This is a genomic window from Rhizobacter sp. P5_C2 (assembly GCF_054049715.1).
This window is the reverse complement of record NZ_JBFULV010000023.1, coordinates 1-54,641: the sequence shown is the minus strand read 5'-3', so window position 1 is coordinate 54,641 and position 54,641 is coordinate 1. Positions and strand designations below refer to the sequence as shown.

The window sequence follows — 54,641 nt, the reverse complement described above, 5'->3', positions numbered from 1 at the left end:
CCGAAGGCCAGCAGCAGCAGCGCCGGCGGCACGTGGCGCCGCCAGCCGGGGCCGCCGCCTTGCGCCTGCTTGACGATGGCCAGGCTCGCGAAGCGCAGCGTCGATTTCTTGCGCTTGTTCAGCAGCCACAGGTACAGCAGCACCAGCAGTGGAATCGCGAGCAAAGTCCACAGGAGATCAGGCCACACAAAGGTCATGCGGCGCTCCTCGCAGCCAAGGGCCGCAAATGCGTCGCCATGCCGCCGCCGTGCGAGGCCCGCGCGCGCTGCCGGCGCAACTCGACGAAGCGCAGCAACGCCTCGCCCAGGTCGTCGTCGGTGGTCAGCTCGAGCGTGTCGACGCCGGCGCGCGCAAAGGCGGTGTGCAGTTCGTCCTCGCGCGTCTCGGCGATGCGCGCGAAGCGCTCGCGGAAGCCCGGGTCGTGGGTGTCGACCAGCAGCTGCTCGCCGGTCTCGGCGTCCTGCAGCGTGACGAGGCCGAGGTCCGGCAGGTCGAGCTCCATCTCGTCGTACAGCCGCACCGCCAGCACCTCATGGCGCTGCGCGAGGCGCGCCATCGCGTCGGCCCAGCCGGGCGCGCTGATGAAGTCGGAGACGATGAACACCATCGAGCGCCGCGGGATCATCGTCGCGGCGCGGTGCAGCAGGTCGCCGAGCCGCGTCTCGGCCTTTGCGGCGGCCTGCGGCGCCGCATGCGCGCGCAGCCGCTGCAGCAGGTTCAGCACATGGCTGCGGCCGGTGCGCGGCGGCAGCACGGCGTCGACCTCGCTGCCATAGAACACCGCGCCGACGCGGTTGCCGTTGCGCGTCAGCAGGCGCGCCAGCACGGTGACGAACTCGGCCGACACGCTGCGCTTGCTGCGCTGCGCCCCGAAATCGATGCTGCCGCTCAGGTCCAGCAGGAACCAGGCGCTCATCTCGCGGTCTTCGGTGAACTCGCGCACATGCGGCACCTGCAGCCGGGCGGTGACGTTCCAGTCGATGTGGCGCACGTCGTCGTGGTGCTGGTACTCGCGCAGGTCGGCCAGGTCGAGCCCGGTGCCGCGCCACAGCGTGCGGTAGTCGCCCTGCAGCAGGCCGTCGAGCCGGCGGATCACGGTCCACTCCAGCCGGCGCAGCACCGCGTCGGCCGTGGGGGCGGTCGCCGCCCCGTCCTTTGCCGTCCCGTCCATCAGCGCCCCGCTTCTTCCGCGCGGTGGGCCATCGGCTTGTCGGGCTTGGGCACCTTCTGCACGATCTTGTGGACGATCTGGTCGGCGGTCAGCCCGTCGGCCAGCGCCTCGTAGCTCAGCACCAGGCGGTGGCGCAGCACGTCGGGCACCAGGTCGAGCACGTCGTCGGGCAGCGCGTAGGTGCGCCCGCGCAGCAGCGCCATCGCGCGCGCGCCCTCGATCAGCCCGATGGTGGCGCGCGGGCTGGCGCCGAAGCTGATGAACTTGCCAAGGTCCGGCAGGCCGTAGCGCGCCGGGTTGCGCGTCGCGCTGACCAGCCGCACCGCGTACTGCATCAGCGCCGGGTCCACGTACACGCTGCGGCAGCGGTGCTGCAACTCGGCCAGCTGCTCGGTGCTCGCGACCGGGCTCACCGTCACCGGGTCGCCGGTGACGCGCTCGACGATCACGAACTCCTCTTCCTCGCTCGGGTAGCCGACCAGCACCTTCATCATGAAGCGGTCGACCTGCGCCTCGGGCAGCGGGTAGGTGCCCTCGGTCTCGATCGGGTTCTGCGTGGCCATCACCAGAAAGGGCGAGGGCACCTTGTGCGTCTCGCCGGCGATCGTCACCTGGCGTTCCTGCATCACCTCCAGCAGCGCGCTCTGCACCTTGGCCGGCGCGCGGTTGATCTCGTCGGCCAGCAGCAGGTTGGCGAACACCGGACCCAGCGAGGTCGCGAACTCGCCGGTCTTCTGGTTGTAGATGCGGGTGCCCACCAGATCGGCCGGCACCAGGTCGGGCGTGAACTGGATGCGCTTGAAGCTGCCGCGCAGCGTGGTCGCGAGCGTCTTGACCGTGATCGTCTTCGCGAGGCCCGGCACGCCCTCGACCAGCAGGTGGCCCTGCGCCAGCATCGCGACCATCACGCGCTCGAGGAACTTGTCCTGCCCGACCACCACGCGCTTGATCTCGTACAGCAGCCGCTCCATCAGGGTGGCGGTGTTCGGCGTGTCCTGGTCCATGAAGTCTCCGGGAAGGGCAATGAAGATCAGAACGGCGGCATGCCCGCCGCGCCGGCGGCGCTGTCGATCGGCACCGCGAAGCCGATGCCGATGAAGGTGCGGTGCTCGGTCGGGTTCAGGATCGCGGTGACGATGCCGACCACCGAGCCGTCCATCGTCACCAGCGGGCCGCCGGAGTTGCCGGGGTTGGCGGCGGCATCGAACTGGATCAGGTTGTTCAGCAGCCGCTGGCCCTGCGGCGAGCGGAAGTCGCGCTTCAGCCCGGAGATCACGCCACCGGAGACCGACGGCCCGATGCCGAACGGGTAGCCGACGGCGATCACCTGGTCGCCGGCCTGCAGGTCGGAGGCGGAGCGCATCGTCGCGGCCTGCAGGTCGTCGGGGATGCTCTTGGCGCGCAGCACCGCCAGGTCGTGCTCGGGCTCGATGCCGACCACCGTCGCATCCGACTCGAAGCCGTCGGCAAAGGTCACGCGCAGCTTCTTCGAGCCCTGCACCACGTGCAGGTTGGTCAGGATGGTGCCGTTGTCGATGATCACGACGCCGGAGCCGGTGGAGGTCGACAGGTGCGGCTCGCCGGGCTCGGGCGTGTCGGATGCCGTCTGCTTCTTGCGGTCGCCCGGCACCGGTTTCGCGGCCTTCGGCAGCGGCACCGGCTTGGCGCGTTTCGCGTCGGGCATGGCCTCGGCCTTCGCGGGGTCGGCTTCGTCGCCGTCGCTGCCGACCACGCGCACCACCGACGGGCGGATGATCTCGTAGGCCTTCGCGTAGGCGGACGGCAGCGGTTCCTTCTCGAGCGAGTGGCGCACCGCGGCGTCGATGTCGGCCTGGGTCAGCGCGCGGGCGCCCGGGTTGAGGGCCTGCCAGGCGGCCACGCCGCCGAGCACCAGGATCGCGCCCGAAAGACCCCACAGCATGCGTTCATGGCGGCCGAACCAGCGGCGCCAGCGGGCCGGCGGCTGGGCCGTCGCCGCGACCGGCGGCGGCAGGGTGGCGGGATCGGTGGATGGCGCCACCGCAGTCACCGGCGATGCCGGTGCGTCGGGCGCTGCCGAGACGGCACCGGCGGGTGCCCGCCGAGAGCGGCTGTAGAGCGGAGCCTGTCTCATGCCTGCCTCCTGCGATGGCAGTCGGCACATGGAGATACAAAACTGTGCCGAACGCTGACGATGGCGTCACCGTAACACGGAGTCGACGGCTGTGCACGTGCTGAGGTACTACTTGACGTGCCGGGCAAGGCATCATCCGGGGGATGCGCTGGATCGACTCCCATTGCCACCTCGACGCCCCTGAATTCGATGCCGACCGCGACGCCGTGGTGCAGCGCGCACGGGCGGCCGGCGTCACGCAGCAGGTGCTGCCGGCGGTGATGGTCGGGAATTTCGAGACGGTGCGGGCGCTGGCTCACCGGCACGGGCTGGCGTATGCGCTGGGCATCCACCCGCTGTGCGTCGACGCGGCCGGCGACGGCGACCTGGCGCTGCTGCGGCAGGCGCTCGAACGGCACATCGGCGACCCGCGCCTGGTGGCGGTCGGCGAGATCGGGCTGGACCATTTCGTGCCCGGCCTCGACCAGGCGCGCGGCGAGCACTTCTTCGCCGAGCAGCTGAAGCTGGCGCGCGAGTTCGGCCTGCCGGTGATCGTGCACGTGCGGCGCTCCGCCGATTCGCTGCTGAAGCACCTGCGGCGCATCGAGGTGCGCGGCATCGCCCACGCCTTCAACGGCAGCGCGCAGCAGGCCGAGGTGTTCATCGAGCTCGGCTTCAAGCTCGGCTTCGGCGGCGCGATGACCTTCGACCGCGCGCTGCAGATCCGCCGCCTCGCGCAGACGGTGCCGGCCGAGTGCCTGGTGCTGGAAACCGATTCGCCCGACATCCCGCCGCACTGGCTGTACCGCACCGCCGAGGAGCGCGCGGCCGGCGCCACCTCGCGCAACGAGCCGGCCGAGCTGGCGCGCATCGCCGAGGTGCTGGCCGGGCTGCGTGGGCTGTCGTTGAACGACTTGTCGCAACTGACACGCGACAACACGCACGCCGCGCTGCCGCGGCTCGCAGCTCTGGCAGACTCGCCCGCCTAGATGACCACACCTGAGACGCCCACCTCCGTCGAAGAGCCCGGCCTGCTGCAGGGCCTGCCGCCGGTGATCGGCCCGCGCACGCGACTGGTCGTGCTGGGCAGCTTCCCCGGCGTCGCGTCGCTGCAGGCCGGCCAGTACTACGCCCACCCGCGCAACCACTTCTGGCCGATCCTGTCGGCGCTGTGGGAGGTCGACCTGCGGGCCTTGCCCTACGACCGGCGCATCGACGAGATGCGCGAGCGCGGCCTGGGCCTCTGGGACGTCTACGCCCACTGCCGCCGCGAGGGCAGCCTCGACAGTGCGATCGAGGATGCGCAGTACAACGACCTCGCCGGCCTGAAGCGCCTCGCGCCCGGCCTGCAGGGCATCGCCCACAATGGCGGCGAATCGGCGCGGGCGATGCGCTTCACCGCGACACTCGGCGTGCCGGTGACGCGCCTGCCGTCGACCAGCCCGGCCAACGCGTCCTGGAGCTTCGAGCGCAAGCTCGACGCCTGGCGCGCCGCCTTCGAAGCCTGTGGAATTGCCTGATCCCGAACCGCTGCCCCCGATGCCTTCCCGCCCGAAATCCGAACCCGAACTCGTCCCCGCAACCCTCTCCGAGGCCGACGGCGTGCGCTACCTGCACCTCGGCACGCCCTGGGTGCAGGGCGCGATGCGCGTGCGCAAACCGAACGTGATCGAGCTCGACTACGTGCAGCGCATGATGGTCTGGCTGCTGCTGATCGAACCCGAGGCGCTGGGCGAGGGCCATGCGGTGCAGCTCGGCCTGGGGGCCGCGGCGATCACGCGCTTCACCCGTCACATGGGCATGAAGACGACGGCCGTCGAGCTGAACCCGACCGTCATCACCGCCTGCCGGCTGTGGTTCAAGCTGCCGGCAGACGACGACCGGCTGCAGGTGCTGAACCAGGATGCCGGCCTGTGGGTGGCTGATCCGAAGAACGCGGGCAGCGTGCAGGTGCTCTGCGTCGACCTGTACGACCACGAGGCCGCCAGCCCGGTGCTCGACGACGACGCGTTCTACCGCGCCTGCCACCGCGTGCTGGCCGATGGCGGCGTGATGACCGTCAACCTGTTCGGCCGCGACGCGAGCTACGAGCAGAGCGCGGCGCGCATCGCCGGCGCCTTCGGCGAGGCCTCGGTGTGGAGCATGCGGCCCACGCGCGAGGGCAACACCGTCGTGGTCGGCATGAAGGGGGTGGGACTTCCGTCCCGTGAAGTGCTGGCCGCGCGTGCCGACAACATCGAGGACCGCTTCGACTTGCCGGCGCGCAAGTGGCTGCGGATGATCCGAAACCCGAACGGGGCGACCCCATGACCGCAGCGGCATCCACGAAACACCCGAAGGGCGACAAGGCTGCCGCCACGCACCCGCGAGGCCGCCTGGAGTGGCGGCGCCTGCTGCACTGGCTGCTCGAAGACGGGCTGATCAACCGCGACGACCACGACCGCACCGAGAAGCGCTTTGCCGCCGCCGAAAGCGTGCAGCACCCGCTGGTGCGGCTGGGCAGCGCCGGCCTGTCGAACCCGGCCGGCAAGCCGTTCGACACCGAGATGCTCACCGAATGGCTGGCCGTCCGCATCGGCATGCCGTACATGCGCATCGATCCGCTGAAGGTCGACGTGGGTCGCGTCGGCGACGTGATGTCGATCAACTATGCCGAGCGCCGCCGCGCGCTGCCGCTGCTGTTCGGCGCCCAGGACGTGACGGTGGCGACCAGCGAGCCCTTTGATATCGCCTGGGCGCCCGAGATCGAGGCCCACACCCGCAAGACGCTGCGGCTGGTGCTGGTGAACCCGGTCGAGGTGGCGCGCTACACGACCGAGTTCTACACGCTGTCGCGCTCGGTGCGCGCGGCCGCCAAGAACGGCGAGAACTCGGCGGCCGCGAGCTTCGAGCAGCTGGTGGAACTGGGGCGCAGCAACAAGCAGCTCGATGCCAACGACCAGGGCGTCGTGCAGGTGGTCGACTGGCTGTGGCAGTACGCCTTCGACCAGCGCGCGAGCGACATCCACCTCGAGCCGCGCCGCGAGCTGAGCCTGATCCGCTTCCGCATCGACGGCGTGATGCACACCGTCTACCAGCTGCCGCCCGGCGTGATGAACGCGATGATCGCGCGCGTGAAGCTGCTCGGCCGCATGGACGTGATCGAGAAGCGCCGCCCGCTGGACGGCCGCATCAAGACGCGCAACCCGAACGGCGACGAGGTGGAAATGCGGCTGTCGACGCTGCCCACCGCCTTCGGCGAGAAGATGGTGATGCGGATCTTCGACCCGGACACCGCCGTCAAGTCGCTCGACGCGCTCGGTTTCGGCAGCCACGATGCGCAACGCTGGGAAGGGCTCACCGCGCGGCCGCACGGCATCATTTTGGTGACCGGGCCGACCGGTTCGGGCAAGACGACCACGCTGTATTCGACGCTGAAGCGGCTGGCGACCGACGAGGTGAACGTCTGCTCGATCGAAGACCCGATCGAGATGATCCAGCCCACCTTCAACCAGACGCAGGTGCAGCCGGCGCTCGACCTCGGCTTCGCCGAAGGCGTGCGGGCGCTGATGCGGCAGGACCCCGACATCATCATGGTCGGCGAAATCCGCGACCTCGAAACCGCCGAGATGGCGATCCAGGCCGCGCTCACCGGCCACCTGGTGTTCAGCACGCTGCACACCAACGACTCGGCGTCGGCGGTGACGCGGCTGGTCGACCTGGGCGTGCCGCCCTACCTGATCGGCGCGACCGTGATCGGCGTGCTCGCCCAGCGCCTGGTGCGCGGGCTGTGCCCGAGCTGCAAGCAGCCCGATGACGCGGTGACGGCCGAGACGCTGAACGAGGTGATCAAGCCGTGGCGCATCAACGGCAAGGCGCGGCCCTACAAGCCGGTGGGCTGCCTCGAATGCCGCATGACGGGATTCCGCGGCCGCGTCGGGCTGTACGAGCTGCTGACGCTGAACGATGCGTCGCAATCGGCGATCCACCCGGTGCCCGATGCGTCGAAGCTGCGCCAGCTGTCGCTGGCCGAGGGGCTGCGGCCGCTGCGGCTGGCCGGCGTCATGAAGGTGGCCGAGGGCGTCACCACGGTCGACGAGGTGCTGCGCTCGACGCCGGCCTGGGATACCTGACGACACCTGCGGACACAGTGCGCTACGTGTAAACCACACACGGGGCCTGGAGTGCGCTGCCTAGAATCAGCCGCAAGCTGTAACAGACAGCGTCACGCCAAAAGCAGAACACGAGGAGCTATCCGTGAAGATCAAGAGCCAACGGGACTTCTGGTCCGGTTTGATGTTTGTCGTTGTCGGCGTGGTCTTCGCCGTCGGCGCGACCAACTACAGCATGGGGACCTCGGCGCGGCCGGGCCCGGGCTACTTTCCGCTGATCCTCAGCGTGTTGATGGCGCTCCTGGGCGCGTTCGTGCTGTTCAAGTCGCTGACCATCGAGGTCGAAGGCGGCGACCCGATCGGCGCCTTTGCTTGGCGGCCGCTGCTGGTGATCGTCGCGTCGATCGCGGTGTTCGGCGCCGCGCTGCCGCGCCTGGGCCTGGTGATCACGGTGCCGATCCTGATCCTGATGACCAGCCTCGCCGGCGATGAATTCAAGTGGAAGGGCGTCCTTGCGACGGCCATCGTGCTCACCGTGGGTTCGTGGGCGATCTTTGTGCTCGGGCTGAAGCTGGTCATCCCGATGTGGCCCTGGTTCGTGGGCTGAGAAGGAAAACACCATGGACTTGTTGGGAAACCTCGCGCTCGGCTTCAGCGTTGCCTTCACGGCGCAGAACCTGATGTATGCGTTCTTCGGTTCGGTGCTGGGCACGCTGATCGGCGTGCTGCCCGGGCTCGGCCCGGTGGCCACCATCGCGATGCTGCTGCCGTCGATCTACTCGCTCGACGCCACGCCGGCGCTGATCATGCTGGCCGGCATCTACTACGGCGCGCAGTACGGCGGCTCGACCACCGCGATCCTGATCAACGTGCCGGGCGAATCGAGCTCGGTCGTGACCGCGATCGACGGCTACCAGATGGCGCGCCAGGGCCGCGCCGGTTCGGCGCTGGCCGCGGCCGGCCTGGGCTCGTTCTTCGCGGGCTGCGTGGGCACGATCATCATCGCGGCCTTCGCGCCGCCGCTGACCGAGCTGGCCTTCAAGTTCGGCCCGCAGGAGTACTTCTCGCTGATGGTGCTGGGCCTGATCGGCGCCGTGGTGCTGGCCTCGGGCTCGCTGATCAAGGCGATCTCGATGATCATCCTCGGGCTGCTGCTCGCGCAGATCAACACCGACGTGATCTCGGGCACCGCGCGCTACAGCTTCGACATCCCCGAGTTGACCGACGGCATCGGCTTCGTCGTGATCGCGATGGGCGTGTTCGGTTTCGGCGAGATCATCTCGAACCTGGGCATGCCGGCCGAGCACCGCGAGGTGTTCACGAAGAGCGTGAAAGGCCTGTGGCCGACCAAGCAGGACTTCAAGGACGCCTGGCCGGCGGTGCTGCGCGGCACCGCGCTGGGCTCGATCCTGGGCGTGCTGCCGGGTGGCGGCGCGCTGCTGGCCTCGTTCGCGGCCTACACGGTCGAGAAGAAGTCGCGTGGGCGTCCCGGCGAGGTGGCTTTCGGCAAGGGCAACATCCGCGGCGTCGCGGGTCCCGAATCGGCGAACAACGCCGGCGCGCAGACCTCGTTCATCCCGATGCTGACGCTGGGCATTCCGCCGAACGCGGTGATGGCGCTGATGGTGGGCGCGATGACGATCAAGGGCATCCAGCCCGGCCCGCAGGTCATGACGAGCAACCCGCAGCTGTTCTGGGGCCTGATCGCGTCGATGTGGGTCGGCAACGCGATGCTGGTGATCCTGAACCTGCCGCTGATCGGCATCTGGATCAAGCTGCTGACGGTGCCCTATCGCTTCCTGTTCCCGGCGATCACGCTGTTCTGCTGCATCGGCGTGTACACGCTGAACAACAACACCTTCGACGTCTACATGACGGCGGCGTTCGCGGTGGTGGGCTACCTGTTCTACAAGCTGAGCTGCGAGCCGGCACCGCTGCTGCTGGGCTTCATCCTCGGGCCGATGATGGAAGAGAACCTGCGCCGGGCGCTGCTGCTGTCGCGCGGCGACTGGGGCACGTTCTTCGTGCGGCCGCTGTCGGCCGGCCTGCTGGCCGCCGCGGCGCTGATGATCGTGATCGTGCTGTTGCCGTCGATCAAGAGCAAGCGCGAAGAGGCGTTCCAGGAGGAATAGCGCTCTTCCAGTCAAAACACAGGCCGCCTCGAGCGGCCTGTTTCTTTTGGCGCGCGGCGGGCATCATCCGCGCATCACTTTCAAGGCGCTGCACATGACGACAGGGAATCACTTCGACTGGAGCGCGGGCTACACCAGCCAGCGCCTTCCGGTGTTCGGCCGCAACGTGGTGTCGACCTCGCACCCGCTGGGCGCGCAGGCCGGCCTGCGCATGCTGCTGAAGGGCGGCAATGCGGTCGATGCGGCGATTGCCGCGGCGGCCGCGATGACGATCGTCGAGCCGGTCAGCAACGGGCTCGGCTCCGACGCGTTCTGCATCCTGTGGGACGGCCAGGCACTGCACGGCCTGAACGCGAGCGGGCGCGCGCCGGCCGCCTGGACGCCCGACTACTTCCGCGCCAAGTACGGCCGCGACGCCAAGACGCCGCCGGTGCGCGGCTGGGACAGCGTCACGGTGCCCGGCGCCGTGGCCGGCTGGGTGGCGCTGAGCGAGCGCTTCGGCAAGCTGCCGTTCGCCGACCTGCTGGAGCCCGCGATCGAGATCGCCGAGCGCGGCTACGCGGTGCCCACCGTCGTGCAGCAGAAGTGGTCGGCCGCCGTGCCGGTGCTGGAGCAGCAGCCGGGCTTCGCCGAGACCTTCATGCCGCGCGGCCGCGCGCCGAACCTGGGCGAGCTGTTCCGCTTGCCCGGCGCCGCGAAGACGCTGCGCCTGATCGCGCAGACGCGCGGTGCCGCGTACTACGGCGGCGAGATCGCCGAGGCCGCCGCCCGCCACGCGAAGGCGCATGGCGGCGCGATCCGCGTCGAGGACTTCGCGGCCTACCAGCCGGAGTGGGTCGACCCGATCGGCAAGGCCTACCGCGAGCACGTGCTGCACGAGCTCCCGCCGAACGGGCAGGGCATCGCGGCGCTGATCGCGCTGGGCATTTTGTCGAACTTCGACGTCGAGCGGCTGGCGGTCGACGGTGTCGATTCGCAGCACCTGCAGATCGAGGCGATGAAGCTGGCGTTCGCCGACCTGTACCGTTTCGTCGCCGAGCCGGGCAGCATGGAGGTGACGGCGGCGCAGATGCTGGACGACGCCTACCTCGCGTCGCGCGCGAAGCTGATCGACATGAAGCGCGCGCAGGATTTCGGTGCCGGCAACCCGGTGAAGGGCGGCACCATCTACCTGAGCGCGGCCGACGAGAGCGGCATGATGGTCAGCTTCATCCAGAGCAATTTCATGGGCTTCGGCTCGGGCGCGGTGGTGCCGGGCTACGGGTTGTCGATGCAGAATCGCGGGCACGGCTTCAGCCTGGCCGACGGCAGCGCGAACCAGGTGGCGCCGGGCAAGCGGCCGTTCCACACGATCATCCCGGCGTTTCTCACGCGCGATGGGCAGCCGCAGATGAGCTTCGGCGTGATGGGCGCCAACATGCAGCCGCAAGGCCACCTGCAGACGCTGGTGCGCATGCTCGACTACCGCCAGCACCCGCAGGCCGCCTGCGATGCACCGCGCTGGCGCTTCAACCAGGGGCTGGAGATCAACGTCGAGCGCGCGATGAACCCGGCGACGGTGCAGGGCCTGACGGAGCGCGGCCATCGCGTGGAGGTCATCAACGACTCGTACCAGGATTTCGGCGCCGGCCAGTTCATCTGGCGGCTCGGCGACCCGGGCAGCGAAGGGTATGTGGCGGCCAGTGATGCGCGGCGGGACGGGCAGGCGGCGGTGTTCTGAACTTGGCGAGTCCGGAACGTGAGGCCTGTTGCGCAAGTATCTCTTCAGGAAGTTTGAAGGTAAGCCTTGCTTGTCTCGGTGCAAAGCTGATGGTGTTGAACCTGATATGCGCTTTGTAGGCCTTGCGGCAGTTTGTAGGTGAATGCCCTGAGTTCGTTGCATACAAGTTGGGCTTGCGTTGCGCACGTTCGTGCCAATGCTGGATCTCTCGCCTGGGACGCCTCTTCGTACTCTTCGAGAAGGCCTCTCACCTGCGCAGCAAGACGATCAATCTCTGCCACGACTCTTGCTGCTGCTGCTTCGACTTCTGCGGCTGAGCGGACCTCGCGAACCGTCGCCTGAATGGGTTTCGTCTTACTTTCCTGAGTTTGAGACGGTGCACTTGGTACCTCGACGGGATGGATGTTGAACAGTTGGTTCAAGCGAGGGTTGTTCGGATTCATTCGTTGCTCCTGGACAGTCGCTGGCGATGACGATCACCGCGCGATGCACGACTTGAGCTTGAGTGGCCGACTTCGCAAGATGGATCCGCTTCGAGCACAAATGGATCTCGGGAAACGCCAATCAAAGGACCGCGTCCGACACATCCCGGATTGGCGTCCGGGCTACGAATTCCCGCGGATCTCGCGCACGCCGCGGCCCAGGCGGCGGCGCAGCAGCGTGCGCAGCGTCACCCCGTCCGCATAGCCGACCTCGGCCGCGATCGCGTCGACGCTGTCGCGGCTGGTCTGCAGCCGGTGCACCGCGAACTCGACGCGCAGGTCCTGGAAGTACGACAGCGGCGTCTTGCCCAGCACCCGCTGCAGCCGCCGCGCCAGCGTGCGTTCGCTGCTGCCGATGGCCCGCGCCGCATCCGGCAGCGAAAAACCCTGCGCCAGGTTCGAGCGCGCCCAGGCCTCGTAGCGCTCGATCAGCGGATCGGCATGCGCGAGGTGGTCGCTGATCGCGTACGCCGCCTGCGACGGCCGCCCGTCGATCATCAGGTAACGCGCGACGATGCCGGCCGAGGCCGGGCTCAGCTGGCGCAGCAGCCACAGCGCGAGATCCAGGTGGGCCACCGCGGCACCGGCGGTCACCAGGCTGCCCGATGGCACCAGCATGCGCGATTCGTCGAGTTCGACCCGCGGGTACCGCTGCCGGAAGAACGGCGCCAGCCACCAGGTGGTGGTCGCCTGGTGGCCGTCGAGCGCGCCGGAGGCCGCCAGCATGAAGGTGCCGGTGCAGGCCGCGGCCAGCCGGCTGCCGCCCGCACCGCGCTCGCCCAGCAGCTCGATCGCATCGCGCACGTCGGCACGCTGCAGCGCGGCACCCAGTGCCTCGGGGGTCTTGCTGCCCAGCGCCGGCGCCACCAGCACGTCGGGCGGCGGGCCTTCGTGCGCCGGCTGCACCGGCACGCGCAGGCCGTGATGGGTGAAGACGCGCCGCCGCACGCCGACCGGCCTCACCACCAGCGGCGCCTGGTCGGGCATCAGCTCGTTGGCGGTGCCGAACACGTCGAGCAGCGCCGCGAGCCCGGTGTCGAACACGCCGTCCAGCACCAGGATGTCGATTCTCATGATGGCAGGAACGGTAGCATGAATGTCGATTCTGCCAATAGGTCCGCAGGCGCCGCCGGCTCACACTCCGCTTCACCCGATCCGGGTCGATCCATCACTTCCAGGAGAACGTCATGACGGTCCACAAGGCATTGCTCGCACGACTCGAAGCCAAGCCCGGCAAGGAGGCCGCGGTGCAGGACCTGCTCGTGAGCGCCCTCGCGCTCGCGAACCAGGAGCAGCAGACGACGGTGTGGTTCGCGCTGAAGCTGGGGCCCTCGAGCTTCGGCATCTTCGATGCGTTCGCCGACGAGGCCGGACGCCAGGCCCACCTGGGCGGCGCGATCGCGCAGGCCTTGATGGCGAAGGCGCCGGAACTGCTCAGCCAGCCGCCGCAGATCGACCCGGTGGACGTGCTGGCGGCCAAGCTCGCCTGAGCGTCGCGGGGTCCGCGCGGCGGATCCTCACTATTGAGGATCCCCTGCTGCCGAAGATGGGCGCAAGATCGCGTTTCGCCCGTTCATTCGGGTATCGACGTGGGGCCCTTACCGTGGGATCGATCGCGTCTGGCGTTGCTTGCCCACGACGTGGGGCAATCTGTCTGGCATCTCTGCATCGGACGTCCTCATTGCGGCGGCATCGTCTCGCCCCAATGACATCCATTCGCCTTCTTGCCGCACTGCTGTGCGGATTGCTCACAGTCGCCGCGTCGCCGTCGGCGGCGGCCGAGCCGACCGATGAACCCGTGTTGCTCGCATCGCTCAACGTGTCCGTCAACCATCGCATCGTGTACGACGGCGAGCCTCGGCGCAGCGATCCGGCCGCGCCCTGGGCCGCGCCCGGCGAGGTTCGCGAGCGTGGCAGCGGCGACTGCGTCGACTACGCGGTGGCGAAGTACTTCAGCCTGGTCGCCGCCGGGCTGCCCGCCGCGCAACTGCGCATCGCGTACGTCGAGGCGCAGGCCGGCGGGCCGGACGGGCACCGGCAGCGCCACATGGTGCTGGCCTGGTTGCCGCCGGGCGAGGCGGACGGCGATCCGCTGATCCTCGACAACCTGGTCGATGCGGTGCATCCGCTGTCGCGGCGGCCCGACCTGCGCGTGCTGATCAGCTTCAACGCCGAAGGCATCTGGGCCGGCCTCGAGCGCGGCCGGCCGGCACGCGACGCGCGCCGCATCACCGCCTGGGCGCGCGTGCTCGACCGCATGGATTCCATGCGGCCGGCCATCGCCTACAGCCTCGACAGCACCCGCACCGTCACCGGATCGAGGTGATCGCGGAAGCCCATGCGCAGGTAGAGCGCATGTGCCGCCTCGTTGCTGCACATCACGTGCAGGAAGGGCGTCTCGCCGCGCATCACCTGGCGTCGAATGAGCTTGTTCATCAGCTTGCGCGCGAGGCCCCGCCCCTGGAACTCCGGGTGGGTGCACACGCCGCTGATCTCGCGGAAGCTGCCGGCGTTGGAGCGCTCGCCGGCCATCGCGACCAACCGGTCGCCGTCGAAGCAGCCGAAGTACTCGCCGAGCTCGATGGTGCGCAGGCCGAACGGCCCGGGGCGGGTCAGCGTCGCCAGTTCCATCGCCTGCGCCGCGTGCTCGGGGTCGAGCCGAATGGCTTCCGGCAGCAGGTCGTCCGGCGGCGCGTCGCCGCGCCAGACCATGCGGTGTATCGCCGCCTCGACGACCAGCTGCCAGTCGCGTGGCACCGGGCCGCGCCAGTCGGCAACGTAGAGGTGCTCGCCGAGGTCGCAGTGGGGTGAGAGGCCGTCGAAGTCGGGCCGCTCCAGGTCGCTGAAGGCGAAGATCGGCGAGAGGCCGGGCGCGTAGCGCCGCGCGCGTGCCGAGCCGACGGAGAAGTGCTGTTGCGGGCCGCTGAGCGCGTGCCAGAAGACGTTGTCGAGGTGGGAGTCCATTGGCAGACGATACGACAGTCGCGTGGCGGCCGGGGGCAGGGTGGCATGCGAAGGCTGGACTCCTGACACGCGACCGAACACTCCTGACAGTTTCGTGCAGGCCGTGGGCGTAACCTGCCGCGCTTGCCATGCACCTTCGTGCGCACTACCTCCGTTGCAAGGACGCTCCGCCATGATCCTGAACCGAACCTTGTGGGTCGCCGCCCTGAGCGGCGTGCTGGCCCTGTTCCAGCCCCCCGTCGACGCCGCACCGGCCTCCGCCCGCGACGCCACGCCAGGGGCAGCGCTCGCGACACTCGCCAGTCAGTACTACGACGAGCAGGCCCGGCTCGATCCGGTCTACACCGCGACGCTGGCCGGCGACAACCGCTTCGACGACCAGCTCCCGCTGAGCATCGCGCCGCGCGAGCGCAAGCAGCGCTTCGCGATGTACCACCGCATCGAGCGGCGGCTGGCGGCGATCGATCGCGCGCAGCTGTCGCCTGCCGACCAGCTGACGCACGACCTGCTGGCGCGCGAGCTGCGCACCCGCATCGGCTTCGAGGCCTTCGACGATCACCTGCTGCCGCTGCAGCAGCTCGATTCGATCCCGGTGCTGCTGGCGACCTTCGGCAGCGGCCAGGGCGAGCAGCCGCTGAAGACCGTCGCGCAGTACGACGCCTACCTGAAGCGCATCGCGCGCCTGCCGGCCTGGGTCGACCAGGCCATCGCCAACATGCGCGAAGGCATGCGCCGCGGCATCGTGCAGCCGAAGGCGGTGGTGGTGGCGATGCTCGGCCCGCTGCGCCCGCTCGGGGATGGGGCGCTCGCGACGAACGCCTTCTACGCACCGATCCGCAACCTGCCGGCCTCGTTCAGCGATGCAGACCGTCGCCGGCTGACGGCCGCGTACCGCGACGTCGTGACGCACCGTGTGGCGCCCGCGATGCGCAAGCTGACCGCGTTCGCCGAGGGCGACTACCTGGCCGCGGCCCGCAGCACCGACGGCTGGGGCGCGCTGCCGAACGGCGCGGCCTGGTACCGCCAGTGGGTGCGCGACCAGACCACCACCGAGCTGGGGCCGGACGAGATCCACGCGATGGGGTTGGCCGAGGTGGCGCGCATCCAGGGCGAGCTCGCGAAGGTGGCGCCGCAGCTCGGCTACGACGGCGATCCGAAAGGCCTGCTCGGCTGGGTGCGCACCAACCCGACGTTCCTGCCTTACCGCAGCGAGGCCGAGATCCTGCAGGCCTACCGCGGCATCAACGAGCGCGTGAAGGCCAGCCTGCCGCAGCTGTTCGGGCGGGTGCCGAAGGCGCCGCTGGAGATCCGCCCCGAGCCCGAGCTGACGAAGGACTCGGCCTCCGACCACTACTCGCTGCCGGCGGAGGACGGCTCGCGGCCCGGCATCTTCTGGGCGGTGATCCACGACCCTGCTGCCTACGACAAGACGACGATGACGGCGCTGTTCCTGCACGAGGGCCAGCCGGGGCACCATTTCCAGATGGGCCTGCTGCAGGAGCTGACGCTGCCCGAGTTCCGCAAGCGGGTCTGGATCAATGCGTTCGGCGAAGGCTGGGGGCTGTATGCCGAGACGCTGGGCCGCGAGATGGGGCTGTACGACGATCCGGCCGCATGGGTCGGCGAGCTGCGGCTGGAGATCGCGCGTGCCGCGCGCCTGGTCGTCGACACCGGCCTGCATGCGAAGGGCTGGAGCCGCGAGCAGGCGATGGCGTACTGGCAGGCCAACGTCGGCGCATCGCCCGAGCAGGCGCGCAACCAGATCGAGCGCTACATGGCCTGGCCGGCCCAGGCCCTGGGCTACAAGATCGGCTCGCTGAAGATCCAGGAACTGCGTGAGCGGGCGAAGCAGGCGCTGGGCGATCGCTTCAGCATGCCGGCCTTCCATGACGCGGTGCTGGCCGAGGGCGGATTGCCGCTGTCGGTGCTCGATGCGCAGATCGACCGCTGGATCGCGAGCCGGCGCTGAGGGGGCAGGCGTCGCTCAGCGCGAGCGCTCGCGCTGGGCGACCTGGGCGGGCGAGGTGGAGGGCTGCATCGCGACGTGCCGCGGATCGTTGACGCGCAGCAGCTCCGCCATGGCGGCACGGTGCGTCTCCTGGCCGGGAAGGCGGGCCAGATGGTCGACCAGCAGTTGCGCGGCGAGCACGGCGGACTCGCGCCGGGTGAGCACGCGCAGCGCAGAGGCGGGCAGTGTGCCGCGTGGCCGGGTGGTGTCGGGCTTCAGCTCGCCCGAGGTCGGATCGAGGATGCGAAGGGTGCCGGCCTCGTCGCGGTAGACGACGCTCAGTTGCTGCGGCGTGGTCGCGAGGCTGATGTCCAGGCCGAGCCGCTGGCCGACGATCGTGACCAGCATCGCCATCGACACGCAGTTGCCGCGCCGCGTCACCAGGTGGGTGGCCAGCAGCTTGTTCGCGATGTCCTGGCAGGCTGGGTCCTCGGCGGCGCGCAGCCAGGGGCGGTTGCCGTTCCAGTCGCCGGCGCGGTAGAGGTAGGCATGCAAGGCCTCGAAGCGCTCATGGCGGGTGGGTGCTGGCGGCAGCATCTCCAGCACGTCGGCCGCGATGCCGGCGAGCCGGCGCCGCGTGGCGTCCACGTCGATGCGCGGTTCGACCCGCTTGTCGATCGCGATCTTGACTTCGCCGAGGTCGAGCTCGACATCGGGTCGATGCAGCATCGCCTCGACGGCCTGCAGGTCGGACTCCGGCTGCGGGCGCAGCTCGGCGTGGGACAGCGTTGGGGACAGCAGTGAGGCCGACAACAACCAGCCTGCGAACAGAAGATGAATCCTCGACATCGTGGCACCCCGCTTTGAACGCTGGTGCGCCGCCCCTGCGTGCGCGTTGTGTGACCAGCGGGTGGACGCTAGTCAAGGACCTTGCAGCGAATGTGGGGAGATGACGGAGGGCGCCGGGAGAATTGTCGTGCTCGGTTAACGAGGCTCACGATCGGTTGCGTCTGGCGACATGGCGAGCGGTGGCGTCTCTGCAGGTGTGGCCACCGTCGGCAGGCCCAGCCGAGCCGCACTCCGCGCGAGACGCTCGGCGTCGCCGGTGCGCACTGCCGACCAGGCCAGCCACTGTCCTCTCCAGTGGTGCCGCCACGCGTTCGAGATCATGTGGGCGCACAAGGCCAGCCCGATGTCATTGATCACCACGGCACCCGCGCTCGCGAGCACCATGCACAAGAGCAGGGCCAGCAGACCGCCGGTGAGGCCGGTCCGCGTCGATGGCGATGCACCAGCGGCCGGCTTGCGCTGGTTCAGCCGGTAGCCCACCTGGTCGCGCGCCTGTTCGAGGTCCGAGCGCGCGCAGCATCGTCACGGCCAGCGACAGGATCATGCCGGCGACCCACACGATCGCCGCCCGGCCCCGCGCTGCGCGGACCGGGTGTCCCTTCTCCCGATGCATCGCCTTGTCCTTCTTGTGATGCGCCCTCTGCGGCGCGGCGCGAATCTACATTGAAAACAGCCGCCACACGCCGTCATCGTCCGTGGCGAAAATGACAAAGTAAGCTTGCTCGACGCCATTCTCCCGGATCAGGACCATCGCTTGAGCCGACGTGGCGGACACCTCCGTGACTGCGAATCTGGTGACCATGCCGGGCAAGGTGGATGGCGTGCTGGGCGTCATGCCGCCATCGGCATACACCTTGCGAAATGATTCACGCTGCGAGATGGCAATCTTGGCCAGAACATCTTCAACGACCCCCGTTCCCAACGTCGCCAGGAATTCCTTCCAGAGCTGGGTGATGCGGGCAACCTCATTGATTTGCCGGTTCGACTCGGAGAGCAGGCGATCGGTCCGGTCGTGGTTGTCGGTATCGATGTCGGTCGTGCCGGCCGCGCATTGGGCCGTGACGAGGTCCTGCCGGGTCGCGCCGTGGGCCGGCACCTGCAGGAAAGCCAGGATGGCGCTCAGAACGGGGAGCGTGAGTTGCAGAGGCGGCATGGGTGCATGCGCAAAGGCTTGTTTCGCGCGCTCGGCATTGTTGCAGCACCGCAAGCCGCGCCGGTTTCCAAGGGAAAACCCTTAAGTTCTTCGCTGCCCGTCCGATAGCCGGACATTGCGTTGCCGTTGTCGGTGAATTGCCGACGGCGGCATCCCCGTCCCTGCAGTTCCGAGGACTTTTTCCATGACTTCCTTCTTCTCGCGCATGCGCCTGGCCCCGCGGCTGGCGCTGGCTTTCGGCCTGGTGATGCTGGTGACCTCGCTGGCCGCCGGCATCGGCATCTGGCGCCTCGACCGGCTGCAGGACATCGCCAACGACCTGGGCGGTGCGTCGTCTCAGCGCGCGTTGCTCGCCCGCGAGCTGCATTCGATCGTTGTGCTCAGCTCGGCCCGGGCCGAGACGCTGCTGCAGATCGACGATGCCGAGTTCGCCGCGCGCATCAATGCCGACCGCAAGCTGACCTCGGCGCGCTCCGAAGGGGTTCGCAAGGCGCTGGAAGACCTCGCGGACACCGAGCGCACGAAGGAGCTGTTCGCCGTCATCGACGAGGCCGGCGGCAAGTTCCGCGGCGTGCGCGACGGCCTGGTGAAACGCAAGGCGGCCGGCGAGAAGGTGGCCGGCGACGACATCGCCGGCAAGCTGCGCCCGGCGGCCGATGCCTATGCGAAGGCGGTCGACGACCTCGCGGCGTACCAGGCGCAGCGCGTCGAGGAGGCGCGCGCCGCGGCCGGGCGCAGCGAGCGCGAAGGCATCACGATGCTGTCGATCGGCATTGCGGCCGGCGTGCTGGTGAGCCTGGGCTGCGCCTGGGCGCTGTCGCGCTCGATCGTGGTGCCGCTGGCAGGAGCCTCGCGGATGGCCGAACGCGTGGCCGCCGGCGACCTGAGCGTGGCCCCGGTGGCGACCGACTCCCGTGACGAGGTGCAGGCGCTGGTGTCCGACCTGGGCGCGATGCAGGGCAAGCTGGCCGAGCTGGTGGCGAGCGTGCAGCACGTCAGCGAATCCATCACGACGGCCAGCACCGAGATCGCGGCCGGCAACCTCGACCTGTCGTCGCGCACCGAGCAGACGGCATCGAACCTGCAGCAGACCGCGTCGAGCGTCGAGCAGCTGACGGCCACCGTGCGCCAGAGCGCGGATGCGGCGAGGCAGGCGAACCAGCTGGCGCTGTCGGCCTCGGGCGTGGCCTCGCGCGGCGGCGAGGTGGTGGCCGACGTGGTGCAGACGATGCAGGCCATCGCCGGTTCGTCGAAGAAGATCGCCGACATCATCGGCGTGATCGACGGCATCGCGTTCCAGACCAACATCCTGGCGCTGAACGCGGCGGTGGAAGCGGCGCGCGCCGGCGAGCAGGGCCGCGGCTTCGCGGTGGTGGCGGGCGAGGTGCGCAGCCTGGCGCAGCGTTCGGCGCAGGCCGCGCGCGAGATCAAGAGCCTCATCGGCGACAGCGTCGGCAAGGTCGAGTCGGGTACGCGGCTGGTCGAAGAGGCCGGCACGACGATGCGCGAGATCGTCAGCTCGGTGCGCCGCGTGACGGACATCATCGGCGAGATCAGCACCGCGGCCGGCGAGCAGAGCGACGGCATCGGCCAGGTGAACCAGGCGATCGCCCAGCTCGATCACATGACGCAGCAGAACGCGGCGCTGGTCGAGGAATCGACCGCGGCGACGCAAAGCCTGAAGGACCAGGCGACGATGCTGTCGCGCGCGGTGGGCTCATTCAAGTTGTAGGCACGCCTCGCTCAGCCTGCTCCGTAGAATCCTGCGGATGAGCAGCACCAGCGCGGTACCCACGGCCACCACCCCTCAACGCCACTGGCCCGGCCTGCTGCTGGCCACGCTCGGCGCCATCGCCTTCTCCGGCAAGGCCATCATCGTCAAGCTGGCCTACCGGCACGACGTCGATGCGGTGACGCTGATCATGTACCGCATGCTGTTCGCGCTGCCGCTGTTCCTGCTGCTGTCGTGGTGGGCGGGGCGCGGCAAGCCGGCGCTGACGCGGCGCGACTGGATGGTGGTGCTCGGCCTGGGCTTCAGCGGCTACTACCTCGCGAGTTTTCTCGACTTTGCCGGCCTGCAGTACATCAGCGCGAGCCTCGAGCGGCTGATCCTCTACCTGAACCCGACGCTGGTGCTGTTCCTCGGCGTCGTGCTGTTCCACAAGACGGTGAACCGCCGCCAGCTGATGGCGCTCGGCGTCAGCTATGCCGGCGTGCTGCTGGTGTTCGGGCACGAGATCCAGTTGGTGGGCTCGCATGTCGCGCTCGGCGCGGTGCTGGTGTTCGGCAGTGCGGTGAGCTATGCGCTCTACCTGGCGTTCAGCGGTGAGGAGGTCAAGCGCCTCGGCGCGCTGCGGCTGACGGGTCTCGCGACCACGGTGGCTTGCGTGCTGTGCATCGGGCAGTTCGTGGTGCTGCGGCCGATGTCGGCGGCGCTGGTCGCACCCGAGGTGATCTGGCTGTCGGTGCTGAACGCGACGCTGTGCACCTTCGCGCCGGTGCTGATGGTGATGATGGCCATCGAGCGCGTCGGCGCGACGGTCGCGGCCCAGACCGGGATGGTCGGACCGCTGTCCACGATCCTGATGGGCGTGGTGATCCTCGGCGAGCCGTTCACCGGATGGGTCGCCGCCGGCACCGTGCTGGTGCTGGCGGGGATCTGGTTGCTCGCGAAGGCCCGCTGAAGTTCAGCGGGGATCCAGGCTAGGCTTCGTCCGCTTCCTTGCAGGACGGCGCGCAGACGAACTGGGTCTTGCCCAGCAGCTTGCGCGACTTCAGCGAAGTGCGCGCGCGGTGCTTGCCGCACAGGAAGCACGACATCGTCGCGGCGCTGAACACGCCGGCAGACGCAAACGGAGAGCCGGGGGCCTTGGTGCGATAACGCAGGCCTTCGGCATCGATCGAGTTCTTGACTTGGTCTTTGGCCATGGATCAGGGGGTTGCGGGCGCGGGTCGCGCACCCGGAGGGAAAGGGCGCGGATCGCAGGCCCCGTAGAGGGCCCGCGGCCGCGCGGGTCCGACATTATCAGGGCTGGCGAGGTTTCCTTCTCGAAAACAGTTGGATACCCTTGCCACGGCGCCGGATTCCTCCGGCCGACCACATCACCGAACACCCATCACCAGGAGAAGCGAATGAGCAAGTCAGGGATCGACCAGGACGCATTGATCGCGATGTTCTCGCAGGCCAGCGCCCGCCAGGGCGAGGCGCTTCGCAAGGCGGTCGGCGAGGCGACGCTGAAGGCGCTGCAGGGGCGCGAGCTGACGCTGCAGAACATCCGCGGCGTCGTGAAGACGGTCACCAAGGCCGCGTCCACCGGGTTGGCCGAGAACCCGTCGCCGACGATCGACCCCGAGGCGCTGCTCGGCAAGGCCTTCGCCGGCATGGACGGCGCGCTGCTGCAGGCCGTCGAGGCGCACCGCAAGGCATTGCAGCAGTTCGTCGACCAGGGCGTGGGCCTGCAGGAAAAGCAGCTGAAGGGCGCGCTGGCCGACCTGGAGAAGATGGAGGACACCTTCTTCTCGACCGTCAGCAAGGCCGCCGGCTCGGCCACCGAGCCGCTGCAGGGTGCGTGGAGCCAGGTGCTCGAGACGATGAAGCTGAAGGGCACCGACACCGGCGCGCAGGCGTCGAGCGCGGTCGAGCAGCTGGTGTCGCAGACGCAGACGGCGATCCGCGACAGCCGCGCGCTCGGCCTGAAGACGGCCCAGGCGCTGCTCGACAGCTACTCGGCGCTGGTCAGCGGGGTGCTGATCGGCATGGCCGAGGGGCTGCAGCAGGGGGGCGAGGCCGAGGCGCCGGCCGCGAAGACGCGGCGCCGCTGATCACCGTCGAACCGGGATCAGTGCACGGTGAGCTCGGTGATGCTGTTCCACTGGCTCGCCGTGCTGCCGTGCCCCGTGATGCGCACGTAGCGTGCCGTCACGTCGGTGACGTCGTAGAACTCCTTCGCCGTCGTCTGCCCGCTGGAGATGCCGCGCCAGCGCGTCGTCCACCCGTTGCCGTCGGGCGAGGTCGCGATGTCGAAGCGCGCGGTGCGCTGGTCGCCCAGGTAGAAGGCCACGCCGACCTTCTGGATCGCACGGCTCGACCCCAGGTCCAGCGTGATCGCCTGGCCGTCCCCTTCGGCGCTCCAGCGCGTCGCGAGGTTGCTGTCGATCGCATTGGCCGCCGGGTTGCCCGCCTGCGCGCTGGTCGCGCTGACCGCCGCCACCGGCAGCGTCGCGAGGCCGGGGTCGACACGCCTCCAGCGCTGCATCGCCTCCAGCAGGTAGTAGTCGCCCCAGGCCGTGCCCTGGTTGTAGAGCGTGTTGCCGGCGTGGTGGTTGTAGGCGCTCTGCAGCAGCAGCGCCTGGCTGTTCGACGGCGAGCCCAGCGTCGCGAACCACGGCGCCGACAGCAGCGCGCTCAGCGCCGTGCGCGCCGCGTTGCGGTAGGTCGTCGCCCGCGTGCTGTCGGTCTCCAGCAATGACAGCTCGATCAGTCCGGCCGCCGCGATCGCCGCGGCCGAGGTGTCGCGCGGCGCATTGGGGATCGCCGGGTCGTTGAAGTCCCAGTACGGAATCGAGTCCGACGGCAGGTGCGCGAGGTACCAGTCGGCCATCTTGCGCGCGGTGTCGCGGAAGGTGGTCTCGCCGGTGAAGCGGTAGGTCATCGTGAAGCCGTAGATGCCCCAGGCCTGGCCGCGCGCCCACGTGGAGCTGTCGCTGTAGCCCTGCACCGTGGTGCGCGACTTCACCGCGCCGGTCACCGGGTCGTAGGTGACCAGGTGGTAGCTGCTGCCGTCGGCGCGCACATGGTTGTCGCGCGTCTTCAGCGCATGGCTGCGCGCCTGGTTGTAGAGGGCCGTCGAGCCGCCGTGCTGGCTGGCCCAGAACAGCAGCTCCAGGTTCATCATGTTGTCCATGATCACCTGGAAGTTCGCGTTGTCGCCGGTCGAGCCCCACGAGCGCACCGCGCCCACGGTGCCGTTGTAGCGCTGCGTCAGCGAGTTCGCCGCGGTCAGCGCCACCTGCCGGTAGCTGTCGACACCGGTCAGCCGGTACGCGTTGCCGAACGGCGTGAACACCATGAAGCCGACGTCGTGCGTGCCGGTGTTGGTGTCCTGGCCCTCCATGCCGTTCTGCCAGGTCTGCGCCTGCGTGCTCCAGCCGTCGGCCGCGAACTGGCCGTGCAGCAGCCACAGGTCTGCGGGGAAGAAGCCGCTGGTCCATTCGCCGGAACCGGCATAGGTCCAGGCCTGCGCCGCGTCGCTGGTGGTGACCTTCGGGTACGAGGTCTTGTTGCTGCGCTGCGCGACCGCGCCCTCCTGCTGCGCCGCGACGGCCCATCCGTTGCGCAGCTTCAGGTCCAGCGCATCCTCGGCCTGCGCGGCACCCACGCCGGCCAGCGCGCACGCTGCCGCCACGAGCATCGATCTCGGTGTCATCTCGTCTCCTTCATTGTTCTGGTCGGCGAATTGGACAAGTGGTCAGGCCAATTTGCAATCGACTGGCGTCAGGGAGTTCCCTGTCAGGGCCAACCCCTCTTGGATCGACGGTGCGGCTCCCGGAAGATCAACTGGCCTGACCAATTCCGGGCGCCCCCGGCTGCCATGCCCATCCAGACCATCGAGAGCCGCCGGCTGTACCGGCAGATTGCCGACCAGCTGAGCCGCCTCATCGACAAGGGCGAGTTCCGTGTCGGCGCGCGGTTGCCGTCGGAGCGCGACCTGTCGGAGCAGCTCGGCGTGAGCCGCCCGTCGGTGCGCGAGGCACTGATCGCGCTCGAGGTCGAAGGCCTGGTCGAGGTGCGTGGCGGGGCCGGCGTGTTCGTCAGCGCGCGCAAGCCCGTCAGTGCGTCGCACCGCGCCGAGGCGACGCCCCCCGGCCCGTTCGACCTGATCCGCGCACGCTGGATCATCGAATCCGAAGCGGCCGCGCTGGCCGCGACCCATGCGACCCCCGAGCAACTGCAGCGCCTGAAAAGCGCGCTGAACGACATGCAGCGCCACACGACGCACGTGCCCGAGGCGGTGGCGGCCGACGAGCGCTTCCACCTGTGCCTGGCCGAGGCCAGCGGCAACAGCGCGCTGCTGATGGTGGTGCAGCAGCTGTGGGAGGCGCGCACCGGCCCGCTGTACACGCAGATGGAGTCGCACTTCTCCGGCGAGGCCGTCTGGAAGCAGGCCGTCGAGGAGCACGGCGAGCTGCTGCAGGCGGTGGCCGGGCGCGACCCGCGCGCCGCGCGCGAAGCGATGCGCAAGCACATGAAGAACGCCGAGGTGCGCTTTGCCTCGGGATGGAAGCCTGGAGACTGAGCCGATGCAGCCCGCAGCAATCGACGAACCCGAGGTCCCGCCCGGCCCGCCCGCCACCGACCACCCGCCCAGCGTGGCCGCCGAAGCCGCGCACTTCGAGGTGCACGATGCCGAGGTCGACCTGCGTGCCTACCGCCCTGAAGACTGGCTCGCCTTCGCGCTGTTCGCGCTGCTCGGCGCGACGGTCTTCTACCAGTTCTTCACCCGCTACGCGCTGAACGACTCGGCCTCGTGGACCGAGGAGATCGCGCGCTACTTCCTGGTGGCCATCGTCTTCATCGGCGCGGCGATCGGCGTGCGCAAGAACAACCACATCCAGGTCGACTACCTGTACCGCGTGTTCCCGGCCCGGCCGATGCGCGTGGTGGCGACCGTGGTCGACGTGACCCGCATCGGCTTCCTCGGCGCCTGTGCGGTGCTGACCTGGCAGCTGATCGGCCGCATCGGCGCGAGCCGCATGGCGGTCGTCGACCTGCCGATGGGGCTGGTGTATGGCGCGGTGCTGCTGGGCTTCGCGGCGATGACCTGGCGCGCGATCGGCGTGGCGCGCGCCAACTGGCGGCGTGGCGCGTCGGTGCTCGAGAAACCCGAGCTGGCGGACGAGGCGCCCACCTCATGACCGCCGTCTTCAAGCTCGTCTTCCTCGTGTTCATGGGCGCGGGCGTGCCGGTCGCGATCGCGATGGCCGCGGCGGTGCTGCTGTTCGTGCTGCTGAGCGGCAACGCGCCGCCCTTTGTCGTGATCCACCGGATGGTCGGCGGCATCGACAGCTTCCCGCTGCTGGCGGTGCCGTTCTTCATCCTGGCCGGCAACCTGATGAACGTGGGCGGCATCACGACGCGCATCTACAACTTCTCGCTCGCGCTGGTGGGCTGGCTGCGCGGCGGGCTCGCGCACGTGAACATCGTCGGCTCGGTGATCTTCGCCGGCATGAGCGGCACCGCGATTGCCGATGCCGCCGGCCTCGGCACCATCGAGATCAAGGCGATGCAGGACCACGGCTACAGCACCGAGTTCGCGGTCGGCGTGACGGCCGCGTCGGCGACGCTCGGGCCGATCATCCCGCCGTCGCTGCCGTTCGTGATCTACGCGATGTTCGCCAACGTCTCGGTCGGCCAGCTGTTCCTGGCCGGCATCGTGCCCGGCGCGGTGATGGCGCTGCTGATGATGCTGACGGTGGCCTGGTTCGCGCGCCGCAACGGCTGGGGCCGCGACACGCAACCCGAGTGGCGCCGCATCGCGAAGGCGCTGGCCGAACTGGCGGTGGTGGTGGCGTTCCCGTTCGTGCTGTGGGCGCTTTCAAGAACCGGCGTCAACATGCAGCTGGCGACCGCACTCGCGCTGGCGGCGCTGCTGGTGGCCGACCGCTTCTTCCGCTTCGATGCGGTGCTGCCGATCATGACGCCGGTGCTGCTGATCGGTGGCATGACGAGCGGCCTGTTCACCGCCACCGAGGGCGCGATCGCCGCCTGCGTGTGGGCGCTGTTCCTCGGCCTGGCGTGGTACCGCACGCTGAGCCTGAAGACGCTGGTCAAGGCCTGCATGGACACGGTGGAGACCTCGTCGACGGTGCTGTTCATCGTCGCGGCCGCGTCGATCTTCGGCTGGATGCTCACCGCCACGCGCACCACCGAGCTGATCGCGCAATGGGTGCTGACCTTCGCGACCGAGCCGTGGCAGTTCCTGCTGCTGGCGAATGCGCTGATGCTGTTCGTCGGCTGCTTCCTGGAGCCGACCGCGGCGATCACCATCCTCGTGCCGATCCTGCTGCCGATCGTGCAGCACCTGGGGATCGACCCGGTGCACTTCGGGCTGGTGATGGTGCTGAACCTGATGATCGGCCTGCTGCACCCGCCGATGGGCCTGGTGCTGTTCGTGCTGGCGCGCGTGGCCAAGCTGTCGGTCGAGCGCACGACGATGGCGATCCTGCCGTGGCTGGTGCCGCTGCTCGGCTCGCTGGCGCTGGTGACCTTCGTGCCGGCGATCTCGCTGTGGCTGCCGCGCCTGCTGTCCTGAATTTCTCTTGAGTTTTCCTTTCCCTGACGACAACGACGACTGAACGGAGACAACGACGATGATTCGCTTCGACGCTGCGCGGCATGCCCTGCTGTTGGCCGCCGCCTGCCTGCTGCCCCTGGCCGGTTTCTCGGCCTTCACCGCGTCCAACGCCCGGGCCGCCGACTACCCCACCCGCCCGATCGAACTGCTGGTGCCCTACCAACCGGGCGGTGGCACCGATGCGCTCGCGCGCGCCTTCGCCGAGGCCTCGCGCAAGCACCTGCCGGCCTCGATGTACGTCAGCAACAAGCCCGGTGCCAGCGGCGCCATCGGCTGGGGCTACGTGATCAACAGCAAGCCCGACGGCTACACGATCGCGGTGATGACTGTCGAGATCGCGACGCTGCCGCACCTGGGCCTGGCGAAGTTCACGCACGAGGACTTCATCCCGATCGCGCAGCTCAATGCCGACCCGGCCGCGATCACGGTGCGCGCCGATGCGCCGTGGAACACCTACGAGGAGTTCATCGCCGCCGCGAAGAAGGGCGACCTGAAGGTCGGCAACTCGGGCGTCGGCTCGATCTGGCACCTGGCCGCAGCGGCGCTCGAAGACCGCACCGGCGCGAAGTTCCTGCACGTGCCCTACCAGGGCGCCGGGCCGGCGGTGCTGGCGCTGATGGGCTCGCAGATCGACGCGGTGTCGGTCAGCCCGGCGGAGGTCTCGACCTACGTGCAGGCCGGCAAGCTGAAGACGCTGGCGGTGATGGCCGACCAGCGCGTGAAGGGCTTCGAGAAGGTGCCGACGCTGAAGGAGCGCGGCGTCGACCTGAGCATCGGCACCTGGCGCGGGCTGGGCGTGGCCAAGGGCACGCCGCAGGACGTCGTCGACGTGCTGCGCGCCGCGACGCAGAAGACCGCCGCCGAACCGAGCCTGCGCGAGGCGATGGACAAGCTGAACCTCGGCTACGCGTATGCGGATGCGGCGGCGTTCAAGACCGTGATCGCGCGCGACCACGAGACCTTCAAGGTGTTGATCCCGAAGCTGAACCTGAACAAGCCATGAGGAGACGATGATGAAGTTGCCCACCGTCCTGAAGCAGTTCGCATGCGTGGCCGTGCTGGCGCTGTGCAGCAGCGCCGGCCTCGCGCAGACCAAGCTCAAATGGGCCCACGTCTACGAGACCAGCGAGCCGTACCACAAGCAGGCGCTGTGGGCCGCGGAGGAGATCAAGAAGCGCAGCAACGGCAAGTACCTGATCGACGTGTTCCCGGCCTCGACGCTCGGCAAGGAGACCGACATCAACCAGGGGCTGACGCTGGGCACGGTGGACATCATCTACACCGGGATGGCGTTTGCCGGGCGGGCCTATCCGCCGCTGTCGATCGCGTCGGGGCCGTTCATCTTTCGCGACTACGCACACTGGCAGAGCTTTCGCAACAGCGCGATCTTCAAGGAGCTGGCGGCCGGCTACGAGGGCAAGAGCGGCGGCAACCACATCGTCGGCTACACCTACTACGGCCAGCGGCACCTCACTGCGAACAAGCAGGTGCTGAAGCCGGAGGACATGAAGGGCATGAAGCTGCGCGTGCCCGATGCACCGCTGTACATGATGTTCCCGCGCGCGGTCGGCGCGAACCCGACGCCGATCGCCTTTGCCGAGGTGTACCTTGCGCTGCAGAACGGCACGGTCGATGCGCAGGAGAACCCGCTGCCGACCATCGAGGCCAAGAAGTTCTACGAGGTGCAGAAGTACACGATGCTGACCGGGCACATCACCGAGTCGCTGCTGACCATCGTGTCCGGATCGGCCTGGGGCAAGCTGCCGGCCGACGACCGCAAGCTGTTCGAGCAGGTGCTGTGGGAGGCCTCCACGCGCACGAGCAACGACATCCTCGAATCAGAGAATCGCATGGTGACTGATTTCGAGAAGGCTGGCCGCACGATCGTGAAGGTGGACCGCAAGCCGTTCATGCAGGCGGTGCAGAAGGCGGTGACGGCCCCTGATGCGCCGTGGAGCAAGGAACTCTACGACCGTGTCGAAGCGCTGAAGTAGCGAGTTCGCCGAGAATCCCGACGATTCGCCACACGGCATCGAAAAGGACTCTCACATGGATCTCGGGATCGAAGGCAAGTGGGCGCTGGTGTGTGCCGCCAGCAAGGGCCTGGGCAAGGGCTGCGCGCAGGCGCTGGTGCGCGAGGGCGTCAACGTGGTGATCACCGCGCGCGGCGCCGAGGCGCTGGAGGCCACGGCCGCCGAACTGCGGGCGCTGAAGCGCGGCGAGGTGCGCACCGTGGCCGGGGACATCACGACGCAGGCCGGCCGCGAGGCCGCGCTGGCCGCGTGCCCGCAGGTCGACATCCTGGTCAACAACGCCGGCGGGCCGCCGCCGGGGGATTTCCGCGAATGGGATCGCGACGCGTGGATCAAGGCACTCGACGCGAACATGCTGACGCCGATCGAGCTGATCAAGGCGACGGTCGACGCGATGGCGGCGCGCGGCTACGGGCGCGTGGTCAACATCACCTCGGGCGCGGTGAAGGCGCCGATCGGCGTGCTGGGGCTGTCGAACGGCGCGCGCAGCGGCCTGACCGGCTTCGTCGCCGGCCTGGCACGCAGCAACCTGGCGGCGAAGAACGTGACGATCAACGGCCTGCTGCCGGGTGCGTTCGACACCGACCGGCTGCGCACCACGGTGCGTGCCGGCGCGCAGAAGGCGGGTCAGGACGCCGAAGCGGCCTGGGACGTGCGGCGCAAGGCCATCCCGGCCCAGCGCTTCGGCACGCCCGACGAGTTCGGCGCGTTCTGCGCGTTCCTGTGCAGCGTGCAGGCGGGGTACCTGACGGGGCAGAACATCCTGCTGGACGGCGGGTCGTATCCGGGGACGTTCTAGGCGGAAAAATGTACTGCGCGTGGAACGATGCGGTGGCTGGCGTGACATACCGGGCGTTACTCGGGTGAGGGCTCGGCGCTGGTGAGGCTGAGGTGGCGCCTGGGCTGTCACTTCAACCACAAAGGCCATCATGGGTTCCCGCTTCTTGCCATCCTTGTCCGGTCGGACCGGCCAACAGGCCGTTTACAAGACCCCGCAATCAGCGAGTGGTAGCCCATCGAAGCGCAAGGGTCGGCGGACGATCTTCGGGCAGCGCCAACGCGCTGGGAATTGCGTGGCGACCAATGTGCCCAGTGCGACCAACGTGCCGGGTAGCCTCAAGTCGCACATGTTCCCGGTGCCCTCGTTCGCATCCATTGGTCATCCGTTCCTGACATCGAGTGCGCAAGCGCAGGTGCAGGGTTTCCGCGAACACCTGGACGCGCTGCAAGGCATGCAGGCGTACTACGCCGCCCAGCGTGCCAAGGCGCCGCGTGGGACGACCACGCCTCAAGTCCAGCAGGAAGACTGGAAGCTGGCCGCGGAAATCCTGAACGTGCTGACCACCTTTTCCGAATTTCAACAGCTGCCGCAGCAGCTGCGCGACAGCATCGAGGCATTGAAGCCGCTGTTGGGTCAGCTGGGTCAAGTGCGATACCGCGCATGGACAGAGATGTGCTGCATCCTCGACAACGGGGGCCGGCCGAACTCCCTGCCATCGTCCACGCACGGATCCGTCGGGCCCGCGGCTGTGCCGCCATCACCGCCGCCGCGCGCGACGAAATGCGAAACGGCCAAGCGCAGCCTGATGGAACTGCGCGACCGGTTCGATGCTCGGGTAATCCAGCGGGGACCGAACCCTCGGCCTTCACCGCATGAGTGGGACGAACTGCGCCAGCATGTCGGCGATATCATTGCCAGTCCCGACATGGGCCGACATTTTGCGACGTCCAAGGAATACCAGAATCTGTATGACTTGTGGCATTACTTGAATCAACAGCCTGCTTCGCCGCAAGACATGTGGGGCGCGTGGATTCCGGTCAAGAACGCACTGCCTGCCACGGGCACTTGACGCCCTGTACCGGGAGTCAGCCGTCGCCAAGCATCGGCGCCTGCGTCAGTTCCGCATCGACGTTCATCAGCACGCTGGCCAGCGACAGCGCGCGCCACAGGTGTGGCGGCATCGCCATGATGGCTTCGGGTGACTTGGCGCTGGCGACCCAGGCGCCGATCTCGGCATGTTGCTCGATCGTCAGCAGGTGCCGGCGCCGCATGTCGTCCAAGGTTTCCATCGGGGGCCTCTCATGGTCACGAGGCGCGAGGCCGCACCTCCTGCGTGGATCATCGCATGGGGCGTTTTCGCTGTGCCGCCGTGGGGTTGCCCGGTCGGACGCGGCTTACATCGACACGGCATGCGCCCCGGCTGACATCGCGCGGACGGCACGGGAACATGCCGCCCCATGGACTCCATCAACCAGCAACAACCCGAGCAGAACCGCCAGGACCTGCGCGCTGCCGACGCCATTGCCCGCATCCGGGACGTGGTCGACAAGAACGCGTCGTGCTTCTTCTGCACCGCAAGCCGCATCGGCGACGCGGTCGCCGCACGGCCGATGAGCGTGCAGCAGGCCGACGAGCGCGGCCACCTGTGGTTCCTCAGCGCGAGCGACAGCCACAAGAACGCCGAGATCGCGGCCGACCCGCAGGTCACGCTGTACTTCCAGGCGTCGAAGCATTCCGACTTCCTGCAGTTGCGAGGCCGTGCAACGGTCTCGACCGACAAGGCGAAGATCAAGGAACTGTGGTCCGCACCGATCAAGACCTGGTTCACCGGCGGCGTCGATGACCTGCGCATCACCGTCATCGAGTTCGCACCGACCGATGGCTACTACTGGGACAACAAGCATGGCGACGCCGTCGCCGGCCTGAAGATCCTGATCGGCGCGGCCATCGGCAAGACGCTGGACGACTCGATCGAGGGACGCGTCAGCTTGTAGCCGACGGGCACGCAAGAGCCGACCCGCTGACAGCTACACACCTGCTCACATCCCCGCCGTTGCCACCTGGAACCAGTTCCATAACACTGCCCCCGCAGGCAATGACCTGCCAACGACAGGGGACGGACGATGCGCAGGATTCACAGGACGTGGAAGGCCGCCGGCGTGGCTGCGGCGATCAGCCTGATCGGCACGCTCGCGGCGTGCGGCGGCGGAGAGGGCAGCACGGCGGACGCACCGACGGTCGGTGCGCCGTCGGAGACGGCCGCGGCCTTCGCCCCGTCGTCCGACACCACGCTGCCCCTGCAGGCCGAGCGCTACGTGCTCGCCAACACCGGCAGCAACCAGTGCCTCGAAGCCGCACCCGACAACGCCGACGGCGCCCGCTTCCGCTTTGCCGATTGCAACAGCGGTGCCGCAGCCCAGTCCTTCAATGTGAGCCTGGATGCTTCAGGACGCTACAAACTGTTGGCGAGCAGCGGCCGCGCGATGGATGTCGCGGGCGCCTCGGGCGCTGACGGCGCCACCGTGCAGCAATGGACCGACAACGGCACCAACGCGCAGCGCTTCGCCTTCAAGCGCCTCGGCGGCAACCGCTTTGCGCTGGTGAACTCGGGCAGCGGCAAATGCGTCGCGCCGTCGAGCAGCACCGGCCTGCAGCAGCTCACCTGCAAGGACGAACCCGCGCAGTCGTTCACCGTCCACCCGGTGGCCAGCGGCGGCAAGGCCGGGCCCGCAGTGGGCCGCTATTCGGTGCGCTCGGTGCATTCGCAGCTGTGCATCGGCATCGAGGGCGCGAGCACCGCCGACGCAGCCCGTCCGCTGCAGGCCGCGTGTGCCGGCGATGACGCGCAGCGCTTCGACCTCGCATCGGCCGGTGCCGGCGCCTGGCGCCTGACCAACGTGCGCAGCGGCAAGTCGATCAGCGTCGCCGCCTCGTCCACCGCCAACGGCGCGGCGGTGCAGCAGCTCGCCGACACCGCCGGCGCGAACCAGCGCTACACCACCACCGCCATCGGCGATGCCTTCGAGCTGAAGGCGCGCCACAGCAACAAGTGCCTCGACGTGCGCGATTTCAGCACCGCGGTCGGCGGCGTGGTGCACCAGTGGGATTGCACCCGCACCGACAACCAGCAATGGCGCCTCGTGGCCGATGGCGGCACGACGCCGTCCAACCCGGTCGGCAAGAGCGCGAAGCGCGGCATCGCCTACGACGTGGCGACCACCGGCGACCTGAACGCGCTCTCGCCCGGCGTGTCCTGGTGGTACAACTGGTCGCCCCGGCCAAAGCTGACGCCGCCGGCCGGCACCGACTTCGTGCCGATGCTGTGGAACTTCAGCTTCAACGATGCCGAGATCGAGGCGCTGCTGAAGGCCAACCCGCAGTACAAGGTCCTGCTGGTGCTGAACGAGCCGAACCTGTGGGGCCAGGCGACGATGTCGCCGGCCGATGCGGCGGCCGCCTGGCCGCGCGTCGAGGCGCTGGCGGCCAAGACCGGCGTGAAGATCGTCGGCCCGCAGATCACCTGGGGCAACCTGGCCGGCTTCGAGGACCCCGTCGTCTGGATGGATGCCTTCTACGCGGCCTACCGCAATGCCAACGGCCAGCGCGCCCCGCGCATCGACATGCTGGCCTTCCACTGGTACGACTACGGCCTGGCCGCCCAGCTCGATCGCCTGACCAAGTACGGCAAGCCGTTCTGGGTCACCGAGTTCGCGAACTGGCACAACGGCGACGGCTCGGCGCAGATCGACACGGTGGCCAAGCAGAAGGCGCAGATGACCGAGATGGTCGGCGTGCTCGAGAACCGCGCCGACGTCGTGCGCTACGCCTGGTTCACCGGCCGCTGGAGCAACGACACGCACTTCTCGAGCCTGCTGGGTGCCGACGGCCAGCTCACCGAGCTGGGCAGGCACTACCTGTCGCTGCCCTACAAGCCCTGAGCCGGAGCGGGATCAGAGGCCTTGGGCCTCGGGCGCGACGCCGGCCGACACGTCGCGCACCGGCGGCTGCCCGTACAGCCGCGCGTACTCGCGGCTGAACTGCGACGGGCTCTGGTAGCCGACGCGGTGGCCGGCGGTCGCGACGCCCAGCCGCTCGACCACCATCAGCCGGCGCGCCTCGTGCAGGCGCAGCTGCTTCTGGTACTGCATCGGCGTCAACGCCGTCACCGCCTTGAAGTTGTGGTGCAGCGACGACTCGCTCATGCCGACGTGCGACGCCAGGTCTTCGATGCGCAGCGGCTCGGCGAAGTGCCGGCGCAGCCAGTCGACCGCCTTGCCGACGCGGTGGCTGCGGCTGTCGGCCGACGCGATCGCGAGCAGCCGCCCGCCGTCGGGGCCGGTCAGCAGGCGGTACAGGATCTCTTCCTCGACCAGCGGCGCGAGCGCCGCGATGTCGTGCGGGCTGTCGAGCAGGCGCAGCAGTCGGAGCACGGCATCGAGCAGCTCCGGTGGCGCGCGGTTCACCGTGACGCCGCGCAGGCCGTCACCAGCGGCCGCGGCCTGCGGCGCGCGCACGCGGCGCAGCAGCTCGGTGAGCCGCACGCCGTCGATCGCCATGCCGAGCCCGAGGCTGGGGGACGCTTCGCTCGCGACGGTGACGCGCGAGACGATCGGCAGGTCGACCGACGTGACCAGGTAGTCGCCGACGCCGTAGCGGTACTCGTCGCTGCCGAGCGTCAGGATCTTCTCGCCCTGGGCGAGCAGGGCGAAGCAGGGCCACTGCGCGGCGTAGTGCGGCTGCGATGGCGTGGAACAGCGGCCGAAGAACAGGTTGCCGACGGCGGTGCTCGCCTGCCCGTCGTCGGGGGCGTGGCGGGCGATCAGCGCGGCGATCTCGGCATAGCGGTCAGGGTTCGATGCCATGCCGGCGATCTTGCCCGAGGCGCGGAGCAGTGTTGCGCCGCGAGCGCGCGATTTGCAGGATCGTGCATGAGTTCTGCAGGATTCGGCTAACGGGCGGGGGCGAGGCTGCAGGATGATGCGAGCCGTCTCACCAGAGGATTCCCATGACCGAAGCGATCGAAATCACCACCTTCAAGCTTGCGAACTGCACCTGCGACGACTTCATCGATGCCAACGTCGAGATCGACGACTGGCTCAAGCGCCAGGCGGGATTCCGTTCGCGCCGGCTCGCGCAGTGGAACGACGGCACGGTCGTCGACATGCTGATCTGGGATTCGGCCGCGCACGGCCGCGTCGCGATGGCGCGATTGATGAACGAGATGGGCCACTCGCGCGTGCACGCGATGATCGACCAGCCGACGGTGTCGTGGAGCGTGGCGCCGGTGCGGCACCAAGTGTTCTGACGAGAAGTACAGCCGTCTTTGAGTGACTTACGTCTTGTCGAACGCCGGAACGCCGAGCGTGACTTGCGCCACATACCTGCATTCGTTTCAGGCAACCCGCATCGGCGGTGCTGGGGTGGATGCAGTTTCAGCAGTTCGGTACAGGAGTAGTCATGTTGCGTCAGGTCAGAACGTTCGGCAGTCAAGTGCGATACACGATTGGTGGGATTACCACGTCAGCAGGAATTGCGTGTCGAGAAACCAAGCGCAAAGCAGCGGCATTCTTCGCGAGGTTTCGGCAGATGCAGGATATGGGCGCCACGACGACTACAGTCGTCGCGCCGAGTGATGAAGAGCTCTCGTCGTTTGATCCAAAGTTATTGTCGAGTGATCAAGAATTCGAGCTGAGTGATCAACAGCTCTACGAACGACGCAAAGTTTTCTGGGGGATCGAAACCGGTTGCTCTGGCCTGAACTCTGGGAGAGGTCTGAATGAATGGGAAAGGAACCTGCTGACACGAACCGCTTCGGCCCAAGCGAACGACGAGAATGGAGTTGGTTGGTCTGACGTAGAAATGGATACGTGGAAGGAGCTCGCATCTCAGTTGAATGCGGTAGTGCCAAATATGGGAACGACCGCCGTTCACAGAAAGGACCTCAATGCGGCGTGGAAGAGGGTGCTCGAGCTGAAGCCGGCTGAGCTGACCGAGACGGACGAGACCTCCTCTTATGAGGTGTGAGACGAATTGCGCGCCTTCAACCGCCGCTCGATCGCCGCCACCAGCTGCTCCTGCGTGAACGGCTTGGCGACGTAGTCGTCCATGCCGGCGGCGAGGCAGGCTTCCACGTCGCCCTTCATCGCGTTCGCGGTGAGGGCGACGATCGGCAGCCGGGCGCTGCCGCTGACGCCTTCGGCCCGCTCGATCTCGCGCAGCCGCGCGGTCGCCTCGAAGCCGTCGACCACCGGCATCAGGCAGTCCATCAGCACCACGTCGAAGGCGTGGCTGCGGGCCGCATCGATCGCGGCCTGGCCGTCGGACACCACCTGCACGTCGTAGCCGGCCAGCCGCAGCATCTGGGCCGCCACCTCCTGGTTCACCAGGTGGTCCTCAGCGAGCAGCACGCGCGCGCTCCGCACCGGGCCTGCCGGGACGTGCACCGGCAACTCGGGGGCGGGCAGCACGGCATCGGGCACCGGCTGCGCCTCGTGCGCCAGCAGGTCGATCAGCGCGCGCCGCAGCTCCTGCTTGCGCACCGGCTTCGACAGCCAGCGCTCGATGCCCAGCCGCGTCAGGCTGATCGCCGGCATGTCCAGCCCCTGCGAGCTCAGCATCACGAGCTTCAGCCCGTCGAGCCGGCGGTTCGCGCGGATGCGCTGCGTCAGCGAGAGACCGTCCATGTCGGGCATGTGCACGTCGAGGATCGCCAGGTCGTGCACCACCGGCCGCTTGCTCATCAGCTCGAGCGCGTGCTCGCCGCTGTCGGCGGTGTCCACCCGCAGCCCCCAGGCCGTCAGCTGGTGGCGCAGGATGTCGAGGTTGGTCGTGTTGTCGTCGACCACCAGCACCTGCAGCCCCTGCAGCGCCGCCGCCTCACGGTCGGTCAGCATCGTCGGGTTGTCGGGCACCAGCCGCATCGGCAGCGAGAACCAGAAACGCGATCCCTCGCCGCGCGTGCTGTGCAGCTGCAGCTTGCCGCCCATCATCGCCACCAGCTGGCTCGAGATCGTCAGCCCGAGGCCGGTGCCGCCGTGGCGCCGGGTGCGCGAGCTGTCGGCCTGCGTGAAGGCATCGAACACCCGCGCCTGGTCGGCCGTCGAGATGCCCGGGCCCGAATCCGACACCGCGAACTCCAGCAGCGCCGCATGGTTGTGCGCCGCGCTGCTGGCCGGCAGCTTCACCACCGAGATCATCACGTGCCCGCGCTCGGTGAACTTGACGGCATTGCCCATCAGGTTCATCAGCACCTGGCGCAGCCGTGCCGCATCGCCGTAGGCGCGCAGCGGCAGGTCGGGGCCCATCTGGCAGATCACCTCGAGCCCCTTGGCATGCGCCTGCACCGCCAGCAGCTCGGCGACGTCGTAGGCCACCTCGCAGGGGTTGAAGGGCAGCGATTCGACCTCGAACTTGCCGGCCTCGATCTTCGAGAAATCGAGGATGTCGTTGATCACGCCCAGCAGCGCCTGGCCCGAGCGGTGCGCGCTGTCGGCGAAGCGGCGCTGCTGGTCGTTCAGCGTCGTGCCCATCAGCAGCTCGGTCATGCCCAGCACGCCGTTCATCGGCGTGCGGATCTCGTGGCTCATGTTGGCGAGGAACTGCGACTTGGCCTGGCTCGCCGCCTCGGCCGCGTCCTTCGCGGCCTGCAGCTCGGTCAGGTGCCGGGCCTTGTCGGCCGACGCCATTTCCATGCGGCGGCGGATCAGGAAGCCGTAGACCAGCATGCCGAGCGTGATCGCGGTGACGCCGACGGCGCTCGCGAACTCGAGCCAGCGGTAGCGGCTCACCGACCGGCTCAGCGCATCGAACTGCGCCTTCTGGAGGGTGCGCGAGATGCGCCCGACCCCGCGCAGATCCTCTTGCAGCTGCGCGTAGCTGCGGTCGACCTCGACCATCGCGCGCGACGCCGCATCGAGCCGCTGTTCGCCGAAGCGCTGCAGCGTGGTCTCGGACTGCTCGACCATGCGCTGCACCGTGCTGCCGGCCGATTGCAGCCCCTGCACCATCAGCTCGCGTTCGCCTTCGGCCGGGTGGCTCTCGAAGCGTTGCATCGCGGTCGCGAGCGACTGCTTGAAGCGCTCATGCGCGGCATGCAGCCGCAGGCGCTCGGTGTCGACCTGGCCCGACGCGAAGATGTCGTTGGCCGGCGCGTCGACCTCGCCGGCCAGCCGGCGCAGCTCGCCCAGCGCCTCGAAGCGCGCGGCCCAGCCGCGGTCGGCGGCCAGCGAATCGCCGAAGCGCTCGTTGACCTTGACGCCCAGGAACTGGTCAAGCCCGATCACCACCAGGATCAGCAGCGCAGCGGCACCGTACAGCAGTTGCCAGGAACGCTTGCGGGCGGGGGGAGCTGCGTCGGAACCGGAAGGTGTCATGGTGTCCTGCGGGGCGCTGCGCGGGATGTTACGACGATCCCCGCGGCAATCAGCCCGAACGCCGCGATGTGGTACCACTGCGGCCCTTCGCCGAGCATCGCGGCCGACATCAGCGCGGCGAACACCGGTGTCAGGTTGGCGAAGAAGGCGGCGATCGCCGGCCCCACCGCGGTGACGCCGGCGCCCCAGCAGAAGTAGGCGACGATCGACGGGCCGATCGCCACGTAGGCCAGCGCCGCGTACACCGACCCCGACCACAGCACCGGCTGCCCGGTGAGCGCCTGCTCGGCGCCCGCGCCGGCGGCGGCCCACAGCGCGCCGAAGCCGACCTGCGCGAGCAGGAACTCGGCGCCGCTCCAGGCCGGCCGCTCGGGGTAGCGCATCGAGGCCGGCGGGCGCGCCAGCATCCAGCTGTAGATCGCCCACAGCGCGGTGGCCAGCAGCATCAGCAGGTCGCCGGGCACCAGGTGCAGCTGCAGCAGCGTCGACGGGTGGCCGTGCGACAGCACCAGCGCGACGCCCAGCAGCGACAGCGCGGCGCCGGCGGCTTGGCGCCGCGTCGGCTGCTCGCCATACGCCAGCGCGCCGACGGCCAGCATGAAGAGCGGCGAGCTGGCGGCGATCAGCGTGACGTTGATCGGCGTGGAGGTGCTCACCGCCATGTACTGCAGCGCGTTGTAGCTGCCGACGCCCACCAGGCTGAGCGGTGCCAGGTAGCGCCAGCGTTCGAGCAGGTCGCGCGGCTGCTTCAGCAGGCGCCAGCCGAGCGGCAGCAGCAGCACGAAGGCGAGCGACCAGCGCAGCGCATTCAGCGCGAGCGGCGGCACGCTGCCGACCATCAGCCGGCCGACCACCGCGTTGCCGGCCCACAGCACCGGCGGCAGGGTCAGCATCAGGATGATGCGGGGATTCAGCGCCGTCATGCGGAAGGCATCGCGGCGCCGCAGTTCCAGCACTGCTCGAACGGGCCGTCGATCACTTCATGGCATTGCGGGCAGGCCCACAGCTGGCGGCGCGGATGCTGCAGCTCGTTCAGCCGCACGACGGCGAGTGCATGGTCGGCCTCGTCGTCGACCCACAGCTCGGGCAGCGTCTCGCTGGGCGGCACGCCGCCGGAGAGGCTGCTGGCGAACGCGCGCTGCACGGTCGTGGGGATACCCGTCTGCGTGAGCATGTCGGCCCACAGCTGGGCGAGGGCGAGGTTGGGTGCGGTGGTGAGGCGTTTCAAGACCGGGCGTGGGCAGGGGTCGCGGGAGTGCTGGCACGATACCGCATCCACTGGAGCAAGCCATGCCACTTACTGCACACGCCGTCCGCCTCGATCGAGCCGGCGGACCCGAGACCCTGACGCTGTCGGAGGTCGTGGTCGGCGAACCCGGCCCGGGCGAGATCCGCATCCGCCACCATGCGGTCGGCATCAACTACATCGACGTCTACCACCGCAGCGGCGCGTACGCGCTGCCGGCGCCGTTCGGCATCGGCGTCGAAGGCGCGGGGATCGTCGAGGCGGTGGGCGAGGGCGTCTCGCACCTGCGCGTGGGCGACCGCGCGGCCTACGTCAGCCAGCCGCCCGGTGCCTACGCGACGCTGCGGGTGATGCCGGCCAAGTGCGTCGTGAAGCTGCCCGACGCGATCGGCTTCGACGAAGGCGCGGCGATGATGCTGAAGGGCTTCACGACGCAGTACCTGCTGCGCCGCACGCTGCCGCAGGGAGGCCTCGTGGCGGGCGACTTCGTGCTGTTCCATGCCGCGGCCGGCGGGGTCGGGCTGATCGCCTGCCAATGGGCGCGCGCGCTCGGGCTGCAGCTGATCGGCACCGCGAGCACCGACGAGAAATGCGCCGCCGCACAGGCGCACGGCGCGGCCTTCACGATCAACTACGCGCGGGAGGATTTCGCGGCCCGGGTGCGCGAGATCACCGGCGGCAAGGGCGTGAAGGTGGTGTACGACGGCGTCGGCCGCGACACCTGGGACAAGTCGCTCGACTGCCTGCAGCCCTTCGGCCTGATGGCCAGCTACGGCAGCGCGTCGGGCAAGGTGCCTCCGTTCGACCTGGGCGTGCTCGGCGCGAAGGGCTCGCTGTTCCTGACGCGGCCCACGGTGTTCACGCACATCGCGACCCGCGAGTCGACGCAGGTCATGGCCGACGAGCTGTTCGCGATGGTGACCAGCGGGCAGGTGAAGATCCCGGTGGAGCACCGCTACGCGCTGAAGGACGCGGCGCAGGCGCACGCCGACCTGGAATCGCGCAAGACGGTCGGCGGTTCGGTGCTGATCCCGTAGCCCGGATTGGCATCCGGGCCACGCGAAATGTAGTGCGCTACATTTCGGGGTCCTCCACGCTGTATCGCCCCACCATGCGCCTCGCTGCCCGCCTGCTGATCGCGGCCTTCTCGGTCCTCGCCACCACGGCCCACGCCGCCGACCTGACCGTCTCGGCCGCCGCCAGCCTGACCAACGCCTTCAAGGAACTGGCTCCCGCCTTCGAGGCGCAGAACCCCGGCACCAAGCTGCTGCTGAACTTCGCCGCCTCCGACGCCTTGCTGGCGCAGATCGCCAAGGGCGCGCCGGTCGACGTGTTCGCGTCGGCCGACCAGGAGACGATGGACCGCGCGCAAACACAGCAACTGGTGGCCGCCGGCTCGCGCCGCGACTTCGTCAGCAACACGCTGGTGCTGGTCACGCCGTCCGACAGCACGCTGGCGCTGGCCACGCTGGCCGACCTGAAGCAGCCGGCCGTCAAGCGCATCGCGCTCGGCCAGCCGAGCGGCGTGCCGGCCGGCCGCTACGCGAAGGGCGCGCTCGAGGCCGCGAAGCTGTGGGCCGACGTCGAACCCAAGGCCGTCTACGCGCAGAACGTGCGCCAGGCGCTCGACTACGTGGCGCGCGGCGAGGCCGAGGCCGGCTTCGTCTACGGCACCGACGCCGCGGTGCTGAAGGACAAGGTCAAGGTGGCRCTCACCGTGCCCACCGAGACCCCCATCCGCTACCCGGTGGCGCTGATCGCCGGCGGCCCGAACCCGGCGGCCGCTCGCGCCTTCGTCGACTACCTGCTGTCGCCGGCCGGCCAGGCGGTGCTGGCGCGCTACGGCTTCCAGAAGCCGTGAACGCCGCGGAGTCCGCGTGGATTCCGCTCGCGCTGTCGCTGAAGGTGGCCGGCTGGGCCACGCTGATCGACCTGGTGCTCGGCGTCGGCCTGGGCCTGCTGCTGGCGCGCGGGCGCTTCCCGGGGCGCGAGCTGCTCGATGCGATCCTCACGCTGCCGATGGTGCTGCCGCCGACCGTGCTCGGCTACTACCTGCTGGTGCTGATCGGCAAGCGCGGCTGGCTCGGCGCCTGGCTGTACGAGCACTTGGGCATCCAGCTGATCTTCACCTGGCAGGGCGCGGTGATCGCGGCGAGCGTGGTCGCGCTGCCGCTGGTGCTGAAGGCGGCGCGCGCGGCCTTCGAGGGGGTCGACCCGCAGTTGGAGAACGCCGGGCGCGTGCTGGGCCTGTCGGAGGCGGCGGTGTTCTTTCGCATCACGCTGCCGCTCGCGTGGCGCGGCATCCTGGCCGGACTGCTGCTGTCGTTCGCGCGCTCGCTCGGCGAGTTCGGCGCGACGCTGATGGTGGCCGGCAGCATCCCCGGGCGCACGCAGACGCTGTCGGTCGCGGTCTACGAAGCGGTGCAGGCCGGGCAGGACGGCGTGGCCAACGTGCTGGTGCTGATCACGTCGCTGACCTGCATCGTGGTGCTGCTGCTGGCCGGGCGCTTGTTGTCCGGCCGGCCTTTGCGGGGGAGTGCGGTGCGATGAGCTTCGAGGTCGACATCCGCAAGACGGTCAGCAGCCCGCAGCGGCGCTTCGAGCTGCAGGTGCGCTTCACCGCGCAGGCGCGCCGCACGGTGATCTACGGGCCGTCGGGCGCGGGCAAGTCGCTGACGCTGCAGGCGATCGCCGGGCTGCTGCGGCCCGACGCCGGCCGCATCGCGTTCAACGGCGAGACGCTGTTCGACAGCGGCGCGCGCATCGCGGTGCCGGCGCGGCAACGCCGCTTCGGTTACCTGTTCCAGGACTACGCGCTGTTCCCGCAACTGAACGTGCGGCAGAACGTCGCCTTCGGCCTGCGGCGCGGCTGGTTGAATCCGCCTCGCGATGCCGGCGGCGAGGCGGTCGAGCGCTGGCTCGCCGCGCTCGAGCTCACGCCGGTCGCGTCGCAGCTGCCGCACCAGCTCTCGGGCGGCCAGCGCCAGCGCACCGCGCTCGCCCGTGCGCTGGTTGCCGCGCCGCGCGCGCTGCTGCTGGATGAGCCGTTCTCCGCGCTCGACCCGGACCTGCGCGAGCGCACGCGCGACGAGCTGGACCGGCTGCTGGCGCAGATCGACATCCCGCTGGTGATGATCACGCACGACCCGGACGACCTGCGCCGCTTCGGCGAACAGGTGCTGCATCTGCGCGATGGAGTCGTCGGTGACTGACGCACCGGACGACAGCCTCACGCTCGCCGCCGAGCTGACGCTGAACCTGGGCGGACAGAGCCTGGCCGGTGCGCGCCGCATCGGGCTGCTGGTGGAAATTGCGCGGCTGGGCTCGATCACGCAGGCCGCGAAGGCCGCCGGCTTCAGCTACAAGGGCGCGTGGGACGCGGTCGAGCAGATGAGCAACCTGGCCGGCGAGCCGCTGCTGGAACGCAGCGCCGGCGGCCCCGGCGGCGGCCGCACGCGGCTCACGCCGCGCGGCGAGCAGCTGTTGCGCAACGTCGTGCTGATCCAGCAGGAGCATGCGCGCTTCGTCGAGCGCTTGAACCGGCAGGCCGCGGGCCTGGCCGGCGACTATTCACTGCTTGAAGGGCTGGCGATGAGAACGAGCGCACGCAACCAGTTCGCCGGCACCGTGGTGGGGTTGCGCGGCGGCGCCGTCAACGACGAGATCGAGCTGGAGGCGATCGGCGGGCTGCGCATCGTCGCGAGCATCACGCACGAGAGCACGCTCGAACTTGGGCTCGTGGTCGGCGCGAAGGCCTTCGCGCTGATCAAGGCCTCGTCGATCATCCTGATGACCGAGATGCGCGGCGTTCGCCTGTCGGCCCGCAACCAGCTGAAGGGCGTGGTGTCGCGGGTCACGCCGGGCGCGGTGAACTGCGAGGTGGTGATGGCACTGGCCGGTGGCGGCGCGGTGGCGGCCATCATCACGAACGACAGCGCGGCCGCGTTGGCGCTGGAGGTCGGCAGCACCGCGATCGCGGTGTTCAAGGCCTCCAGCGTGATCGTCGGCGTGTCGGCCTAGATCGACGAGATCACACCGACCTCGTCTCGCCGCCGTCGATGCGCAGCACCGTGCCGGTCATCCAGCGCGCGCCGGGCGACACCGCGAACGCGATCAGCTCGGCGATCTCGTCGGCCTCGCCGAAGCGGCGGATGCCGGCCTGCTGCAAAACGGCCGCCTTCGCGTCGTCCAGCGTGATGCCCTTGGCGGTGGCCATGCGCTCGATCATGCCGAGGCGCCGGCCCGTCATCACCGCGCCGGGCGAGACGCTGTTCACCTGAACGCCGTCGGCGATGCCGCGTTCGGCGAAGGCTTTCGCCAGCGCTTCGATGGCCGCGTTGATCGCGCCCACCGCCGCCATCGACGCCTTCGGTGCCTCCGCCGCGTTGCCCGACACGAACACCACGCTGCCGCTGCTCGCGCGCAGCGCCTCCCACGCGCGCAGCGTCAACCGGCGCGCGCCGTGAAACTTCAGCGCCATGCCGGCGTCCCATTGCGCGTCCGTCATCGCGAACACGTCGAGGCCCGGTACCGCGCCGGCCACGTTGACCAGCGCATCGATGCGCCCGTGGGCCTGCAGCGCTGCGCCGACCACGGTGTCCGCAGCGTCGGGTCGGCTCAGGTCCGCGGCCACGACGAGCGCCTGCTTTCCCATCGCACGGATCTGCGTTGCCACTTCCTCCAGCGCGTCCTGGCGCTGCGCGCACAACACCACGCAAGCGTGGTCCTTCGCGAGGCGCAAGGCGGTTGCCTTGCCGATGCCGGAACTGGCGCCGGTCACGATCACGACTGAATTCGACATGCTGGTGCTCCTCATGCGGCGCGGTGCTCGACCGCTTCCAGGATCAGCGCGACCGTCGGCTTCATCCTCTGCGCCATAAAGCGCTGGTTCTCGCGTGCTGTCATCGTCATTGCGTCCTCCGTGCATAACCGAAAAAAATGAGGATTGCAGGTTATCTTCATAGATATAACCTGTCAACATTAGAATTGACGGTTATCGACTCGGCCGAGTCGAACCCCACAAGGTGATGCGATGACGGATGCCAGACCTCCCGCGATGTTCATCGCCGATGCGCTCGGCCTGGACTTCCTCAACTCGGTGTCGGTGCCGCTGGACGTGCCGGTGGAGTACCTGGCGTCGGGCGAGGACCTGATCGCCTGGCTGCGGCAGGCGGGCCTGGTGCCGGCATCGGTGCTGGACGAGACCCTCGCCAACGCCGGCCCCGGCGAACTCGACGCCGTCGCCGCGCAGGCCCGGGCGCTGCGCGAGTGGTTCCGCGGCTTCGTGCGCGAGCACCGCGGGCGGCGCCTCGACGCGCAGGCGGTGGCGGGGCTGGAACCGCTGAACCGGTTGCTGGCTCGCGACGAAGGCTACGGCCAGATCTGCGCTGCGGCAGACCCGGCCGCCGTCGACGACAGCATCACCGGCCTGCAATGGGCGCCGATGCGGCGCTGGCGCTCGCCGGATGCGCTGTTGCTGCCGATCGCCCAGGCGATGGCGGAGCTGCTGACCAGCGCGGACTTCAGCCAGGTAAAGGCCTGCGAGGGGCCCGCCTGCACGCTGTTGTTCCTCGACAGGACACGCGGTCACAAACGCCGCTGGTGCAACATGGCCGTCTGCGGCAACCGGGCCAAGCAGGCCGCCCACCGTGAACGCCACGCGCAACGCTCGTAACTCTATTGATGTTGTTTGACAGGTTACTTCCAAGAAGTTAACCTGATCGAACACATTTGTGTGGTTACTTGAAGGAGCGAGAGATGACGAACGTGAGCTATCGGCGCGTGAGCGTGGGCGAGCATGAGGTGGCGTACCGGGAAGCCGGGCCGGCACTGGCACCGGTGCTGTTGTTGCTGCATGGGTTTCCCAGTTCGAGCCACATGTTCCGGGACCTGATCCCGAAGTTGGCGGACCGCTACCGCGTGATCGCACCGGACCTGCCGGGCTTCGGCCAGACGACGCTGCTGCCGCGCGAGCAGTTCGCGTACACCTTCGACAACCTGGCGCAGGTGATCGACGGTTTCACCGAGCAGCTCGGGTTGGCGCGCTACGCGATCTACGTGTTCGACTACGGTTCGCCGGTCGGCCTGCGGCTGGCGCTGAAGCACCCGGAGCGCATCACGGCGATCGTCACGCAGAACGGCAATGCCTATGAAGAAGGCTTGAGCGAGGGCTGGAACCCGATCCAGGCCTATTGGCGCGAGCCGACCCCGGCGCACCGCGATGCGTTGCGCGCATTCCTGGCGCCGGAAGCGACGCTGTGGCAGTACACGCACGGCGTGGCCGATGCGAGCCGGGTGTCGCCCGACGGCTACGGGCTGGACAACCACTACCTGGCGCGGCCGGATGCGCACGAGATCCAGCTCGACCTGTTCGTGGACTACGCGAGCAACGTCGCGCTGTACCCGCAGTTCCAGGCGTATTTCCGCAAGCACCAGCCGCCGCTGCTCGCGGTGTGGGGGCGGCACGATCCGTTCTTCCTGCCGGCGGGCGCCGAGGCGTTCAAGCGCGACATCGACGCGGCACAGGTGCAGTTCTTCGAGACCGGGCATTTCGCGCTGGAGACGCATGCCGCGGAGATCGCGGACGCGATCCGCGGCTTCCTCACGAAGCTGGCCTGACGGCTCAGGCCAGGCACGGGGCGCAGCGGCTACTTGCCCTTGCGCACCCGCCGCAGCTCGTCGACGATCAGCAGGATCGCGCCGAGCGTGATCGCGCTGTCGGCGAGGTTGAACGACGGGAAGAACTTGTCGGCCCAGTGCACCTGGATGAAGTCAACGACGTAGCCGTGCAGCAGCCGGTCGATCACGTTGCCGAGCGCGCCGCCGAGGATCAGCGCGAGCGCCCACGCGAACATCTTCTGGCCGCCGTGGCTGCGCAGCATCCAGACGATGAACCCGGCGGCCACTGCGCCCAGCCCGACGAAGAACCAGCGCTGCCAGCCCGAGGCACCGGCCAGGAACGAGAACGCCGCGCCGGTGTTGTGCACCCGGACCACGTTGAAGAACGGCGTGACATGGACGCTGTCACCGTACGCGAAGTTGGCGAGGATCAGCGACTTGGTCAGCTGGTCGAGCACGATGACGACGAGGGCGATGCCCAGCCAGGGGAGCAGGGAGGCGGAGGATTTCTTGAAGGACATGGTGTCAGTGATTGCGCAGGCGTGCGAGCGCGACAGCGGGATCGCGTGCCGTGTGGAACAACATGACGACCAGGACCCTCTGGTCATCAAACGTGTAGAACAGTTCGTAAGGAAATCGTCGGATCACGGCCCGGCGGAACGGCGCCAGCACTTCCTGGAAGGAAAGGGGAGCGCGCTGGATGTGCATCAATGTCGCATTCGCCGCGTCCATGAACTTCGGCCCCAAGCCTTCACGTTGCTCCTCGTACCAGCGGCGTGCCTGTCGAAAGTCCTTGGACGAGTGGGATGTGAAAACAAGCTTGCGCATCAGTCCTCGCGCGCTCGCCGCTGGACTTCATCCCAGGTCAAGGCCGACTCCGGATGGGCTTCGTAGTGGGCGAGACGTTCGCGGAGTTCGAGTGCCACGGCTTCCGACACGGGCGTGGTGTCGTGCTTTTTCTCTTCCGCGATGCTGTCCCACAACTCCTCGACCAGCTGCAGCCGCTCATCCACCGGCAGCTTGAACAGATCGGGGTACTCCACGCGAGGATCGTTGTGGTTCATCGAGGGCTCCTTGCAAAATTTCAGGCGACTGTACGCGCCTCGCCCGAACCGTACAGGTTGCTTGTGCACCTGCCGCAGATGGTCGGATGCTGCGCATCGCTGCCGACATCGTCGCGGTAGTGCCAGCAGCGCTCGCACTTGGTCGCGGACGACGGCGTCACGGCGACGGCCAGTTCCGCGCCCGTCGCGATCCGCGCCTGCGACGTGATCGTCACGAAGCGCAGGTCGTCGCCGAGCGACGCGAGCAGCGCGAGGTCGTCGGCCGCCGCGGTGATCAGCAGCTCGGCCTGCAGCGACGAGCCGACCTGGCCCGCGCTGCGCAGCGCCTCGATCTCCTTGTTGGCCACGTCGCGGATCTCGCGCAGCCGGCTCCACTTCGCGAGCAGCGCGTCGTCGGCCCAGGCCGAGGTGTCACTGAAGGTCTCGATGAAGATCGACGCCGACTGCGCCGGCGCGAACACCTTCCAGGCCTCCTCGGCGGTGAAGCTCAGGAACGGTGCCATCCAGCGCAGCATCGCGTGCGTCACATGCCACAGCGCGGTCTGCGCGCTGCGCCGGGCCAGCGATTTCGGCGCGGTGGTGTACAGCCGGTCCTTCAAGACGTCGAGGTAGAACGCGCCCAGGTCCTCGCTGCAGAACACCTGCAGCTTGGCCACCACCGGGTGGAACTCGTAGACCTCGTAGTGCTTCAGCACCTCGGCCTGGAACTGCGCCGCGCGCGCGAGCGCATAGCGGTCGATCTCGAGCATGTCGGCCAGCGGCACCAGATCGGTCGCCGGGTCGAAATCGCTGGTGTTGGCCAGCATGAAGCGCAGCGTGTTGCGGATGCGGCGGTACGCATCGACGACGCGCGCCAGGATCTTCTTGTCGATCGCGAGGTCGCCCGAGTAGTCGGTCGACGCGCACCACAGGCGCAGGATCTCGGCCCCCATCTCCTGCACCGACTCCTGCAGCGAGATGAAGTTGCCCTGGCTCTTGCTCATCTTGCGGCCCTGGCCGTCGACCGTGAAGCCGTGCGTCAGCAGGCCGCGGTACGGCGCATGGCCTTCCGTCGCGCAGGCGATCAGCAGCGACGAATGGAACCAGCCGCGGTGCTGGTCATGGCCTTCGAGGTACAGGTCGGCCTCGGGGCCGGCTGCCCCCTCCGGCCCGGCGGTGGTGCCCGGCTGGCTGCCGACCTTCTCGTTCAGCACGTGGTAGAAGGTCGACCCCGAATCGAACCACACGTCGAGGATGTCGTTGCTCTTGATGTAGTCGCCGGCTTCGGCGCCCAGCACCTCGTCGACCGTCAGCTTCGACCACGCCTCGACGCCGCCTTGCTGCACCACCTCGGCCGCGCGGTCGATCAGCGCCATCGTGTCGGGGTGCAGCTCGCCGGTCGCCTTGTGCAGGAAGAACGGCAGCGGCACGCCCCAGTTGCGCTGGCGGCTGATGCACCAGTCGGGCCGGTTCGCGATCATGTCGTGCAGCCGGGCCCGGCCGTTCTCCGGGAAGAAGTTCGTCTGGCCAATGGCCTCGAGCGCGGTCTGGCGCAGCGTCTTCGGCGCCTTGTCCTTCGTGAACACGCCGTCGCCCTCGTCCATGCGCACGAACCACTGCGCCGCGGCGCGGTAGATCACCGGCGTCTTGTGGCGCCAGCAGTGCGGGTAACTGTGCGTCAGCTTCGAGGTGGCGAGCAGCCGGCCGGCATCGCGCAGCGCATCGGCCACCAGCGGCGCGGCCTTCCAGATGTGCTGGCCACCGAACAGCGGCAGCGTCGCCTCGTAGACGCCGTTGCCCTGCACCGGGTTCAGGATGTCGTCGATCGCGAGGCCATGCTCGCGGCAGGAGTTGAAGTCGTCCACGCCGTAGGCCGGCGACGAGTGCACGATGCCGGTGCCATCATCGGCGGTCGCGTAGTCGGCCAGGTACACCGGGCTCACGCGGTCGTAGCCGGGGTCGACGTGCGCCAGCGGGTGGCGGAAGGTGAGGCCGTCGAGGTTCTTGCCGAGCGTGGTCGCGAGCACCGTGCCGGTGAGGCCGTAGCGCTCCAGGCACTTGTCGACCAGCGCCAGCGCCAGCAGCAGGATGCCGCGCTCGGTGTCGACCAGCGCGTACTCGAGCGCCGGGTTCAGGTTCAGCGCCTGGTTGGCGGGGATGGTCCACGCGGTGGTGGTCCAGATCACCGCGAACGCTTCCTTCGCGAGCGATGGCAGGCCGAAGGCCGCGGCCACCTTCGCCGGCTCGGCCGCCAGGAAGGCGACGTCGACCGTCTGCGACTGCTTGTCGGCGTACTCGATCTCGAACTCGGCCAGCGACGAGTGGCAGTCGAAGCACCAGTAGACCGGCTTCAGCCCGCGGTAGACGAAGCCGCGCTCGATCAGCCGCTTCAGCACGCGGATCTCGTTGGCTTCGTTGCCGAAGTCCATCGTGCGGTACGGGTGGTCCCAGTCGCCCAGCACGCCGACGCGCTTGAAATCGGCCATCTGCTGCGCGATCTGCTCGCCGGCATACGTGCGGCTCTTGGCCTGTACGTCGGCGCGGTCGAGGTTGCGGCCGAAGGTCTTCTCGATCTGGTTCTCGATCGGCAGGCCGTGGCAATCCCAGCCCGGCGTGTAGCGCGCGTCGTAGCCGGCCAGCTGGCGCGCCTTGACGATCATGTCCTTCAGGATCTTGTTGGCCGCGTGGCCGACGTGCAGCGTGCCGTTGGCATAGGGCGGGCCGTCGTGCAGCACGAAGCGCGGGCGGTTCACGCGGGCATCGCGCAACTGCTTGTAGACGCCCTGGTCGCTCCAGTCCTTGATCCAGCCCGGTTCGCGCTTGGGCAGGTCGCCGCGCATCGGGAACGGCGTGTCGGGCAGGTTGAGGGTGCTTCGGTAGTCCGTGGTCTTGTCGGTCATGGCTTTGCGCGCCGCGCGGCGCGTCTCGAAGACAGGTGCCGGCGCCAGGGCGCCGGGGCTCGCGAAAAGAAGGGGAGGGGCGGCGAGCGTTAAATTCGGTCGCGCGTGGTCTGGCGGCGTTGCGCGGCGTACGAGGCGAGGCAGACGCGGGCGTCCTGCACGTCCTGCTCGATCGCCGCCGTCAGGGCTTCCAGCCCGTCGAAACGGGCTTCATCGCGAAGTTTGTGCAGCAGTTCCACCCTGACGAGTTTACCGTAGGCCCCCTCGGCCCCGAGGCGTGCAGGCCAATCGAGGCAATGCACTTCGAGCAGCACGCGGCCGGCGTCTTCGACCGTCGGGCGCACGCCCAGGCTCGCGACGCCGTCCAGCGGCTGCTCGCCCAGCCCGTGGGTGCGCACCGCGTAGATGCCCATCGCGGCCGACTTGGCATGGGCGAAGCGCAGGTTCAGCGTGCGGAATCCCAGCTCGCGGCCGAGCTTGCGCCCGTGCACCACGTGGCCGCTGATGCTGTAGCTGCGGCCCAGCAGCGATTCGACCTGCACCATGTCGCCGGCGGCCAGCGCCTGCCGCACCGCCGAACTCGACACCCGCAGCCCGTGCACCTCGTAGCTCTTCATGCGGGCCACGTCGAAGCCCTGGGCCGGGCCGGCGGCATCGAGCATCGCGTAGTCGCCGCCCCGCCGGGCGCCGAAGCGGAAGTCGTCGCCGACCAGGATGTAGCGGGTGCCCAGCCCGCGCACCAGCATGTCGACGATGAAGGCCTCGGGCGACAGCGACGCGAGCGCGTGGTCGAAGCGCAGCACCACGACCTGGTCGATGCCGCAGCGCTCCAGTTCGGAGAGCTTGTCGCGCAGCGTCGCGATGCGCGCCGGGGCCAGCTCGGGCTTGCCGGCGGCGCGGGCGAAGTAGTCGCGCGGGTGCGGCTCGAAGGTCATCACGCACGACGGCAACCCGCGGTGCTGCGCCTCGCTGCGCAGCAGCGCCAGCATGGCCTGGTGGCCACGGTGGACGCCGTCGAAGTTGCCGATGGTGAGGGCGCAGGCATCGGCGATGCCGGGATGATGAAAGCCGCTGAAGACGCGCATGGGCGGGCATTATCCGTCGCGGCGCAGCGCGCCGCTCGCGCGGAGCACCCCCCGAGATCAGCGCTTGCGCACCAGCTGTTCCCGCTCCGCCGCACTGACCCAGCGCCACGCGCCGCTCGGCACGCCCTCCAGCGTCAGCTCGCCGAAGCTGCTGCGGTGCAGCGCCTCGACCCGGTTGCCGGCCGCGGCCACCATGCGCTTGACCTGGTGGTACTTGCCTTCGGTCAGCGTGAGCCGCAGCGTGTTCGTGCCGGTGGCCTCGCAGGCCGCGGCGCGCACCGGTGCCGGGTCGTCGTCGAGCACCACGCCGTCCAGCAGCTTGGCCACCTGGTCCGGCGTCACCTCGTGCTTGGCGGTCACCTCGTACACCTTCGGCACATGGTGCTTCGGCGAGGTCAGCCGGTGGATCAGCGTGCCGTCGTCGGTCAGCAGCAGCAGCCCGGTGGTGTCTTCGTCGAGCCGCCCGACCGGCTGCACGCCGCGGTTGCGCAGCGGCAGCGGCAGCAGGTTCAGCACGCTCGGGTGATGCTTGGGCTTCTGCGAGCATTCATGGCCGGTCGGCTTGTGCAGCAGCACCAGCGCCTTCTCGTGGAACCGCCATTCGCGGCCCTGCACCGTGAACAGCAGGCCCTCGGTGTCGAGCTCTTCGGCCGGCTCCTCGATCACCCGCCCGCCGACCGATACGAGCCCGTGCCAGATCAGACCCTCGCATTCGCGGCGCGTGCCGAAGCCTTGGGAAAACAACACCTGCGACAAACGCATCGAAGATTCTTTCGTTCAGGAATGGAGTTCGAGCAGCACGACGTGCCCCTCGGCGCACGGCCAGGCGCGGCCGACAATGCGCTCGCCGTTGAATTCTGCGGCCACCGCACGGCCTGCCGTGTCGGTCACCTTGACGGCAGCCAGCGACAGGCCCGCGACGCCCGGCGGCAGCCCGGCCGGTGGGTGGCCGTCGAGCAGGATGCGGTCACGCGGCACGCCGAAGTAGCCGCGTGGCCGGCTCAGCTGCACCAGCGAGAGGGCCTCGCGGTCGGCGGCCGGGTCGGCATCGGCATCGACATCCGCCAGCCGCATCGCTCGCAGGTGCACCAGCGACGACGAGCGCGTGAACGGCGAGCGGTAGACGTGCGTCGTGCTGTGTCCGGGCGCGCTGATGACGAACTCGAGCGGCGTGCGGCTGTCGGTCGCGAGCGGGCCCCAGGCGCCATCGCTGCCGACGACGTGGCGGTACAGCGGCGGGCCGACGCGTTCGCCGCTGGCCGCATCGGTGGCATGCACCTCGACCGTGGCGCCGGCCAGCGGCAGGTTGTCGTGCACCGCGGCCTGCGGGTGCAGGCCCGAGACGGTGCCCGAGAGCTCGATCGCGCCGTCCGATGGCGTGGGCTGCAGGGTCGCCGGCGCGCGGCCGGTCAGGAAGCGCCACATCACGTCGAACGCGGCCGGGCCGAACGAGGTCTCGCGGTGGTCGATGCCGGCGATCACGACGTTGTGCGCGCCGCGCAGCGCCGGGCTGTCGGCGTCGACGCCGGTCGGCCGGCCGGGCGCGCCGATCCACAGGCCGTCGGGCTGCGCGTACTTGTCGTTGCCGTCGGAGCGCACGGTCATCCAGCGCGGGCCGGGCGTCGTCTCGCTGCCGTCACCTGGGTCATTCAGCCGCTGCAGGAACGGACCGGCGCCGTTGAACTCGTTGCCCGGCCGAAACGCCGCATCGGCCCACACGCCGTGGTTCGGCGTGCCGCCGAGGATCGCGTGCGAGACCTGCCGCGCACCGCCGTTCGCGATGAAGTTGCGCACTGCGAAGCCGCCGCGCGAGTTGGCGATCAGCACGACCTGCGCGACACCATGCCGGCGGCAGGCCTGCTCGACCGCGTCGGCGACGCAGCGGCGCGCGTCGTCGCTGGAACTGCGGCCGGGTTGCGCGACGCCGTCGTCATCGCGCGCGAGCGGGCAGGGCATGTCGATCGCGTGCAGCCGCTCGCGCGGCCAGCCGTTGCTCTCGAAACGCCAGACGGTGGTGAGCCACAGCGCGGCGGTGTCGCCGTTGCCGTGCACGAAGACGATGGGCGGGAAGGTGTCGGCCGAGGTGTCGCTCATGCGGGCAGGCCCAGGTCGCGCGCGGCGGGATACGGCCCCCAGCCGGTGGCCGCCTCGATCGCACGCACGACGGCCCGCGCCATCGCCTCGGCGGCCATCGTGCCGAGCAGCGTCGGGTGGGCGACGAGCCCGCTGGCGCCGGTGGCAAGCGCGAACACGGTGTCGCCGTCGCTCTGGGTGTGGACCGGGCTGATGCTGCGCGCGAGCCCGTCGTGCGCGGTCTGCGCGAGCTTGTTGGCCTGGGCCTTGGTCAGCACCGCGTCGGTGCCGACCACGCCGATCGTCGTCGCGGCACCGGGTTGCATGGAGTGCGGCAGTTCGCCACGCAGCAGCGCCTGCGTGCTGTCGAGCAGGCCGAGGCCGTCGGCGCTGCGGGCACCGGCCAGCACGCGGCCGCTGCGCGGATCGACCACGTCGCCGAGCGCATTGACCGCGACCCACGCGCCGACGGTGATGCCCGCCACCGTGACGCTGGCATGGCCGAAGCCGCCGCGCATCGCGCGCTCCAGACCGAACAGCTTGCCGACCAAGGCGCCAGCACCGGCACCGACGTTGCCTTCGGCGCACGGCGCATCACCCGCGGCCTCGCAGGCGGCGTAGCCGGCCGCGGCATCGGGGCGGATGCCGCCAGCGCCGACGGAGAGGTCGAACAGGATCGCCGCCGGCACGATCGGCACGCGGTGCGGGCCGACCGGGTAGCCGATGCCGCGCTCCTCGAGCCAGCGCATCACGCCGCCGGCGGCGTCGAGCCCGAACGCGCTGCCGCCGGCCAGCAGCACCGCGTGCACGTGTTCGACGGCATTCAGTGGCGACAGCAGGTCGGTCTCGCGCGTGCCGGGTGCTGCACCGCGCACGTCGACGCCACCGACCGCGCCCGCGGGCGCGAGCACGACGGTGCAGCCGGTGGGCCGGCGGCTGTCGGTGAAGTGGCCGACGCGCAGTCCGGCGACGGCGCTCAGGCCTGGTGTGGGGTGCATCGCTGGGAAGGGGGCGGGGACCGGCGATTATGAAACGGCTGGTGGAGCTGCGATGACACACCCACTCAGTTGCAACAGTCTGCGCAGATTGGCCGGCCGCGACAGGTGGCGTGATACACCGTGCCCAGTCTCGATGAGACCGAAGAGACCGTGTGGGCTTGCCCTCTGCAAGAACTTGCCTGTCGCATTCGGTCCGTCCGGACCCCTCAGGGCCGGAGAAGAAAAAAAGCACATGGGCTCAAGCCCTGTCGGAGGAATCCATGGACTCGATGCGTCACGACGGTTCGTCAGCGAACACTCGGTTGGCCCTTCACGCAACTGCCAGGCGGCTGCATCGGTTGAAGCCGGTTTGGCGGCACGCCAGCCTGGTGCTACTGGCTGCCACCACGTTGGTCGCCGGATGCGGCCCTTCGTCTGATGACGGCCCGGCACCGACACCCAGTTCCGGCTCGACACCGACGCCCGCGCCGGCGCCGGCGCCTGCGCCGACGCCAGCACCGGCACCCGCACCCGCACCCGCACCCGCACCCGCACCC

The 54,641-nt window shown here is 69.1% G+C and carries 57 protein-coding genes (1 of these 57 running past the window's edge); 31 read left to right on the top strand and 26 right to left on the bottom strand.

All coding sequences use genetic code 11. The features are described 5' to 3' along the window. The 4 genes in view from ACXJLU_RS10990 to ACXJLU_RS10975 are tightly spaced (at most 26 nt apart) and all read right to left on the bottom strand, a layout consistent with a single transcriptional unit that may run on beyond the window. Positions 1-197 carry the 5' portion of a VWA domain-containing protein gene (locus ACXJLU_RS10990; RefSeq protein WP_457330741.1) on the bottom strand. 832 nt of this gene lie to the left of the window's left edge, so the window shows 197 of its 1,029 coding nt (coding positions 1-197); its start codon is at positions 195-197; its stop codon lies off the left edge, out of view. Next, positions 194-1,171, bottom strand: a complete 978-nt coding sequence (locus ACXJLU_RS10985; protein ID WP_457330739.1) for a DUF58 domain-containing protein — start codon at positions 1,169-1,171, stop codon at positions 194-196. Before ACXJLU_RS10985 ends, ACXJLU_RS10990 begins: the two co-directional genes overlap by 4 nt. Then, the gene (locus ACXJLU_RS10980) at positions 1,171-2,175 is read right to left on the bottom strand and encodes an AAA family ATPase (RefSeq protein ID WP_073464610.1); all 1,005 of its coding nucleotides are present in this window, start codon (positions 2,173-2,175) and stop codon (positions 1,171-1,173) included. The genes ACXJLU_RS10985 and ACXJLU_RS10980 overlap by 1 nt, the downstream gene beginning before the upstream one ends. Positions 2,176-2,201: 26 nt before the next feature. Further along, entirely contained in the window at positions 2,202-3,284 is a 1,083-nt protein-coding gene (locus tag ACXJLU_RS10975; RefSeq protein ID WP_457330737.1) for a S1C family serine protease, read from the bottom strand. Between the two features lie 143 nt (positions 3,285-3,427). Here ACXJLU_RS10975 and ACXJLU_RS10970 point away from each other — a divergent pair, with 143 nt between their 5' ends. The 7 genes from ACXJLU_RS10970 (at position 3,428) to ACXJLU_RS10940 (ending at position 11,206) form a co-directional block, all read left to right on the top strand. Next, positions 3,428-4,252, top strand: a complete 825-nt coding sequence (locus ACXJLU_RS10970; protein ID WP_457330735.1) for a TatD family hydrolase — start codon at positions 3,428-3,430, stop codon at positions 4,250-4,252. Further along, the gene (locus ACXJLU_RS10965) at positions 4,253-4,783 is read left to right on the top strand and encodes a DNA-deoxyinosine glycosylase (protein ID WP_457330733.1); all 531 of its coding nucleotides are present in this window, start codon (positions 4,253-4,255) and stop codon (positions 4,781-4,783) included. 19 nt (positions 4,784-4,802) lie between these two features. Next, the gene (locus tag ACXJLU_RS10960; RefSeq protein WP_457330731.1) at positions 4,803-5,573 is read left to right on the top strand and encodes a spermine/spermidine synthase domain-containing protein; all 771 of its coding nucleotides are present in this window, start codon (positions 4,803-4,805) and stop codon (positions 5,571-5,573) included. Beyond that, on the top strand, positions 5,570-7,375 hold the full coding sequence (locus ACXJLU_RS10955) for a GspE/PulE family protein (protein WP_457330729.1): 1,806 nt from the start codon (positions 5,570-5,572) through the stop codon (positions 7,373-7,375). The genes ACXJLU_RS10960 and ACXJLU_RS10955 overlap by 4 nt, the downstream gene beginning before the upstream one ends. Positions 7,376-7,499: 124 nt before the next feature. Continuing rightward, positions 7,500-7,961: a tripartite tricarboxylate transporter TctB family protein gene (locus tag ACXJLU_RS10950; protein WP_457330727.1), complete on the top strand. Its 462-nt coding sequence runs from the start codon at positions 7,500-7,502 to the stop codon at positions 7,959-7,961. A gap of 13 nt (positions 7,962-7,974) precedes the next feature. Continuing rightward, a complete protein-coding gene (locus ACXJLU_RS10945) occupies positions 7,975-9,486 on the top strand; it encodes a tripartite tricarboxylate transporter permease (protein ID WP_457330725.1) in 1,512 nt (503 codons plus the stop codon). A gap of 94 nt (positions 9,487-9,580) precedes the next feature. Continuing rightward, complete coding sequence (locus ACXJLU_RS10940) at positions 9,581-11,206, top strand: gamma-glutamyltransferase family protein (protein ID WP_457330723.1); 1,626 nt, start codon at positions 9,581-9,583, stop codon at positions 11,204-11,206. Positions 11,207-11,250: 44 nt separating this feature from the next. Here the strand turns inward: ACXJLU_RS10940 and ACXJLU_RS10935 are convergent, their stop codons facing one another. Both ACXJLU_RS10935 and ACXJLU_RS10930 read right to left on the bottom strand, forming a co-directional pair. Further along, the gene (locus ACXJLU_RS10935; RefSeq protein WP_457330721.1) at positions 11,251-11,649 is read right to left on the bottom strand and encodes a hypothetical protein; all 399 of its coding nucleotides are present in this window, start codon (positions 11,647-11,649) and stop codon (positions 11,251-11,253) included. A gap of 162 nt (positions 11,650-11,811) precedes the next feature. Then, positions 11,812-12,762, bottom strand: a complete 951-nt coding sequence (locus ACXJLU_RS10930; RefSeq protein WP_457330719.1) for a GlxA family transcriptional regulator — start codon at positions 12,760-12,762, stop codon at positions 11,812-11,814. A 113-nt stretch (positions 12,763-12,875) separates the two neighbouring features. On the opposite strand from ACXJLU_RS10930, the gene ACXJLU_RS10925 reads away from it, so the two are divergent. Then, entirely contained in the window at positions 12,876-13,178 is a 303-nt protein-coding gene (locus ACXJLU_RS10925; RefSeq protein ID WP_073464973.1) for a putative quinol monooxygenase, read from the top strand. Positions 13,179-13,393: 215 nt separating this feature from the next. Then, positions 13,394-14,014, top strand: coding sequence for a transglutaminase-like cysteine peptidase (locus ACXJLU_RS10920; protein WP_457330717.1), 621 nt, complete (start codon positions 13,394-13,396; stop codon positions 14,012-14,014). Here the strand turns inward: ACXJLU_RS10920 and ACXJLU_RS10915 are convergent. Next, positions 13,972-14,652 carry a GNAT family N-acetyltransferase gene (locus ACXJLU_RS10915; protein ID WP_457330715.1) on the bottom strand — a complete coding sequence of 227 codons (681 nt, stop codon included), beginning with the start codon at positions 14,650-14,652 and terminating at the stop codon, positions 13,972-13,974. The two genes, ACXJLU_RS10920 and ACXJLU_RS10915, sit on opposite strands and share 43 nt — an antisense overlap. 172 nt (positions 14,653-14,824) lie before the next feature. On the opposite strand from ACXJLU_RS10915, the gene ACXJLU_RS10910 reads away from it, so the two are divergent. After that, on the top strand, positions 14,825-16,621 hold the full coding sequence (locus ACXJLU_RS10910) for a DUF885 domain-containing protein (protein WP_457330713.1): 1,797 nt from the start codon (positions 14,825-14,827) through the stop codon (positions 16,619-16,621). A 15-nt stretch (positions 16,622-16,636) separates the two neighbouring features. Here ACXJLU_RS10910 and ACXJLU_RS10905 read toward each other — a convergent pair whose 3' ends face one another. From ACXJLU_RS10905 to ACXJLU_RS10895, 3 genes are all read right to left on the bottom strand, one after another. Further along, complete coding sequence (locus ACXJLU_RS10905) at positions 16,637-17,449, bottom strand: transglutaminase family protein (protein WP_457330711.1); 813 nt, start codon at positions 17,447-17,449, stop codon at positions 16,637-16,639. Between the two features lie 135 nt (positions 17,450-17,584). Next, entirely contained in the window at positions 17,585-17,929 is a 345-nt protein-coding gene (locus ACXJLU_RS10900; protein WP_457330709.1) for a hypothetical protein, read from the bottom strand. A gap of 178 nt (positions 17,930-18,107) precedes the next feature. Beyond that, a complete protein-coding gene (locus ACXJLU_RS10895) occupies positions 18,108-18,602 on the bottom strand; it encodes a hypothetical protein (RefSeq protein WP_457330707.1) in 495 nt (164 codons plus the stop codon). 184 nt (positions 18,603-18,786) lie between these two features. Between ACXJLU_RS10895 and ACXJLU_RS10890 the strand changes: the two genes are divergently transcribed. Both ACXJLU_RS10890 and ACXJLU_RS10885 read left to right on the top strand, forming a co-directional pair. Then, positions 18,787-20,334 carry a methyl-accepting chemotaxis protein gene (locus tag ACXJLU_RS10890; RefSeq protein WP_457330705.1) on the top strand — a complete coding sequence of 516 codons (1,548 nt, stop codon included), beginning with the start codon at positions 18,787-18,789 and terminating at the stop codon, positions 20,332-20,334. 37 nt (positions 20,335-20,371) lie between these two features. Continuing rightward, positions 20,372-21,286 carry a DMT family transporter gene (locus tag ACXJLU_RS10885; RefSeq protein ID WP_073464642.1) on the top strand — a complete coding sequence of 305 codons (915 nt, stop codon included), beginning with the start codon at positions 20,372-20,374 and terminating at the stop codon, positions 21,284-21,286. Between the two features lie 19 nt (positions 21,287-21,305). Here the strand turns inward: ACXJLU_RS10885 and ACXJLU_RS10880 are convergent, their stop codons facing one another. Then, positions 21,306-21,530 (bottom strand): hypothetical protein, encoded by a 225-nt coding sequence (locus tag ACXJLU_RS10880; protein ID WP_047504444.1) that lies wholly within the window; start codon positions 21,528-21,530, stop codon positions 21,306-21,308. Positions 21,531-21,734: 204 nt separating this feature from the next. Here ACXJLU_RS10880 and ACXJLU_RS10875 point away from each other — a divergent pair, with 204 nt between their 5' ends. Then, the gene (locus ACXJLU_RS10875; protein ID WP_457330703.1) at positions 21,735-22,424 is read left to right on the top strand and encodes a DUF6781 family protein; all 690 of its coding nucleotides are present in this window, start codon (positions 21,735-21,737) and stop codon (positions 22,422-22,424) included. Positions 22,425-22,441: 17 nt separating this feature from the next. Here ACXJLU_RS10875 and ACXJLU_RS10870 read toward each other — a convergent pair whose 3' ends face one another. After that, on the bottom strand, positions 22,442-24,028 hold the full coding sequence (locus ACXJLU_RS10870; RefSeq protein ID WP_457330701.1) for a discoidin domain-containing protein: 1,587 nt from the start codon (positions 24,026-24,028) through the stop codon (positions 22,442-22,444). Between the two features lie 165 nt (positions 24,029-24,193). Between ACXJLU_RS10870 and ACXJLU_RS10865 the strand changes: the two genes are divergently transcribed. The 7 genes from ACXJLU_RS10865 (at position 24,194) to ACXJLU_RS10835 (ending at position 30,839) form a co-directional block, all read left to right on the top strand. Continuing rightward, on the top strand, positions 24,194-24,898 hold the full coding sequence (locus ACXJLU_RS10865) for a FadR/GntR family transcriptional regulator (protein ID WP_457330699.1): 705 nt from the start codon (positions 24,194-24,196) through the stop codon (positions 24,896-24,898). Between the two features lie 4 nt (positions 24,899-24,902). Continuing rightward, entirely contained in the window at positions 24,903-25,517 is a 615-nt protein-coding gene (locus tag ACXJLU_RS10860) for a TRAP transporter small permease (protein ID WP_457330697.1), read from the top strand. Then, positions 25,514-26,914: a TRAP transporter large permease gene (locus ACXJLU_RS10855; protein ID WP_457330695.1), complete on the top strand. Its 1,401-nt coding sequence runs from the start codon at positions 25,514-25,516 to the stop codon at positions 26,912-26,914. Before ACXJLU_RS10860 ends, ACXJLU_RS10855 begins: the two co-directional genes overlap by 4 nt. A gap of 58 nt (positions 26,915-26,972) precedes the next feature. After that, a complete protein-coding gene (locus ACXJLU_RS10850; protein WP_457330693.1) occupies positions 26,973-27,959 on the top strand; it encodes a tripartite tricarboxylate transporter substrate binding protein in 987 nt (328 codons plus the stop codon). A gap of 10 nt (positions 27,960-27,969) precedes the next feature. Then, positions 27,970-28,950 carry a sialic acid TRAP transporter substrate-binding protein SiaP gene (locus ACXJLU_RS10845; protein WP_457330691.1) on the top strand — a complete coding sequence of 327 codons (981 nt, stop codon included), beginning with the start codon at positions 27,970-27,972 and terminating at the stop codon, positions 28,948-28,950. A 55-nt stretch (positions 28,951-29,005) separates the two neighbouring features. Further along, the gene (locus tag ACXJLU_RS10840) at positions 29,006-29,788 is read left to right on the top strand and encodes an SDR family NAD(P)-dependent oxidoreductase (RefSeq protein WP_457330689.1); all 783 of its coding nucleotides are present in this window, start codon (positions 29,006-29,008) and stop codon (positions 29,786-29,788) included. A gap of 274 nt (positions 29,789-30,062) precedes the next feature. Continuing rightward, entirely contained in the window at positions 30,063-30,839 is a 777-nt protein-coding gene (locus ACXJLU_RS10835; protein ID WP_457330687.1) for a hypothetical protein, read from the top strand. A 16-nt stretch (positions 30,840-30,855) separates the two neighbouring features. On the opposite strand, the gene ACXJLU_RS10830 is transcribed toward ACXJLU_RS10835, so the two are convergent. After that, a complete protein-coding gene (locus ACXJLU_RS10830; RefSeq protein WP_073464662.1) occupies positions 30,856-31,059 on the bottom strand; it encodes a hypothetical protein in 204 nt (67 codons plus the stop codon). 168 nt (positions 31,060-31,227) lie between these two features. Here ACXJLU_RS10830 and ACXJLU_RS10825 point away from each other — a divergent pair, with 168 nt between their 5' ends. Continuing rightward, a complete protein-coding gene (locus ACXJLU_RS10825; protein WP_457330685.1) occupies positions 31,228-31,764 on the top strand; it encodes a pyridoxamine 5'-phosphate oxidase family protein in 537 nt (178 codons plus the stop codon). A gap of 129 nt (positions 31,765-31,893) precedes the next feature. Beyond that, a complete protein-coding gene (locus ACXJLU_RS10820; protein WP_457330683.1) occupies positions 31,894-33,708 on the top strand; it encodes a glycosyl hydrolase in 1,815 nt (604 codons plus the stop codon). Between the two features lie 12 nt (positions 33,709-33,720). Here ACXJLU_RS10820 and ACXJLU_RS10815 read toward each other — a convergent pair whose 3' ends face one another. Further along, a complete protein-coding gene (locus ACXJLU_RS10815; protein WP_457330681.1) occupies positions 33,721-34,632 on the bottom strand; it encodes an AraC family transcriptional regulator in 912 nt (303 codons plus the stop codon). Between the two features lie 143 nt (positions 34,633-34,775). On the opposite strand from ACXJLU_RS10815, the gene ACXJLU_RS10810 reads away from it, so the two are divergent. Both ACXJLU_RS10810 and ACXJLU_RS10805 read left to right on the top strand, forming a co-directional pair. Continuing rightward, positions 34,776-35,075 (top strand): hypothetical protein, encoded by a 300-nt coding sequence (locus tag ACXJLU_RS10810; RefSeq protein WP_457330679.1) that lies wholly within the window; start codon positions 34,776-34,778, stop codon positions 35,073-35,075. 152 nt (positions 35,076-35,227) lie between these two features. Beyond that, entirely contained in the window at positions 35,228-35,794 is a 567-nt protein-coding gene (locus ACXJLU_RS10805) for a hypothetical protein (RefSeq protein ID WP_457330677.1), read from the top strand. Here the strand turns inward: ACXJLU_RS10805 and ACXJLU_RS10800 are convergent. The 3 genes from ACXJLU_RS10800 to ACXJLU_RS10790 are packed head-to-tail and all read right to left on the bottom strand — an operon-like array spanning position 35,782 to position 39,370. Further along, the gene (locus tag ACXJLU_RS10800) at positions 35,782-38,142 is read right to left on the bottom strand and encodes a response regulator (protein ID WP_457330675.1); all 2,361 of its coding nucleotides are present in this window, start codon (positions 38,140-38,142) and stop codon (positions 35,782-35,784) included. The genes ACXJLU_RS10805 and ACXJLU_RS10800 overlap by 13 nt on opposite strands. Next, the gene (locus tag ACXJLU_RS10795) at positions 38,139-39,065 is read right to left on the bottom strand and encodes a DMT family transporter (RefSeq protein WP_457330673.1); all 927 of its coding nucleotides are present in this window, start codon (positions 39,063-39,065) and stop codon (positions 38,139-38,141) included. The genes ACXJLU_RS10800 and ACXJLU_RS10795 overlap by 4 nt, the downstream gene beginning before the upstream one ends. Then, positions 39,062-39,370 (bottom strand): putative signal transducing protein, encoded by a 309-nt coding sequence (locus ACXJLU_RS10790; RefSeq protein ID WP_457330671.1) that lies wholly within the window; start codon positions 39,368-39,370, stop codon positions 39,062-39,064. The genes ACXJLU_RS10795 and ACXJLU_RS10790 overlap by 4 nt, the downstream gene beginning before the upstream one ends. 62 nt (positions 39,371-39,432) lie before the next feature. Between ACXJLU_RS10790 and ACXJLU_RS10785 the strand changes: the two genes are divergently transcribed. The 5 genes from ACXJLU_RS10785 (at position 39,433) to ACXJLU_RS10765 (ending at position 43,408) form a co-directional block, all read left to right on the top strand. Further along, positions 39,433-40,425 (top strand): quinone oxidoreductase family protein, encoded by a 993-nt coding sequence (locus ACXJLU_RS10785; protein ID WP_457330669.1) that lies wholly within the window; start codon positions 39,433-39,435, stop codon positions 40,423-40,425. Between the two features lie 74 nt (positions 40,426-40,499). Then, positions 40,500-41,249 carry a molybdate ABC transporter substrate-binding protein gene (gene modA, locus ACXJLU_RS10780; RefSeq protein WP_457330667.1) on the top strand — a complete coding sequence of 250 codons (750 nt, stop codon included), beginning with the start codon at positions 40,500-40,502 and terminating at the stop codon, positions 41,247-41,249. Beyond that, positions 41,246-41,938 carry a molybdate ABC transporter permease subunit gene (modB, locus tag ACXJLU_RS10775; protein WP_457330665.1) on the top strand — a complete coding sequence of 231 codons (693 nt, stop codon included), beginning with the start codon at positions 41,246-41,248 and terminating at the stop codon, positions 41,936-41,938. The genes modA and modB overlap by 4 nt, the downstream gene beginning before the upstream one ends. Next, complete coding sequence (locus ACXJLU_RS10770; RefSeq protein WP_457330663.1) at positions 41,935-42,600, top strand: sulfate/molybdate ABC transporter ATP-binding protein; 666 nt, start codon at positions 41,935-41,937, stop codon at positions 42,598-42,600. Before modB ends, ACXJLU_RS10770 begins: the two co-directional genes overlap by 4 nt. Further along, entirely contained in the window at positions 42,593-43,408 is an 816-nt protein-coding gene (locus ACXJLU_RS10765; protein WP_457330661.1) for a TOBE domain-containing protein, read from the top strand. Before ACXJLU_RS10770 ends, ACXJLU_RS10765 begins: the two co-directional genes overlap by 8 nt. 10 nt (positions 43,409-43,418) lie before the next feature. On the opposite strand, the gene ACXJLU_RS10760 is transcribed toward ACXJLU_RS10765, so the two are convergent. Further along, on the bottom strand, positions 43,419-44,189 hold the full coding sequence (locus ACXJLU_RS10760) for an SDR family NAD(P)-dependent oxidoreductase (protein ID WP_457330659.1): 771 nt from the start codon (positions 44,187-44,189) through the stop codon (positions 43,419-43,421). A gap of 231 nt (positions 44,190-44,420) precedes the next feature. On the opposite strand from ACXJLU_RS10760, the gene ACXJLU_RS10755 reads away from it, so the two are divergent. Together ACXJLU_RS10755 and ACXJLU_RS10750 are read left to right on the top strand one after the other, a co-directional pair. Continuing rightward, entirely contained in the window at positions 44,421-45,062 is a 642-nt protein-coding gene (locus tag ACXJLU_RS10755) for a CGNR zinc finger domain-containing protein (RefSeq protein ID WP_457330657.1), read from the top strand. 83 nt (positions 45,063-45,145) lie between these two features. After that, positions 45,146-46,006 (top strand): alpha/beta fold hydrolase, encoded by an 861-nt coding sequence (locus tag ACXJLU_RS10750; RefSeq protein WP_457330655.1) that lies wholly within the window; start codon positions 45,146-45,148, stop codon positions 46,004-46,006. Positions 46,007-46,035: 29 nt separating this feature from the next. Here ACXJLU_RS10750 and lspA read toward each other — a convergent pair whose 3' ends face one another. The 8 genes from lspA to ACXJLU_RS10710 form a co-directional block, all read right to left on the bottom strand. Continuing rightward, positions 46,036-46,527: a signal peptidase II gene (gene lspA / locus ACXJLU_RS10745; protein ID WP_457330653.1), complete on the bottom strand. Its 492-nt coding sequence runs from the start codon at positions 46,525-46,527 to the stop codon at positions 46,036-46,038. 4 nt (positions 46,528-46,531) lie between these two features. Next, positions 46,532-46,834, bottom strand: a complete 303-nt coding sequence (locus ACXJLU_RS10740) for a type II toxin-antitoxin system RelE/ParE family toxin (RefSeq protein ID WP_457330651.1) — start codon at positions 46,832-46,834, stop codon at positions 46,532-46,534. Further along, positions 46,834-47,070 carry an addiction module protein gene (locus ACXJLU_RS10735; RefSeq protein ID WP_457330649.1) on the bottom strand — a complete coding sequence of 79 codons (237 nt, stop codon included), beginning with the start codon at positions 47,068-47,070 and terminating at the stop codon, positions 46,834-46,836. Before ACXJLU_RS10735 ends, ACXJLU_RS10740 begins: the two co-directional genes overlap by 1 nt. 20 nt (positions 47,071-47,090) lie before the next feature. Next, positions 47,091-49,949, bottom strand: a complete 2,859-nt coding sequence (gene ileS, locus ACXJLU_RS10730) for an isoleucine--tRNA ligase (protein ID WP_457330647.1) — start codon at positions 49,947-49,949, stop codon at positions 47,091-47,093. A gap of 89 nt (positions 49,950-50,038) precedes the next feature. Beyond that, entirely contained in the window at positions 50,039-51,034 is a 996-nt protein-coding gene (locus ACXJLU_RS10725) for a bifunctional riboflavin kinase/FAD synthetase (RefSeq protein WP_073464699.1), read from the bottom strand. A 57-nt stretch (positions 51,035-51,091) separates the two neighbouring features. Continuing rightward, on the bottom strand, positions 51,092-51,796 hold the full coding sequence (locus ACXJLU_RS10720) for a pseudouridine synthase (RefSeq protein ID WP_457330645.1): 705 nt from the start codon (positions 51,794-51,796) through the stop codon (positions 51,092-51,094). A 15-nt stretch (positions 51,797-51,811) separates the two neighbouring features. Next, positions 51,812-53,128, bottom strand: a complete 1,317-nt coding sequence (locus tag ACXJLU_RS10715) for a twin-arginine translocation pathway signal (RefSeq protein ID WP_457330643.1) — start codon at positions 53,126-53,128, stop codon at positions 51,812-51,814. Further along, complete coding sequence (locus ACXJLU_RS10710) at positions 53,125-54,105, bottom strand: P1 family peptidase (protein WP_457330641.1); 981 nt, start codon at positions 54,103-54,105, stop codon at positions 53,125-53,127. Before ACXJLU_RS10710 ends, ACXJLU_RS10715 begins: the two co-directional genes overlap by 4 nt. Positions 54,106-54,641 lie beyond the last annotated feature (536 nt).

Coding starts and splice junctions, on each gene's coding strand:
- ACXJLU_RS10725 (WP_073464699.1), bottom strand. CDS start 51,034: ATGCGCGTCTTCAGCGGCTTTCATCATCCCGGCATCGCCGATGCCTGC.
- ACXJLU_RS10965 (WP_457330733.1), top strand. CDS start 4,253: ATGACCACACCTGAGACGCCCACCTCCGTCGAAGAGCCCGGCCTGCTG.
- ACXJLU_RS10985 (WP_457330739.1), bottom strand. CDS start 1,171: ATGGACGGGACGGCAAAGGACGGGGCGGCGACCGCCCCCACGGCCGAC.
- ACXJLU_RS10855 (WP_457330695.1), top strand. CDS start 25,514: ATGACCGCCGTCTTCAAGCTCGTCTTCCTCGTGTTCATGGGCGCGGGC.
- ACXJLU_RS10770 (WP_457330663.1), top strand. CDS start 41,935: ATGAGCTTCGAGGTCGACATCCGCAAGACGGTCAGCAGCCCGCAGCGG.
- ACXJLU_RS10885 (WP_073464642.1), top strand. CDS start 20,372: ATGAGCAGCACCAGCGCGGTACCCACGGCCACCACCCCTCAACGCCAC.
- ACXJLU_RS10875 (WP_457330703.1), top strand. CDS start 21,735: ATGAGCAAGTCAGGGATCGACCAGGACGCATTGATCGCGATGTTCTCG.
- ACXJLU_RS10760 (WP_457330659.1), bottom strand. CDS start 44,189: ATGTCGAATTCAGTCGTGATCGTGACCGGCGCCAGTTCCGGCATCGGC.
- ACXJLU_RS10870 (WP_457330701.1), bottom strand. CDS start 24,028: ATGACACCGAGATCGATGCTCGTGGCGGCAGCGTGCGCGCTGGCCGGC.
- ACXJLU_RS10815 (WP_457330681.1), bottom strand. CDS start 34,632: ATGGCATCGAACCCTGACCGCTATGCCGAGATCGCCGCGCTGATCGCC.
- ACXJLU_RS10850 (WP_457330693.1), top strand. CDS start 26,973: ATGATTCGCTTCGACGCTGCGCGGCATGCCCTGCTGTTGGCCGCCGCC.
- ACXJLU_RS10930 (WP_457330719.1), bottom strand. CDS start 12,762: ATGAGAATCGACATCCTGGTGCTGGACGGCGTGTTCGACACCGGGCTC.
- ACXJLU_RS10735 (WP_457330649.1), bottom strand. CDS start 47,070: ATGAACCACAACGATCCTCGCGTGGAGTACCCCGATCTGTTCAAGCTG.
- ACXJLU_RS10785 (WP_457330669.1), top strand. CDS start 39,433: ATGCCACTTACTGCACACGCCGTCCGCCTCGATCGAGCCGGCGGACCC.
- ACXJLU_RS10830 (WP_073464662.1), bottom strand. CDS start 31,059: ATGGAAACCTTGGACGACATGCGGCGCCGGCACCTGCTGACGATCGAG.
- ACXJLU_RS10840 (WP_457330689.1), top strand. CDS start 29,006: ATGGATCTCGGGATCGAAGGCAAGTGGGCGCTGGTGTGTGCCGCCAGC.
- ACXJLU_RS10940 (WP_457330723.1), top strand. CDS start 9,581: ATGACGACAGGGAATCACTTCGACTGGAGCGCGGGCTACACCAGCCAG.
- ACXJLU_RS10800 (WP_457330675.1), bottom strand. CDS start 38,142: ATGACACCTTCCGGTTCCGACGCAGCTCCCCCCGCCCGCAAGCGTTCC.
- ACXJLU_RS10880 (WP_047504444.1), bottom strand. CDS start 21,530: ATGGCCAAAGACCAAGTCAAGAACTCGATCGATGCCGAAGGCCTGCGT.
- ileS (WP_457330647.1), bottom strand. CDS start 49,949: ATGACCGACAAGACCACGGACTACCGAAGCACCCTCAACCTGCCCGAC.
- ACXJLU_RS10860 (WP_457330697.1), top strand. CDS start 24,903: ATGCAGCCCGCAGCAATCGACGAACCCGAGGTCCCGCCCGGCCCGCCC.
- lspA (WP_457330653.1), bottom strand. CDS start 46,527: ATGTCCTTCAAGAAATCCTCCGCCTCCCTGCTCCCCTGGCTGGGCATC.
- ACXJLU_RS10740 (WP_457330651.1), bottom strand. CDS start 46,834: ATGCGCAAGCTTGTTTTCACATCCCACTCGTCCAAGGACTTTCGACAG.
- ACXJLU_RS10910 (WP_457330713.1), top strand. CDS start 14,825: ATGATCCTGAACCGAACCTTGTGGGTCGCCGCCCTGAGCGGCGTGCTG.
- ACXJLU_RS10805 (WP_457330677.1), top strand. CDS start 35,228: ATGTTGCGTCAGGTCAGAACGTTCGGCAGTCAAGTGCGATACACGATT.
- ACXJLU_RS10795 (WP_457330673.1), bottom strand. CDS start 39,065: ATGACGGCGCTGAATCCCCGCATCATCCTGATGCTGACCCTGCCGCCG.
- ACXJLU_RS10925 (WP_073464973.1), top strand. CDS start 12,876: ATGACGGTCCACAAGGCATTGCTCGCACGACTCGAAGCCAAGCCCGGC.
- ACXJLU_RS10975 (WP_457330737.1), bottom strand. CDS start 3,284: ATGAGACAGGCTCCGCTCTACAGCCGCTCTCGGCGGGCACCCGCCGGT.
- ACXJLU_RS10845 (WP_457330691.1), top strand. CDS start 27,970: ATGAAGTTGCCCACCGTCCTGAAGCAGTTCGCATGCGTGGCCGTGCTG.
- ACXJLU_RS10970 (WP_457330735.1), top strand. CDS start 3,428: ATGCGCTGGATCGACTCCCATTGCCACCTCGACGCCCCTGAATTCGAT.
- ACXJLU_RS10955 (WP_457330729.1), top strand. CDS start 5,570: ATGACCGCAGCGGCATCCACGAAACACCCGAAGGGCGACAAGGCTGCC.
- ACXJLU_RS10755 (WP_457330657.1), top strand. CDS start 44,421: ATGACGGATGCCAGACCTCCCGCGATGTTCATCGCCGATGCGCTCGGC.
- ACXJLU_RS10720 (WP_457330645.1), bottom strand. CDS start 51,796: ATGCGTTTGTCGCAGGTGTTGTTTTCCCAAGGCTTCGGCACGCGCCGC.
- ACXJLU_RS10750 (WP_457330655.1), top strand. CDS start 45,146: ATGACGAACGTGAGCTATCGGCGCGTGAGCGTGGGCGAGCATGAGGTG.
- ACXJLU_RS10915 (WP_457330715.1), bottom strand. CDS start 14,652: ATGGACTCCCACCTCGACAACGTCTTCTGGCACGCGCTCAGCGGCCCG.
- ACXJLU_RS10820 (WP_457330683.1), top strand. CDS start 31,894: ATGCGCAGGATTCACAGGACGTGGAAGGCCGCCGGCGTGGCTGCGGCG.
- ACXJLU_RS10890 (WP_457330705.1), top strand. CDS start 18,787: ATGACTTCCTTCTTCTCGCGCATGCGCCTGGCCCCGCGGCTGGCGCTG.
- ACXJLU_RS10810 (WP_457330679.1), top strand. CDS start 34,776: ATGACCGAAGCGATCGAAATCACCACCTTCAAGCTTGCGAACTGCACC.
- ACXJLU_RS10980 (WP_073464610.1), bottom strand. CDS start 2,175: ATGGACCAGGACACGCCGAACACCGCCACCCTGATGGAGCGGCTGCTG.
- ACXJLU_RS10715 (WP_457330643.1), bottom strand. CDS start 53,128: ATGAGCGACACCTCGGCCGACACCTTCCCGCCCATCGTCTTCGTGCAC.
- ACXJLU_RS10905 (WP_457330711.1), bottom strand. CDS start 17,449: ATGTCGAGGATTCATCTTCTGTTCGCAGGCTGGTTGTTGTCGGCCTCA.
- ACXJLU_RS10945 (WP_457330725.1), top strand. CDS start 7,975: ATGGACTTGTTGGGAAACCTCGCGCTCGGCTTCAGCGTTGCCTTCACG.
- ACXJLU_RS10960 (WP_457330731.1), top strand. CDS start 4,803: ATGCCTTCCCGCCCGAAATCCGAACCCGAACTCGTCCCCGCAACCCTC.
- ACXJLU_RS10825 (WP_457330685.1), top strand. CDS start 31,228: ATGGACTCCATCAACCAGCAACAACCCGAGCAGAACCGCCAGGACCTG.
- ACXJLU_RS10865 (WP_457330699.1), top strand. CDS start 24,194: ATGCCCATCCAGACCATCGAGAGCCGCCGGCTGTACCGGCAGATTGCC.
- ACXJLU_RS10895 (WP_457330707.1), bottom strand. CDS start 18,602: ATGCCGCCTCTGCAACTCACGCTCCCCGTTCTGAGCGCCATCCTGGCT.
- ACXJLU_RS10710 (WP_457330641.1), bottom strand. CDS start 54,105: ATGCACCCCACACCAGGCCTGAGCGCCGTCGCCGGACTGCGCGTCGGC.
- ACXJLU_RS10935 (WP_457330721.1), bottom strand. CDS start 11,649: ATGAATCCGAACAACCCTCGCTTGAACCAACTGTTCAACATCCATCCC.
- ACXJLU_RS10920 (WP_457330717.1), top strand. CDS start 13,394: ATGACATCCATTCGCCTTCTTGCCGCACTGCTGTGCGGATTGCTCACA.